The following is a 54,463-nucleotide window of genomic DNA, read 5'->3' on the forward strand; positions in this document are numbered from 1 at the left end:
GTGCAAAAGGGGAGGGGGAACGCCCCCCCCCTCCCTCCCGTTCATCGGGGTACTAAAAAAGTTTATGCCCCCCCATTTATTTTTTTTTTTTATAAAATTTTGATTTTAAATGATGTCTTGCCCCCCCCCCCCACGGCGTGACGGGTTTCGTAAATTTAAATCCCATTTCGAAATAAAAATTTTAACAATAGACGCTGGGGGGGGGTCGGTTTTTTGACCCGCCCCGCCGCAAGCGTAAGGGTAGCACAAGGGGACACCCTCGTTTTGCTGCAAGCAAAGCAAACCCGAGAGCCGCCAGGAGGGATGAACTCCTGCCTTCCTAAGGTTTATCCGGGGCTAGGCGCAACCGCCTCATTTTTTCGTAGGTAATCGTGGGCCCCGCTGGGTCGCTCTTGTTTGTCCTGACATGCGCTTCCTGTTTGCAACCACCGCGTCAAGAATGTCCGCCGCCAAGCGACGATCAGCTTCATCGAGCAGTGACAATGCGTCCAGGAACCTCTTCTTTTGAAGATCGGCTTCCTGCGTGAGCGGCACCTCGAAAAAGCTCGCGACGGGCACATCCAGTTCACGAGCAAACGTGATCAATGTGTCCACCGAAGTGCGGGAGTGCCGGTTTTCTATGTTGGAAACAGCTTGCGTCGATAGACCCGCACGAGAGGCGAGTTCCTCTTGGGACACTCCCCGCGCCTGCCGAAACTCCCTCAATCTTTTAGCTATGATGTCGTGCATCCCCGCCCCCGTCGGCGACGGGACGCCTCGAAAAACTGTAGCGCGGCCGGCATTCTGATGATTCCCTTGGTCTGAGGGCGACGGAGGTGGCACGGATGGCCGGTCAAGCTGGGCTGTTTGATCTTCAGGACCGCTACGCGGAACTGAGCAAGAGCGGGGATCCGCTGGAACGTCTGTCGCTGGTGGTGGACTTCGAAGTGTTCCGCCCGACGCTGAAGGCGGCCCTGGGACGCAAGGATCGCTCCAAGGGCGGCCGGCCGCCGCTGGACGCGGTGATGATGTTCCAGATCCTGGTGCTGCAGGCGCTGTATGGGCTGTCGGACGAGCAGGCCGAGTAGCAAGTGTGTGACCGGCTGTCGTTCATGCGGTTCCTCGGGCTGGGGCTGGGCGACCAGGTTCCGGACCGGACGACGATCTGGCTGTTCCGCGAGACGCTGGTGACGGCGGGAGCGATGAAAGGGGTGTTTGCCCGCTTCGACACGGAATTGAAAGAGCGCGGCTACGTCACCCTGAGCGGCCAGATCGTCGACGCCTCCATCGTGGAGGCGCCCCGGCAGCGGCTGACCCGGGAGGAGAAGCGCCATATCCGTGACGGGGAAGACCCGCCCTGGCCGCCCGCCAAGGCGCGCCAGAAGGACACGCAGGCGCGTTGGACGGTGAAGCGTGGGCGGGTCAAGGCGAAGCCGGCGCCGACGCTCGACGGGTCCGAAGCGCGCATGGTGGGAGGCCTGCTGATCCCGGCCTTCGGCTACAAATCGCACATCAACGTCGATCGCCGGTTCCGGTTGATCCGGCGTTTCACCGTCACCGACGCGGCGCGGCGCGGCGCGGCATGACGGTGCCCAACTGCCGGAGTTGCTCAACCTCGACGCCTTCGACAGCCGGGTATGGGTGGACAGCGCCTATCGCTCGAAGGCCAATGAAGCGGCCATCGCGGCGGCGGAACGCCGCAGCATGGTGCATTTCCGCAAGCCGAAGGGCAGGCCGATGCCGGGGCCGCACCAGTGTGCCAACCGTGCCCGCTCGGCCGTACGGTCCGCCGTCGAGCATGTGTTCGCCGACCAGAAGGCGCGCATGGGGTTGTTCATCCGCACCATCGGCCTGGGGGGCGCGACGGTGAAGATCGGCCTCGCCAACCTCGCCTACAATTTCCGACGCCTGATCTGGCTTGAGGGGCAAACTGCGCCTGTATAGCGTCAAAATCGCCGCATAGTTCCACCTTTTCAGCCAAAATTGACAATTCAACCCCCAAAAGACGCCGCTTTCCCACCCGTGCGGACCTTTCATCGGCCTCAATCCGCGCTCAAGACCGGTTTATCGAGGTGCTCAATCGCTCCGCTGCGCGATGATCTCGCCCTCACGTTGCCCGCTGCGGCCGCGTGACCGTCCCGGCCAGACCTGCCGGAGACCAGATGAGCACCCCGGCTCCTACACCACGCCTCGGGACACGATCCGAAGCCGCGTTGAACGCCAGGTTGGAGCGCCTCCGCGTGCGCCTGGCCCGGTTCGCCAACCCAGCCGACATCGCCGCCGGGCTCGGCCTCGACATTTTGCTGGCGCCCCCTGCGGCCGAGAAAGCGGCGGACGCCGTGGGGGGCGAGGAGGACCGTCAGGACGGCCCGGCCATGCGCGTGCTTCTGGCCAGCCCGCCGCCCACCGGGGACCGCGACTTCAGGCCCATCCTGGACAGGATCAGGACGACGCTCGACGGCGAGGTTCCGCTAGCCCCGGCCCCCGACCCGGACGACCTGTGCGCCGCGCTGGAACGGGAGTTCCCGTGGTTCGGCGCGGTGGTCGAGCGCGTCCACGACGACCTCCTGCTCGGCGCCCGCTGCGGCCGGACCTTCTTCGGGCTATCCCGCCCGTTGCTGCTCGCCGGTCCGCCCGGTGTCGGGAAGACGCGGTTCGCCCACCGCCTGTCCCGGCTCGCCGGACTGCCGATGGGCGTGGTCAACGCGGCGGGGGCGTCGGACAACCGGCTCCTCCAGGGCACCGCCCGAGGCTGGGGAACGGTAACGCCGTCCCTGCCGGTCCTGCTCATGCTCCGGGACAGAATGGCGAACCCTTTGGTTCTGGTGGACGAGGTGGACAAGGCGGGCGCGCGACTTCGACGCGCTGTTCGCGGGATGCCTGGCCGACGCGGCGGACGACTACGAGTGTGCGGTGGCGGTGTTGCCCGAGATTGCCCCGGCGGCGCTGGACGCGATGCGCGAGGGGTTCGTCCGCGGGCGCCTCCAGGCCCGCCAGCTTGCCGCCCTGGTCCGGCGCGCGCTGGTCGCCGGAGCCAAGGCGGAACGGACGCTGCGGTGCTGAGCGCCCGCCCCGCCGTTACTCCGCCTGCGGGCCGCCCACGACGATCAGTTGTCTCCGCGACCTGGGCGGCTCGCCTCCAGATCGCCCTGCCACTCGACAGTACCGTGGAGCGCCAGCGTCTTCTCCTCCTGCTTGAGGCGGATCAAGCGGCGAAGCCCCTCCTCGACGACGGCCTCCTTCGTGGTCAGTCCGGTGGCCGCCATCGCCTCGGCAATCAGAGCATCATCGATGTCGATATTGGTGCGCATGTCGCACTCCCTGATGAGGACAGCCAACTGTTCTCGCGTTCGATGCGATCCTTCGTGCTCGTGCCTTCCATCGCAGCAGGAGAGCGGTGGCAAGAAACGCTACAGCATGATCGTCGCCGGACATCCTATACCGGATCAGTGGTCCATTCCCTTATGGCCCATCTGTCGGTGCCCCGTGGGTCCGTGATCCATCTGGTCATGACCCATGGCGCCGTGGTCCATCGTGCCGTGCATGGACATGCCGTGGACCATGGACGGGTCCAGCTTGATGGCGCTGGCGTCGCCGGGGTAGCGGTCGACGACGCTCTTCAGGAGCCCGATCTCGTAGGTCTGGTCCTGGACGATGTCGTAGTTCATGGTGCGCAGGAAGCTGTTCTCGCCGTTCGGATCGGCGTTGTAGTCCCGCGCCATGTCGAGCGCGCCCTGGTGGTGCGCGATCATCGCCTTGGCCCAGCGGACGTCGTACTCGTCGACCGCGCCGGATGCCGTCCAGAGGTCGAGCGCCGTCGGCGGCGGCGCCTTGATGTAGGACAGGCGGTGCTCCAGCCCCTCGGTGGCGACAAGCCGCCGGACGAGCTTGGTCGAACCGAAGTCGGCCAGCACCGTCGGCGGCTGCTCGACCTGGCGCTTCACCTCGTCGAGCACGGCGATCTCGTACTCCTGGTTGGCGATGATGGCGCCTGCCATGCGCCGCAGCACCGGGTTCCGGCCCTTGGCCAAGTACTCCTCGGACATCGTCAGCGCACCCGCGTGGTGATCGCGCATGCCGGTCACGTAGTCGAGGTCGGCCCTCACGGCTGCGGAGTCGGCCGCACCGCCCGGGACCAGAGCGAGCTCGTAGACGGCGGTCTCGTGCCAATCCCCGCCGCCACCGCCGTCGGCCATGGCCGCCGACGCCGCGGAGAGCGTCAGGACCAGAGCCAGGGCGCTGCCCAGGAGGGCGTTCTTCTTCGTCACCATGGTGCGTCTCCTCAGGCGATCGGCGTGGCGTCGTAGCCCGCGTCGGCCAGCGTGCGGACGATCAGGTCGGCGCCGACGTCGCCGTCGACGGCAAGGCGTCGGTTGGGCGGGTCAGCCTGGATGGCCGTGACGCCGGGGACGGCAGCCAGGGCTTTGCGGACGGCGTTGGCGCATCCGCCGCACGTCATGCCGGGAACGGTGAACTGCAACATTGGTATCCTCCTCGACGGAGTCCTTCCGGACCGCTCCGTTATGTCTCTGGAGGCAGCCTCCACCTTCCAGTCGTTGGAAGGTCAATGCTCCTGTGGACGCCTTCCGATGTGCCGCACGCATGCCTCATCCGCTTTGACGGCATGCGCAGCCCTCGTACATGAAGCCCAGGAGCCTGATGCCGGGGACGTAACCCGCTTTCAGGTCCGTGATGCGGAACCCGGCAGCATGAATGAGGTCGTCCATCTTGCGATCCAGATGACAGCCTCCCGCGCACCTCGACCACACCGGTGTCAGGCGGTGCTGCCAGCGGCGGACGCCGGGGTCAGGCGCGAGGCCGTGCTCGACGAAACGCAACTGTCCACCCGGCCTGAGCACCCGGCGGGCCTCCCGCAACGCCGTGACCGGATCGGGTATGCTGCACAGCGACCATGTCACCACCGCCGTGTCGAAGCTGCTGTCGGAAAACGGCAGTTGCTCCGCAGTCTGCTCAATCAGTTTCACAGGGTGGGGTGTCACGGCTGCTGCTCGCCGAGCGAGGGCCAGCAACTCCGGAGAGGGGTCCACGCCGACGACCTCCGTGGCCTCTCCCCCGTAAAACGGGAGGTTGCGTCCGGACCCGATCCCGATTTCGAGAACGCACCCCCGCGCACCGCCGACGACGCGGGAGCGGAAATCGCTGAGCACCGCCTGCCCCATGGCCCAGTCGGTGAGCCGCGGCAGTATGTGATGTTGATACAGGCTCATGCCCTCGTATTCCTGGAGGTTTCCCGCCCGTAGGCCCTTCACGCTTCAAAACGGCTCAATACGTCAGCAGCGCAAACCCCCGGAGTGGTGATCCTCCACGGCGGACAGTGCGGTCGAGACGGTCTCGTCGAACCGCATGTCGACGGCCTTTGAAACGTGATAGGTCATTGCGCTCCTCCGTGCGATGTCAGCCGAGGATTCATGGGCTTATGCAAACGCCCGTCTAATCGATGGCGACATTCCATTAGACTATAGTAATGTCTAATGTGAATGGGGTGGCAGGGGAACAGGCTACGGCGATCGGAGTTCCGAACCACCCCTCACGAGTCTGTGAGCGGAATGCGGGTTGCGCCAAGCCCCCGCCGACCGTAGCTTCGATGCCGGATGACGAGAGGATGCGCGTGCCACACACGGCGAACATGATCCGGGCACTGGTGACGGCACTGCTCGTGCTGGCCACGCTGGTCGCGTTCGCTGGTCCCGGATGGGCCAAGGCGTTCGCCCCTGTGGACACCGTCCGGTCGTTCCCGCCTGCATTCGGCGACACCGTTTTCGCGGAGGAACGGGAGGCGGTCGTTCCGACGGTCCTGACCGCCGCTGACGACACCGACCGGCCCTGCAACGGACGCGACGCATCGACCGGGACGGCACGGTGCCCGACCGCCGTTCCATGCCTCACGGTGTGCGGCGCCCTTTCCAATGCCGCGTCCACTGTTCCACCCCCTTCGGCAGCTGGTGCCGACAGCCACGCGCGTGCCATCGACGATCCGTCGCGCGGCATCACCACGCTCCCCGACCTGCCGCCTCCGCGCCTGTCCGCCTGAACCGCCACAGGGCCGTCGTTGCGCCGGGCATTGCCCGCCGCCAACCGTCCGTGGCCGATCCCCAGCAGGCTTGCCGCTCCACTCCGGAGTGCATGGCCCTGTTCCCTCAGCGGACGGACAACGCGATGTCGATCACTGTCACCCGGCGCCCTTCGCTGGCGCCGCTCGCCGCCGTGTTCGGCGGTACCTACAAGGCTGCGACCAGCCGATTGTTGCGCGCCCTCCCGGCGGCCCTCCTGTTCGCCGTGCTGGCCCCCGTCTCCGTCTCCGCAACAGTCGGTCCCCAATCACCGGCCGAGACCTCGACGGTGCAGATTCTGGCCTCGGTCGACGCCGCCGGTCAGTCACAGGCCATCCTGGCGGGGCTCCGCATCGTCCTGGACGACGGCTGGAAAACTTACTGGCGCTCGCCCGGAGACGCGGGCATGCCGCCCCGAATGGACTGGTCGGGCTCCACTAACGTTGCGTCCGTCGCGGTCCGCTGGCCCGCGCCGCACCGTTTCTCGACCTTCGGCATCGAGACCCTGGGCTACACCGGCGAGGTCGTCCTCCCCCTCGAGGTGACCGTCGAGCGCCCGGGCGAGCCCGTCTCGCTGCGCGGCAAGGTCGACCTGCTGGTGTGCAGCGAGGTCTGCGTCCCGGCCGCGCACCAGGTCGGCCTCGACCTGCCCGCTGGTCCCGCCACACCCGACGCGGCCGCGGGCAACCTGATCGCGCGGTTCGACGCCCAGGTTCCCGGCGACGGGAACTCGTCCGGCGTCACCGTCAAAGGCGCCTGGACCGACCCCGCGCGCGGGGCGCTCGTGGTCCGCGTGGCATCGGCCACGGCGCCGCTGGCGGCTCCCGACGCCTTCGTCGAGGGGGGCGACTGGGCGTTCGCCAAGCCCGAGGTCGCGCGCGAGGACGGCGGACGCACCGCCCTGCTCACGCTGCCCGTCGTCGCCGGACCCGATGTCGTCGGCATGGCCGACAGGCCCCTCACCGTCACGGTCGTCGATGGCGGCCGCGCCGTCGAGGCCAAGGTCACCGTGTCGTCGGAGGCGCCCTTGACGGGCGACCGGCTCGCCGACCTCCTGCCGTTCCTGGCGGTGGCCCTGCTGGGCGGTCTCGTTCTCAACCTGATGCCCTGCGTCCTGCCGGTGCTCTCCCTCAAGCTGATGTCGGTGATCGGCCAGCAAGGCCAGGAGCGCCGCCGGGTGCGGCTGGGCTTCCTGGCGACCGCCTCCGGCGCCATCGCCGCCATGCTCGTCCTGGCGGGCACCCTGGCGGCCCTCAAGGGGGCGGGCGGCATCGTCGGCTGGGGCATGCAGTTCCAGCAGCCCGTCTTTCTCGTCGTCATGGTGGGCGTCCTCGTCGCCTTCGCGGCGAGCATGGCGGGCGTCTTCGAGATCCGGCTGCCATCCTCGCTGTCCACCGCCCTCGGCACCGTCGGGGGCGACGGCCCCGCCGGGCACTTCGCCATGGGCGCCTTCGCCACCCTGCTGGCGACGCCCTGCTCGGCGCCGTTCCTCGGCACCGCGGTCGGCTTCGCGCTGGCCCGCGGCCCGCTGGAGATCCTCGCCGTGTTCGGCGCGCTCGGCGTCGGCTTGGCCGCCCCGTACCTGCTCGTCGCCCTGTTTCCGGGTGCGGTCGCGCTGCTGCCCCGGCCGGGGCGCTGGATGGGCACGCTCCGCCACCTGCTCGCAGTTGCCCTTGCGGCCACAGCAATCTGGCTGGTGACGGTCCTCGCCGCGCAGACGTCGGTCGGCACGGCCGCCAGCGTCGTCGCGGCTACCCTGCTGGCCGTCGGCGCCCTCGCCCTGGCCACCCGGGGCTTCGGGGCCGTGAGCCTCGCGGCCGGGCCGGTGGCCTTGGTCGCGCTCGCCACGGCGGTCGCCATCCCCACCGTCCTCGACCGCGCTGCCCCGGCCGCCGCTTCCACGGCATCGGCGCGGTGGCAGCGGTTCGAGCAGGCGGAGATCGCCAAGCTGGTCGCGCAGGGCCAGACGGTCTTCGTCGACGTGACGGCCGACTGGTGCGTCACCTGCATCGTCAACAAGAAGTTGGTGATCGATCGCGAGCCGGTGGCCGGTACGCTGTCGAGTGACGGCGTCGTCGCCATGCGGGCGGATTGGACCAGCCCCGACCCGGCCATCGCCGCCTACCTCGGCCAGCACGACCGCTACGGCATCCCGTTCAACGCGGTCTACGGGCCGGGCGCGCCGCACGGCATCGTCCTGCCCGAGGTGCTGTCCAAAGGCGCCGTACTGGACGCCGTCCGAAAGGCCCGGACAGCCGGATAACCGCGGCTTCCCCCACGAGTCTCGCAGACACCACGCCCCGCGTCGCGCTTGGCCAGCCGGAACGTCCGAGCGCGACGCTCCCCAGCATCCCGACCGCCGCCTCCGGGTGTCCCGAGCGGCGGTCCGCCCATTCCCATCACGGAGCCAAGAGTCCCATCATGACCTCCCGCCTCGTCACGACCCTGTTCACCGTCGCCGTCTCCGCCGCCGCGTTCGGCGCCGGGGCTGTCGCCATCCAGTCCTTCGTCGCCCCGACCTCCGCCGCGGCCACGGCGGCCCCGCCCCTGGTGGCGGAACTCGGCCCGGATGCCCTGACCCGCGGCCCCAGCGCGGTGGTCGTGGGCAACCCGCTGGGCGACGTGACGGTGATCGAGTTTTTCGACTACCAGTGCCCGGTGTGCCGCAAGGTCCACCCCTTCCTCGAGCAGCTGGTCGCCGAGGACAAGAACGTCCGGGTGATCCACAAGCACTGGCCGGTTTTCGGCGCGCCGTCGATCTACGCCGCCAGGATCGCGCTCGCCGCGCGCTGGCAGGACCGCTACGAACAGGTCCATCACGCCTTCATGAACATTCCCGGTCGCCTCGACGAGGAGAAGATCCGCAAGGCGGCCAGCGAGGCCGGTCTCGACCTGGCACGGGCCGAGCGGGACCTGAAGGAGCGCGACGCTCAGGTGGACCAAGCCTTCAAACAGGCATCCGCGCAGGCGGCCATGCTGAAACTCCAGGGCACCCCGGGCTTCGTCATCGGCAGCTACCTCATTCCCGGCGGCCTCGATCTGAAGACGATGAAGGAGATCGTCGTCGACGTCCGCGCCAAGAAGCGCGACGACAAGCAGGGCTGAACCACCGTGGAGCATCCGTCATGAATCTCGCCGACAATCCGATGAGCCCGCCTCGTGTCCTGCGAGGGACCGCCGCGGCGGTCTTGACCTTCCTGGTGCTGGGAACCGTCACCGCCGTGTGGCCGAACCCCGTGTTCGTCCGCATGACGCCGACCCAGGGGTTCGAGGTCTGGCTGCTCGCCGTCCAGGCGGTGCTGCTTGGGATCTACGTGGCCATCCGGCGACCGATGTGTCCGCCCCGCGGCGCCGGACTGGGCAGCGTTCTCTGGTTCCTGGGGATCGCCTGCCCGACTTGCAACAAGCTCCTGCTGCTGGTCTTCGGGGCGGACCTGCTGCTCGCCCACGTCGAGCCGTACCGCCTTCATCTGGCCGTGGTTGGCGCCGCCGTCACCGCGGCGGCGGTCGCCTGGGAATGGAGGCAGCGCCGCCACGCGGTGGTCTGTCCGGTCGACATGTCGGGCCACGACCTCCGGGAACGCATCAGACCTTCCTAATGTTTGCAGGGCATGACGGCGCCGCCCCTGAGCGCGGCGCCGTCCACCGGAACCGACACAGGAGGGAACCATGCTGCCCGCCACCGCGTCGCGCGTGGAGAACGCCACGTCCGCGGAACTCAACCGCCGCTTCGCCGCCGAGATCGAGGAGAGCGTCCGCTTCCACGCCGAGCACCCGGAAGAGATCGACCGGCGCCTAAACGAACTCGACCACGAGTGGGACATCGAGCGCACGCTCGAAGCCAACGCGGCGACGCTGGCACTGACCGGAACCGTGCTGGGCGCCTTCGTGGACCGCCGCTTCCTGGTCCTGCCCGCGGTCGTGACCGGGTTCCTGCTCCAGCACGCGCTCCAGGGCTGGTGCCCGCCGGTCCCGGTGTTCCGCCGCCTGGGCGTCCGCACCACCGCCGAGATCGACCGCGAGCGGTACGCGCTCAAGGCTCTGCGCGGCGACTTCCGGCGGCTTGACACGACGTCCCCGAACACGACCCCGCGCCAGCGCGCTGAGGCGGCGTTGGACGCCGCCGTGGCATGACCCACCCGAGGTGCCCGCGGCCGGTATCGGTCCGGGCTCCCCGGCGACCCGCACACAAACGGAGCATCGCATGACGGACCGCTTGAGGGTGGACGACCGCTTCACCATCGAAATGACACCGCCGACCGCTGACCGCGTCGGGGAACTGGCCCGCGAGGGCTTCCGCTCCATCGTGAACCTGCGCACCCCCGGCGAGAAGGATGAGGTCCTGTCGCCGACCAAGGAGGGTGAGATCGCCCGGAGCCACGGCCTCGCCTACCTGAGCATCCCGGTCTCCCCTCAAGACATGAACGAGGCCACCGCCGAACGCTTCGACCGTGAGGTCGCGGGCCTGCCGGGTCCAGTCGCCATCCATTGCGCGTCGGGGCGCCGCGCTGGTCTCTTCACCTTCATGCATGTCGCCCGCATCGAGGGCCTGTCCGGCGACGCGGCGGCGGCCAAGGCTGAGGCGATGGGCTTCCAGTTCGGGACGCCGGAGATGAAGGCGTTGTTCAAGCGCTACGTGGACGGCGGAAAGACGCAAGGAGGAGCGCCGTGATCTTTCGTCAGCTGTTCGAACCGGAATCCTCGACCTACACCTACCTGTTCGGCTGCCGCGACACGGGCCAGGCGATCCTGCTCGACCCGGTGATGGAGACGGTCGAGCGCGACCTGGCGCTGATCCAGCAACTCGGCTTGCGGCTCGCCGTGACGCTCGACACGCACATTCACGCCGATCACATCAGTTCGGCCTGTCGGCTGCGCAGCCTGACCGGCTGCAAGGTGGCCTATCCAGCGATGGACGGGCTGCCGTGCGCCGACATCGGAGTCGCCGAGGACCAGCCGCTCACCATGGGCAGCCTGACCTTCAAGCCGCTCCACACCCCGGGGCACACCGACACGCACCATTGCTACCTCGTCGAACGCGGGGACACGCCGCGGGTGTTCACCGGTGACGCCTTGCTGATCGACGGCTGCGGCCGCACGGACTTTCAAAATGGAAGCACCGAGGCGCTTTACCGCTCGGTGCGCGAGAAGATCTTCTCACTGCCGGACGACACGCTCGTCTACCCCAGCCATGACTATCAGCACCGGCACGTCTCGACCGTCCTCCAGGAGCGGGAACGCAACCCGCGCTTGGGCGACGACAAGAGCCTTGAGGAGTTCGCCTCGATCATGGCGAACCTGAACCTGCCGTACCCGAGGAAGATCGACGTCGCGGTCCCTGCGAACAGCCTGTGCGGCGACTGCCCCGATGATGCGCCCGAGGCGCTGCACCGCATCGGCGACAAGTCCTTCCAGGGCGTGCCCGCATAGTCCGTCGGAAGCGCCCGCGATGTCGTCCTGCACGGGGCGGTTCTCCCGACCGGCCACCTGACTCGGCTGCGGGCTGGGCGATTTCACCCTGCCTCTCCGGGGCGTGCGGAAGGTGCGTTCCATGCAGCCCCGGAGCCTCGACTTTCCACTTTTCAAGGACCGGACCATGACCATACCGCATCACCGAACCGCTCTGTCCCTCGGGCTCGTGGTGGCGCTTGCCGCCTGCACCGGCACAGGAAGTGTGGCGCCGTCCGTCAGCCCGCAGGGCCGCGCCGAGAGCACGAAGACCAATGTGCTCGAGGCCGGGGCGGCAGTTCTTCAAAGAACCGCGCCGCTCGGCGGAATGGATGTTTACCTCGTCGGCTTCCATCCCATGAAGAACCAGACAAACCACCAGATGGAGGCGCACCACTTCTGCCGCCAAGTGAATGAAGACTTCGCCCAGTGCGCACTGTTCGACGGCAACACCGCGAACGCTAACCTGACGGGTGTCGAATACATCATCTCCGAGCGCCTGTTCGAGCAGTTGCCGCGGCAGGAGCACCAGTATTGGCATCCCCACAATGGTGAGATCCTGTCCGGACAGCTGGTGGCGCCGAACCTGCCCGATGTTGCCGAGCACGAGTTGATGAAGAGCAAGATGAACAGCTATGGCAAGACCTGGCACACATGGCAGTCCGAGAAGGGCACGCAACCGGGTGACAGGATGCCCTACGGCCCTCCCATGCTGGCTTGGTCGTTCAACCGTGACGGCGAGGCTCAGCCTGGGCTGGTCGAGACCCGCGATCGCGAGATGAACATGTCCACCGCGGAACGCCGTCGTGCCCGACAAGATCTCGTGCCCGCTGCCCGACCCCAGGAGGGCGTGGACACCCTCAAGGGCAGGTTCCCGCGGCCTGCTCAGGACATTCCCGGGGTGGTGGACAAGCGTGCAGCGCGGTGATCGCACTGCGCAGGGAGAGTGGCGCGGCGTCCAGGAGCCACCCGGTGGCCACCGCCGTCGTACGGTGAGAGACGGCTGTATCTGGCTCCGGCCGCCGTGTCCTGCCTATGGCAGGGTACTATCCGGTGAGCAAACGTGCCATGCTGCCCGCTGTCGGTTGATTCCTTGCTTCTCGAAGAGACGCAGCATGAGAACCGTCTTTGCGCTGCCGTTCCTGGTTTCGTTGCTCCTTCCGACGTCGCCGGGCAAGGGGACCGACCTGCACCGATTCTGGGAGCAGACCTGCGGGGATTGTCACCCCCACGCTGCCGACTGGGCCCGCCGGTTTCTGACCGTGAAGGACGGCAAGCTCCAGGGCCGCCATCACACGGACGACCTGATCGTCTTCCTGCAACACCATCACCTGCCGCAGAACCTCGTGCAGCCGATGTACGACATGCTGCTCGCCCAGGCCAGCACGGGACCGCGCTTCAAGGAACGGTGCGGCCGCTGCCACGAGTCCGCCGCCGATCTGGCCCGGGAATCGCTGGTGGTCCGGGACGGCGTGCTGCACGGGCGGGAGAGCGGTCGTCCGGTGGCTGAGTTCCTGCCCCGCCATGCCAAACTTGGCCTGACACCGGAGGACGTGACCTTCTTCACCGACCTGCTGACGCGCGTCGAACGGGAGGTCCATTCCGGCGGCTAAAAGGGTGGCGGAGCAACCCGGGGGCTGCTCCGCCGAGGGGGCTGGCACGCTGCGGGTTATGCGGCCCGGATGGAAGCGAGAAAACGGGCGACCTGGGCATGCAACGACGCCGCCTCGCTGGAAAGTGCGGCGGCGGCGGTCCCGACCTGGTCGGCCGCCGCCTCGGTGTCGCGGGCCGCCGCCTCCACGCCGCCGATGTGTGAGGACACTTGGCTGGTGCCCTGTGCCGCCTCCTGAGTGTTGCGTGCGATCTCCCGTGTCGCCGCGCTCTGCTGCTCGACGGCGGCGGCAATGGTGGCAGAGATTTGGCTGAAGGAACGGATCGTGGTCCCGATGCTCCGGATGGCAGCGACCGTCTCGGCGCTCACCGCCTGAATGTTCTGGATCTGGGCGGTGATCTCATCCGTCGCGCGCGCCGTCGAGGCGGCGAGGTTCTTCACCTCCTGCGCCACGACGGCAAACCCCTTGCCCGCCTCCCCGGCCCGCGCCGCCTCGATGGTGGCGTTGAGCGCCAGCAGGTTGGTCTGACTGGCGATTTCGGTGATCAGATGGGCGACTTCGCCGATCCTGGCGGCGGCTGAAGACAGCCCCTCCACGGTCGTGTTGGTGCAAGCCACCTGCTGCACGGCCTCGCCCGCGACGCCGTTGGCCTGCTCAATCTGGCGGCTGATCTCGGCGATGGACGCGGTCAACTCATCCGCGGCCGCAGCGACCGTCTGCACGTTTCCAGACGCCACCTCGGAGGCGTTGGCCACCGCGGCGGTGCGCTCGTGCGTCGACTCCGCGGTGCGGTTCATAAGGTGCGCGGTCTGCTGCATCTGGTCGGCGGCGTTGGTCAGCACCTCGAGTTGCCCGGTGATGCCGTTCTCGAAGTCGACGATCAGCCCGTCTACGGTCTGGCGGCGCCGGTCCTTTAGCGCCTCCTCCTCATGCTGCTGTGCCTCCAGACGGCGCATCGCGCGGGCGTTGTCGCGGAAGATGTGGAGCGCGTGCGCCAGCGTGCCGACCTCGTCGCGGCGCCCGTCGTCGAGAGCCTCCAATTCGACCTCCAGGTCGCCACGCGACAGCCGCTCGGTCGCCGACGTCAGGCGGTTCAACGGGCGGGAGACGTGACGCTGGACGATCCAGACCAGCAGCCCCAACGACAGCGTGATGCCAAGCACCGACCCCAGCGACTGCCATAACACCGCGGCGTTGTAGACGGCCTCGCCGCTGATTTGGGCGGCCTGCATCTCCTCCTTGGCGGCCGCGACCAGCTTCTCCGCCTCGCCGGTGATCTTGAAGCGCACGTCGCGCATCTCACCGAAGATCACCTGGAACGCCTCGTCCTTCTTGCTTTCAGCCGATAGAGCGATGGCCCGCTGCGCCAAACGGTCGTACTCGCCGGACAGGGCTTGAATGTCCCTTGCGGGCGTTGCAATGGCAGGCGCCGGGCTGGTCGCCAATATCCGAGCTGCAAAGTCCAGCATCGCGGCGAAGCGCTGCTGATAGCGCCCGCGGATGGTTTTCACATCCTCTGGCTTGGCTGCGAGCACGGCGTTCGATGTGGCAATCGCCGTGACGTTCAATTCGCTGTTCAGGCGCAGCGCCATCTCCAAACGTGCCGCATCGCGCTCCACCAATTGCCCGTTCCGCTTGTGCAAGGCGGACAGCGATGCCACACCGTACACCGCAATACCCACGGCGATGGCGGCCAGCAGCAGCGACGGGCCGATGATCTTGGTAACAAGGCGGGTGCGGGTGAGCGACACGGACATGGGAAGCACCTTTTTGAACTCAATCAGCCGGACGGTTGGAATACGGGCTGCACACTCTGATGTCAGTGTCGAACGCAATTGTTGCTGGTCAGTTTACATTCGACAGTATTTCAGGAATTTTGCACGCCGTTTCAACTGCTCCTGACCAGGGCTGCGGCCGACCGGTTGACGATGCTCATGCGCCCAAAAAGGCGCGCTCCTGGCATGTCTCTCAAGGGTCTGACGAAGATGGCGGGGAAGTCCGAAAACTCCCCCGCTGAATTTACTCCTGATTACTGCGTCGCCTGTCGCAGTTCCTTCAGCTTCGCGCGGATCGGGTCATAGGGTCCGTACTTGTGCTGTTCCGCCGAAAAGCCGTCCGCGAACGGCGGGAACGGCATGTCCACGGGCTTGCGCAGGCGGTTCGGGAAGTCCTTCTCCACGCCTTCCTTGTGGGGGCGCGGCTGGCTGTTGACGAAGGCGATGACGTCGTAGGCGTCCTCGTCCGACAGCACCGGCGCCTCATGGGTCGTGCCGAGCGGCATGTTGTTGTGGACGAAGGCCGCCGCGGTCAGGCCGCGGTACATGCCCGCGCCGTCGTTGTAGCTGTCCGGCCCCCACAGCGGCGGGAACTGGTAGCCCCCGGCGTCGCCAATCTGGCCCTTGCGCACGCCCTGGCCGTCCGGCTGGTGGCAGGCGGCGCAGACCTCGGCGTAGACTTGGCGGCCGCGGTCCGGGTTGGCGGCGCGCCCCGGTTCCTTGATTGCCTTGGTGCCCGCCCCCTCGATCTTCGCTCCGACCGGGATGCCGGTGGACAGCCACTTCATGTAGGCGACGAACGCCTTCATCTCCGTGCTGTCCAGCGGCAGAGCCTTGCCGTTCATGCTCCGCTGCATGCAGCCGTTGACGCGCTCCTCGATCGTGCTGATGCCGTCCTCGCGCGCCCGGTACATCGGAAACACCGCGTGCACGCCGGTCCACGGCATAGCGTAGGGCTGGGTCCCGGCGTTCAGGTGGCAGCTTTGGCAGGCCAGGTTGTTGCCGGAGTAGCGCTTGGCCGGGTCGGCGACCTCCGGGCCCAAATGCTTGTAGGTCTCGGTCGTCAGGGCGTAGCCGTATTTGATGAGCTTGCCGAGGTCGTCGTCCTTCACCGTCGCCAGATCCGGTGGCGTCCACTTGGTCAGGTCGACGGCCTGCGACTGTGGTTCCGCAGCCTGTGCCGCGCGCGACGGCGGGTGGATGGCCGTGCCAATGGCCAGAGCGGCCAGCGCACCAACCAGGGCGTTGATGCTCCTCATGGGTCTACCCTCCTGTAAGGTTCTTTTTTGTTTCAGCCACATGCGGCGTTTCGCCGCATCACTATCCGTTGACCGTTACATACACCCAGCCCATCTTATGAGTAAATGCTAATCTAGTACCAGTCTGTGTGCGTTACCAAGGCCCGCAGACGTTGAAGCAGGGAGGCCATGGTCTGGCCCCCCTGCTCCCGCACCGGTCGTTTCACAGGCGCTACGGACGCTTTCGCGGTGCGTCCGTCGCCCTCGTCACCCTTCGGCGCGCCATCTCCGGAAGAGCTTTTCGAAAACCTTCTGCGCCTCGCCGGGGTGGCGGACGGCCGCGGCGGAGACGATGTTGCGCGTGTCACCGACCACAATCAGGCCAACCTCGCCTTGCGCGTAGTGTTCCTTGCAGCGGTAGGCGTAGACGCCCGGCTTGTCGAAGGTTACCACGAGGTCCTGTCCCGGCTGGCCGTGGAACTCGACGCCGCCCGGCGGCTGCATGCCACGGATGGACTCCACGCGGTGGCCTTCGGCCACAACGAACCGGATCGTGTCGCCCGGAGCCACCTCCACCACGTCCTGCGAAACCCGGTGTGCCGGGCCACGCGGAAACAGGTCGACGGTGCGTTCGGCGCCCCAAGCGGACATCGTCGACAGCATAGCCCCAACCGTGGCGGCCAGCAGGTAGCGTGACAGAGGGATCATCGGATGCTCCAACGTTGCCGGTCGGGCCGGGTGCTCCTGCGAGCCAAGCGGCTCAGGGCACCCGCCCCACACGGTTGGGATTATGCAGCGGCGGAGACGCGCTCGAGCTTGGCGGGAATGCCCTGGCGCACCGCGGTTCCAGCGACCGGGTCAACCCACACCGAGGCACCCGCCCGGGTCGGGTCGACGAGGCCGAGGTCGTTCAGGTTGATGCCCGCGGCGATCTCGGGCGCGTCCGGCTGCCGGTGGTCGCCGATCACGTGGGCGCGGGCGCCGTATTCCTTGTGCCCGAAGCCATGCTCCACCGCGAGGACGCCCGCCATGACACCGTGGCGGACGATGGCCGTCGCCAGTTCGGCCCCACCCGGCGTGGCGATGCGGATGCGGTCGCCGGTCTGGATGCCCAGCCGCCGGGCGTCCTCGACGTTCACGCCGACGGGGTTCTCCGGGTGCAGGTGGCGCAGCCGCGTCGCCCCGATCGTGTAGGCGCTGACCAGCACCGACTTGGAACTGACCAGCTGGAAGGGCCAGTCTTCGGGCTTGTGGACACGGCTCACCGGCGTGCCGTCGGCGAAGACCGGGGGCATCCAGGTGGCCGTTCCCGGCCAGCGCCTGCCGGTGATGCTGCTCTTCGACGTGCCGACCGGCTCGTTGTAGACCTGAAGCGGCTTGGCGAAGCGGTGGGCGGCCTTGTCGCCCTCGAACCCTTCGGCCTGGTTCTGGTAGCGGCCGCCGCGGGCGAGGATGAAGGCAACCTTGCGCCATTCTTCCTCCTTCAGCGTCGCCTTCAGCGCGGGAAGCACGCGGCCGACGCCGGAAAAGGCGATGTCCTCGTCACTGGCGTCCGGCACCGGCTGCTTGCCGAGCCACGCGATGTTGGCGCCCGCGCGCAGGTGCCAATCCTCGACGGTCTCCAGCGGGTGGCTGTTGCCCTCCATGTCCTGGATGGCGCCGGGGCCGAAGCCCGGCAGGCCGAGGCGCTTGGCGAGCGCGATCAGGAACGGCTCCAGCTGGATCGGCTGGCCGTCCGGCAGGGTTGCAGTGCGCGGGGCCAGCACCGGCCAGCGGGCCGTGGTCATCTTGGTCGGCACCCCGCCCCAGGCCGAGGTCCAGCCCCAGGTCTCGTACAGCACCGTGTCGGGCACGATGTAATCGGCGAGCGCCGAGGTCTCGTTGATGAAGGGGTCGATGGCGACGATCAGCGGCACCGTCTTCGGGTCGGCCAGCCGTTCGGTGAAGCGGTGCGCGCCGGGGATGCCGTAGACCGGGTTGGCGTTCCACAGCAGCAGGGCCTTCACCGGGTACGGGTAGCCGTCCACGATGCCGCTGGACATCCATTCCGTCGTTAGGCCGGGCGCGGTCGGGTACCAGGGCGCCTTGGCCGGATACGGCTTGCCCGCCTGTTTCTTCGCCTGGAACTCGGACGTCTTCTCGTAAGGCACGTTGCGGCCGAGCGGCATGCCCGACGGCTTCACCTGGCCGGGGAAGCTGGCGAGCTTGTAGCGCGGCCCGTCGCCGTTCTCCGGGAAACGCCCGCCACCGACGATAGTGCCGCCCTTCCAGTTCAGGTTGCCGAGCAGCGTGTTGATGGTGACGACCGCGAAGGCGTTGTAGAAGCCGCTGCCCGACATCATGCCGCCGTGCGCGTTCACGGCGGCCTTCTTGCCGTGGCTGGTCAGTTCGCGGGCCAGACCCGCGATCACGTCGGCAGGCACGCCGCAGGCGTCGCTGTAGGCCCGCAGGTCGAGCCGCATGGCTTCCTCGCGCAGCAGCGTGAGGCTGGTCTTCACGGCGAGGTCGCCGGTCCCGGTCGCTACCATCCCCTCGTGGAACAGCGTGGCCGCGGTCGTCAGGGCGTCGTGCGCCACCGGGGCGCCCGTCGCGGGATCGAGGACGACGAAGGCGTCCTTGTCGCCGTAGCGCTCCTTCTCGTCCAGAGTCACCCAGCCCATGTCGGAGGCGCGCAGCAGGCGCCCCTCCCGCGGGTGGCCCTTCTGCACGACGACCAAGTGCGTGGCGTTGCACCAGCCCGCCTCGCCCGCCGCCTCGGCCGCCTTGCCGTTGGGCTGGGACAGGTACCGGTCGTCGATGCGCCCGTTCTCGAACATCCAGCGGATGATGCCCATGGCGAAGGCGCCGTCGGTGCCCGGCCGGATCGGGATCCAGTCGGCGCGCTCCCCGGCCGCCGCGGCCTTGGCGTTGGTCAGCACCGGATCGACGACCACGTAGCGCAGAGCGCCGCTCGTGCGTGCCTTCGCAATCAGGGTCGCTTGGCGCTTGAATGGGTTGCCCGCATTCGACGGGGCGGTGCCGATAAAGACCACGAACTCGGCGTTGGCGATGTCCGGCTTGGCGTGCGGCTGCTTCTTGGTGTCGCCGAACACTGCACCCGATCCGGCCCGGTACACGCCACCGCAGTAGGAGCCATGGCCGACATAATTGATGCTGCCGTAAGCCTGCTGAAAAAATCGCTGCACCAGCGATTCCCGTCCGTCGGGCACGCCGGTGATCATGGCCACCTGGTTGACCCGGGGTCCCAATTCCGGTGCCGCCAGGTCGATGGGCGTCTTGAGGTCGCGCAAGGCCTTGAGGCCCTCCACCGGCCCCTCGCCGAAGAGGTCGCCGCCGTCGCACACCTCGCGGACCAGCTGGTCGAAGGCGATCGGCTCCCACTGGCCCGACCCGCGTGGGCCGACGCGCTTCAGCGGCGTAGTGATGCGGAACGGCGAGGTAACATTCTCCAGCACCGCGTTGCCGCGGCCGCACGCCGTGGAGCGGCCGTTCAGCCCCTTTTCCTGGAAGCGCGACAGCGCCTTGAAGCTCTCCTTGACCGGGGTGCCGTAGGGCAGGAAGGGGTCGGTGGACATCGGGGTGTAGGGGTTGCCCGCGACGCGCAGCACCTTGTTCTTTTCGGTGTCCACGCGCACCCGCACGCCGCACAGGGTCGTGCAGCCGATGCAGCCGGTGTAGGCGACAACCTGGCCGGGGGTCAGCGTGATGTCGCCGCTGTGGGGATCGACGCGGAACTCGGGCTTGGGTGCGTTGCCGGAGATGGCGTTCTCGGGCTTTTCCCCGGCCCAGGCGCCCTTGACGAGCTTGCGGCCGGTTTCGGAGAAGCCGCCGACGAATGCGGCGAACGCGCCGCCCGCGGCGGAGGTCTTCAGGAGGAGGCGACGGGTGATGGACATGGCGGTGTCTCCGGAGGCCCTGCGGGCGGTCATTCGGCGGCGGCCACGACACGGTCGGCAGCCATGGCGGCGCGGACCGGATGGGGCGCCGGACGGAGCGGCGTCGGAAGGAAGGCGGTGATGACGAGGAGCAGGAAGAACCATAGGCCCGCGGTGCCAATAATGCCGAGCAGGCCGTCCGGACCGGCCGGGAGCGCGTACTCGTAGAACCCGGCGCCGGTCTTCGGCACGGTCTGGCCGCCGATGAACACCGTCCAGCGGAACATCCAGGCGCTGTGCACGGCAATCAGGCCGGTCAGCAGGCCGGTGCCCATGGGCTTGCCCACGGCGATGACGAAGGGGACCACGGCGGCCAGCACGGCCCAGACGGCGGTCACGCGCCAGGCCTCGGAGGTCGATACGCTGTCCAGCGCCTCGGCATGGGTGCGGTCGATCCCGAACAGCCCCAGCGCCAGCCACAGGCCGCCGAACACCATCACCGCTCCCAGGAAGCTGGCGAGCAGACGGTTCGCCCGCACCTCAACATCGCGGTCACTGTCTGCCGCAAAACGGTTCAGGATGAGCACCAGACCGGCGGCCCCGACCAGGGCAGTGGTGAGGAACTGGAGCGGCAGGAACGGCGTGTGCCAAAGCGGGCGCGCCTTGACCACGGCGACCTCGGTGCCCGTGTAGAGCGCGACCAAGGCGGCCCCGGCGAGGACGACGAGGCCCGTGACCCGGATCAGCCGGTCGTTGCGGCCACCGCCCAGGGCGGCCAGCCGGTACAGCACCGCGAGGCGGCTGTCCACCCTGCCCTGCTCCTGGAATTCCTCGCGGAAGCAGGCCCAGGCGTAGACCAGCAGCCCGGTCACGTAGAAGGGGATGATGAGCGAGCCCCACCACATCCAGGACGTCGGACGGACCACGACGTAGAAGTGCCAGAAGCGGCCGGGCTGGTGCAGGTCGGAGAGCAGCGCCACCGGTGCCGCCAGCCCGCAGGTCAGCGCGACCAGCAGCGCCACGCGGCCGAGTTTGCGCCAGTCCTCCCGTGCGAAGGCATAACCGGGCAGGCTGAGAAGCACACCGCCCACCGACAAGCCGATCAGGAAGAAATACTGGACGGCCCAGGGAAGCCATGCGACCTCTCGGGTCACGTTGATGACTTCGACGATGTGCGTGTCCATCATGCGTGCTCCTTCCCGGTGTGGGCTCGATCCGCGTGCGCACTTGGGCGCCACAGGGTCGGCGTGCCATCCACCTTGCCTTGGAATTTCGGATCCAGACCGATGTAGAAGACCCGCGGCTGGGTCCCCATCTCGGGCTTCAGCACCTTGGGGTCCTGCTCGCGCACCAGCGTCGACACCGTGCTGTCCGGGTCGTTCAAGTCACCGAAGATGCGGGCGCCGCCGACGCAGGTCTCGACGCAGGCGGGCAGCAGCCCGGCCTCCACGCGATGGACGCAGAAGGTGCATTTGTCGGCGGTCTGGGTCTCGTGATTGATGAAGCGCGCGTCGTAGGGGCAGGCCTGGACGCAGTAGGCGCAGCCGACACAGACCGTGTTGTCCACCACCACGATGCCGTCTTGGCGCTGATAGGTGGCGCCGGTCGGGCAGACTGGAATGCAGGGCGGGTCCTCGCAGTGATTGCACAGGCGCGGCAGCATGTAGGTGCCGCTCTTGCCCTGTTCCGTCACCTCGTAGGTCGAGACGATGGTGCGGAAGCTGTTCTCCGGGACATCGTTCTCCATGATGCAGGCGACCGTGCAGGCTTGGCAGCCGACGCACTTGCGCACGTCCACCACCATGCCCCAGCGGTGCGCCGCATCGCCGCCCTTGCGTGCCTCGGCGGCCTCGGCCGGTGCCGGGGCCAGTGTCGCCGCCCCCACTGTGGCGGCGCCGACGCCCAGGACGAAGTTGCGTCGTGATCGGTCCATGACGGGCCCCTTCGCACGTATTCCGTGGCCCGCGGCATTCCGCGGACGTTCTCGTGCGAAGGATAGTCGGACCGGTATCAGGGTCCCATTGGGGCGAATCCTATACTTCTTAGGGTTTTCCCCAAGGACGATATGTCGCAGGCGCTTCAGGCTTTGCTCGATACCGCTTTCACACTTCGCTCAGACTCAACGCGACGCCCCAACGATCTAGCCGGGATTATGCGCCGGGGTTGGCGGGTGTAGCGGCATCCGTTGAGCGGCCGTAGGATTTGGGTGCTGAAGCCAATCCCCGCCGTTTCCGGAGCGCCCACCCGCCATGGTTGATCCTACGCTGCCGCTGCCCGGCCTGTCACCCGTTGCCGGAAAGCCGGTGATCGGGCGCTTTGATGGAGGGCGTCTGTCCTCCGATGGCGGGCTGCTGGTGCTGCGCGAGGTGGAGGGGCGGCTGCGCGTGGCTGAACGGCTGGCCGCCTGCCTCGAAGACCCACGCGATCCCACGCGCACGGTGCACTCGCTGGCCGACATCATCGGCTTTCGCCTGCTGGCGATCGCCGCAGGGTACGAGGATGGCAACGACGCCGACAGCCTGCGCCGCGATCCGCTGTTCAAGATGGCCCTGGAACGCCTGCCATCCGAGCGCGACCTGTGCTCGCAAGCCACCATCTCGCGCCTGGAAAACCTGCCGGATACCCGCGCCTTGCTACGCATGGGCCGGGCCATGGTCGATCTCTACTGCGCCTCCTTCCGCCAAGTGCCCAAGCGCATCGTGCTGGACGTGGACGACACCTTCGACGCGGTGCACGGCGGCCAGCAGTTGCGCCTGTTCAACGCGCACTACGACGAGTACGGCTTCCAGCCCATCGTTGTGTTCGACGGCGACGGGCGCTTCGTCACCGCCGTGCTGCGCCCAGCCAAGCGGCCCAAAGGCACCGAGATCCGCGCCTTCCTGCGCCGCCTGCTCCATGCCATTCGGGCGAACTGGCCGCACACCGAGATCCTGCTGCGCGCCGACGGCCATTACGCCTGCCCGGAAGTGCTGGACTGGTGCGAGGCAAACGGCCTCGACTACGTGCTCGGCCTGCCGACCAGCCGCACCTTGCGCCGTCACGTTACCGCGCTGGAAGCCAGCACCGCCGCCCGCTTCCAGGCCACGCCCGGAGCCGACAAGGTGCGCCGCTTCAAGGAGTTCTACGACGGGGCGAGTACCTGGAGCCGGGTCCGCCGCATCGTCGCGCGGGTAGAGGCGGGCGATCAGGGCACCGACACGCGCTTCATCGTCACCAACCTGCGCCACGGCACGGGCCGCTGGCTGTATGCGGGCCTGTACTGCGCGAGGGGACAGGCGGAAAATCATATAAAAGCCTGGAAGGCCCACCTCGCCGCCGACCGCACCTCCTGCTCCAAGGCGACGGCCAACCAGTTCCGCCTGTTTCTGCACGCCGGGGCGTACTGGCTGCTGTGGAGCCTGCGCTCGCTGATGCCGAAACGATCGCGCTGGCGCACGGTGCAATTCGACACCTTGCGGCTGCGCTTGGTGAAGATCGCCGCGCGCATCGTGGAGATGAAGACGCAGATCAAGGTCCACCTGCCGACCAGCGCCCCAGATCAGGCGATCATCCACCTCGCCCTCGGCCGCCTGCCGCGGCTCATCTGCTGAGCCCCGGGGCAGCGTGCCCCAGCCGTCACCCGTTTCCGTCCACCACCAACTCCGCCCGCGTCACGCCGCCATCAGCGCGGCGGCGGACGGCGCGCGCGCCCGCAACCTCACGACGAACATCTCCGCTCGGCGACCAGACCGCTCGTTACCCTGGTGAATAAAGGCGGCTAGGGGCGCCGTGTCTCATCAGCACCATCGTGATGGTAAAGTCCGGATGACTGCGCGACTTGCATAACCGGGAATGCAGCTTTGATGTACGGTCAAGGCTGAGGGCGGGGCGGAGTTTCATCCATGAGATCAACTCAATCCCTACGGAAAGACGAGCCAGCGCCCCAGCCACCTACCTAATGCGTTAACACTTAGTTGGTGAGGAGCTTGCGATCGATCGGCAGGGCTGGGTCCGCAGCCCATTCGATCATAGAGCCGTCGTAGAGGGTCGCATCCTTGTTGCCGAGGATTTCGGAAAGGACGAACCACCCGAGCGATCCGAGTTGTCCGGAGTTACAGAAGGCAATAAGACGTCCTGTCAGAGGCACGTTGGCCGCAGCCGCGAGCCTCTTGAGGGTCTCCCTGTCCCGAAACACGCCCCCGTTATCAACCGTCAGCCAGTTCTCGGGCAGGCTCATCGCACCCGGGATGGTACCATAGCGCTTCACGGCTGGAGGCTTGTTAACGCCGAGATATTGATCGGACGACCGGATATCGACCAAGGGCGAACCGAGGCGTGTCGCGTTCACCACATCGTCCTTCGTCACGACGAGGCCCGGGCGCATCGTCGCCTTGAACCGCGCGGCAGGCCTCTGTCCAGCATCCTTCTGAAGCGGGCGCTGTCCATTCGCGTAGGCCTTCATTCCGCCGTTCAGGATTGACACGCGATCGTGACCGGAGACCTTAAAGGTCCAATAGACGCGCGTCGCTGTGCTCATATCCGAAGCGCTCAGACCAGCGGCGACAACGACAACGTGACTGGCGTTGTCGATCCCCAGTTCTCCAACCAGCGTCTCGATCTGCTCTGGCGGCGGCAGCATCCCTTCGATGCCCTTTGCATCCGTCACGCGCCAGCCGCCCTTCGTGTAGGAGCTGTGAACAGCCCCGGGGATGTGGCCCTTGGCGTAATCGTCCTGGGCATTTCGAACATCCAGGAAAACCACGCCAGGCCTGCTGATGTTGGTTGCAGCCCATTCTGCGTCCACAAGCGGTTGCACCGACTCCGCGGCAGCGGGGGTGCCAAGAGCCGCCACCATGATCAGGGGAGCAAGCCACGACAGAAGTCTTTTCATCGGTGTTCCTTCTCACATTGAGCGTCAACCGTTAGACCCACTCGCTCGGCGCTCTCCGACGATCGGGTGCCGCGATTGCTCGCTATCGCTCTCCCGCTTGGTCCTCGGTTTCACGCGGGCTGCGGATCCTTGGCGGATGTAATAGGAAAACCGATCCTGCTTCCCATTGGGGCAAACCCTAGACTTCCTAGGGTTTGCCCCAAGGACCAAATGACGCAGGATTGGTTTTGCGGACGGTTGCGCTCTGCAAAGCTGTCACTCGGCTTCGAGAAAAAGCCGCGTCAGGTCCGCCACCGAGCCGACCTCGAGCTTCTCCATGACGTTGTGCCGGTGAACCTCGACCGTCTTCAGGCTCAGGTTGATCTCCGCGGCAATGACCTTGTTCGGCTTGCCCGCAACGACCAGATCGGCGACCTGCCTCTCCCGCGGGGTCAGGCGCGCCAATAAGGAGCGGACATGGGCCTTGTGGGCATGCCCCTCCCAGGCACGGAAGGACTTCTCGAGCGCCTCGTGGACCCGATCCAGCAACACCTGGTCGTTGAAGGGCTTCTCGATGACGTCGACAGCGCCCGCTCGAAAGGCCCGGGCGGCCATTGGAACGTCGGCATGACCGCTGATGACGATGACTGACAGCAGCGACCCGGCTCGGGCGAGCGTTTCCTGCAACTCCAGCCCGCTCATGCCGGGCATGCGCACGTCGGTTACCAGACAGCCCGGTTTGTCCGGCCGGAGGGCATGGAGGAGCTCCTCGCCCGAGGCGAAGGCTTCGACGTGCACCCCGAGTGAGCCGATCAGCCACGTCAGCGAGTGCCGCATCGCGGGATCGTCATCCACGACATAGACGGTGCGCTCCGGGTCAGCCATGGGGCTGTTCCTCCTTTCCGGCCCGCCGGGCCTCGTCCACAATGGGCAAGGTAAAGCGCATGACGACACCGCCGCCAGCGTTGTCAGTCGCCCAGAGATGGCCGCCGTGCGTCTCCACGATGGTGCGGCAGATCGACAGGCCCAGACCCATGCCACCGGATTTGGTGGTGAAGAAGGGGTCAAACAGCCGCGCCCGCGCCTCTTCGGAAATTCCATGCCCCTGGTCGGCCACGGCGACCGCGACCCGCCCCTCTTCATCACGACCAGAGTGGACGGTCACGGTGCGGACACGTCCATCCGCCGTGCCGCCCGGCACGTCTTGCATCGCGTCGAGGGCGTTCTTGACCAGGTTCAGGACGACCTGCTCGATCTGGACGCGGTCCGCCATCACAAGGGGAAGGTCGTCGGCGAGGTCCAAGGCAATGGTGACGCCTCCGTTGCGCGCCTGCCCCTGGCACAAGGACACGGCCGTGCGGACGGCCTCATTCACGTCCATCGGTTCAAGCTGGGACGTCCGCTTGCGCACAAAATTGCGGATCCGCGCGATGATCTGCCCGGCCCGTTCGGCTTGCTCCGCGATGGCCCGCGTGATCTCCACCAACTGGGCCGGATCGCCCGTCCCCATCTCCAGACGTCGGGTGCAGCCGCGGGCATAATTGGCGATCGCCCCGAGCGGTTGGTTCAACTCGTGAGCCAGATTGCTGGCCATCTCGCCGAGAATGGACAGGCGGGCGACATGGTCCATCTCCTTCTGCCGTTCACGCGCGGTCTCCTCGGCGCGGCGGCGCTCGGCCATCTCTCGAACGAGGTCATGGTTGGCGGTGCGAAGCTCGGCCGTGCGCACTTTGATGAGGTGCTCGACACGCAGCGAGTGGACCGCCCACCACAGCAGGGCCATTGCCCCGACCGCAAGCCACTCCCAATGCTCGCGGGCAATGTCAATGAGCGAGACATCACGCAGGTACCGGTAAGGTCCGATGCGCAGAGACCGGAACAGCGTGTGGACGGGCTGGTAGTCGAGCGGCACCGTCCAGCCCTCGTATCCCCCAGCCTTGGCCGCCGGATGATCGGCGGGCATCTGGAACAGGGCAACGACGACCGCCTTGGCGAGATCCTCCGGCGTTGAGGCGAGCCTGGCGAGCGGCCAGTCCGGATACAGGTCCGTGGACAGGGCGCAATCGAAGCCTGGCACCGTCTTGGGAGCAAGGACGCGGAACTGCCCCGGATCCACCCGCCCCTCCACCGCAAGCTCCTCCAGAACGCAGGCGCGCAGCACGCCGACATCGACCGCTCCATCCCGGACCGCGAAGACGACCCGGTCCACGGGGAAGCCGGAAAAACGAAGCTCCTTCAGATCCCGGTAAGGATCGACACCGGCCTTCAGCATCGCGCCCCAGGCGACCTGGAACCCGCCGAAAGCGTCGGGGTCGATCGCCATGACGGTCTGCCCCTTGAGGTCATCCATCCCACGGATGCCAGTGCGGTCCGCGCGCACGATCAGGGCGGAGCCGATCGCACCGCCCGAGGTCCCGGCGCGGAAGGAATGCAGTGTGGCGATCCGGGTCACGCCATGGCGCGCCTCGAGCTCCACGTAATTGCCAGTGTTGGTTAGGACGAAGTCGACGGTGCGGGCCTGCACGGCGGCATCCATGCCCGGCAAGTCAAGCGGCACCATCTGCGCACCGCGGCCGGGAAACTGCTGGGCCAGATACTGTATGGTCGGTTCCCAGGCCGCGTTCGCATGATCGCCGCCCCGGTAGGCCAGGACCCCGACGCGAATGGGCGGCTCCGTGGCCGTGGCCGTGGCCGTGGCCATGCCCGACCACAAGCCGACAAGCACGCCAACCAGAGTCAGACAATCCAGTCGGGGCCTGGTGCGCATCGGTCCTTGGGAGGCTTGAAAGCAATGGGTCGGAGGGAGCCATCCGGCAGGGGCTCCTGCCTTGCACAACGGCGCGCGACCGACCCATCCATCACGCGCCGCATACACCCTTCCGCAACCACTTTCAACCCGCGCACGGTCACACGTTGGTCGTCTCCCGGGTCTGCTCTTGAACGCGCTTCACGCCGAGCAGCTTCAGGGCGTAGCGCTCGTACACCGGCTCGCTGATCCCCTTACGCACCTTGCGCAGGAAGTACCGCTCGAACCCCACCTTGGCGAGGTGGACCCAGCGGCCGTGCGACGACCAGTTGACGTTGCGCGGCGGGATCTGCGGCATGGCGACGAACGCCACGCCGGTGTCGCCGAAGTCGGCCAGGCACAGCGCGTTCCAGGTCGGCTCCTCTGCTGGCTCCTTGCCGTCGAGCAGCGCCCGGATGTTGTGCGCGGTGGCGGTGACCATGGTCTCGATCATGTAGCCGGTCTTCGGCACGCCGACCGGCACAGGAGTCTTCTCGACCGGTGGAATTGCGATGCACACACCGATGCCGAAGACGTTGCGGTGGGTCGGGTTGCGCTGGTGCTTGTCGGCTAGCACGAAGCCGCGCGGGTTGACCAACCCCTCCACGCCCTGGAGCGCGCGGATGCCGCGGAAGGCGGGCAGCATCATGGTCAGACGGCTTTCAACGACGTGATGCGCCTTCTCCTGGCCGTCGTCGCCGATTTCGGTGGCGTGCACCGCGTTGGGCTCGAAACGGTCGGTGCGAGCGTTCGTGATCCACTTAATGTGCCGCTCACGCATCGCCGATTCCAACAGCCCCTTGGTATCCCCCACACCGCCGAGCCCGAGATGCCCGATGTAGGGCTCCGACGTCACGAAGGTGATCGGCACCTTGTGCCGGATCTTGCGGCGGCGCAGGTCAGCATCGGCGATCATCGCGAACTCGTAAGCCGGGCCGAAGCAGGAGGCACCCTGCACTGCACCTACAATCAGAGGCCCAGGGTTCCGGCAGAATTCTTCCCAGCGTTTCGCTGCCTCCACCGCGTGGTCAACATGGCAGATGGAGATGGTGTTGGATTGTGGAGCGAAGCCCTCGATCTCGTCGAAAGCCAACTCCGGCCCGGTCGCAACGACCAGGTAATCATAGGTGAGACGGGAGCCGTCGTTCAGGTCCAGTGCATTTTCCTGCGGCAGCACGCGGCGACAGCCGACCGATTTGAACGCAATGCCCTTGCGCGCGAAGGGCTCAGCAAGCGGAACCATGATGTCGTCGCGCGTGCGCCAGCCAACGGCCACCCAAGGGTTGGACGGCACGAAGTGAAAATGGTCGGTGTTGGAGACGACGGTGATCCGGTCGTCCGGTCCCAGCAGGTCCTTCATCTCGTAGGCCATCGGAATGCCGCCGATGCCCGCCCCGAGGACGACAATGTGCACCATGATGTTTCCTCCCCCCGGCTGGGCCTGTCTTCGAACAACCGGCGGCCTGATTGTTGATTGGTGGCATGCGGGGAAACCGCTGGTTTCCGAGCGGTCCGCGCGACGGAGGCTCCGCCTCCAGCGTCGGTCTTCACCACATTGTATTAGTTATTTCTAATTAAAAGCGCTAAAGGAGTAGCGGGCGGCGCTTCCCACCATCCCGATCCTGCGACAGAAGCCTCATCCTCTTTTTCGGAAGCGACGGTCCCTTCCGGAGAGCGTCAAGTGCTGAGCAATGACCGAGAATCTCGGCCTAGTAAGCCTGCTTTCTGCTCTCTCTGCGGTTAGAGAGCCCGCAATGCGCGAACTTCTGGTCCTCGCCTTCAAAGGCATCGGCGCTCACGCGCCAGGCAGCGTCGACTTGCATCTCGACTGGTCCGCCCCCGATCATTTCGTTCGCTGAGACCGCTGTCGGCTGAAGTTGCCGTGCTCTCAGTTGAAAGCGACTCCGGGGCGCGCTCCCAGCCGCTTCAGGATCATCGCCAGGGGGCAGAAACCGGTGAAAGAGGCTTGGAGCATGTTGGCGCCGACGAAGGCCGCCAACCACAGCCACTGCGGGCTGTGCAGGTGCGACAGGGCAAGGCTCAGCAGGACCATGGACCCGGCGAAGGCCATAACGATACGGTCGATGCTCATGTCAATGTCTCCCGACGGAAGGGTTGGTTTGACGACGAATGCCCCGCTGGCGGACGCTCGCAATACAGCCCCGCCAGCACCTCGATCACCGCGGCCGCCTCGGCGCTGGCCAGGGCGTAGAAGATCGTCTGGCTTTCGCGGCGGGTGCGGACGAGCCCCTCGGCGCGCAGCCTGGCCAAGTGCTGCGACAGCGCCGACTGGCCAAGCCCGACGGCATCCGCGAGGGCGCTGACGCACATCTCCCCTCGCCCTAGGAGGCAGAGGATGGAAAGGCGTCGTTCATTGGCTAGCGCCTTCAGCAGGCGCGTCGCCGAACGGATATGGCCGCCGTCCAATTCATTCATTGACACTAAATTACCATGTTCTAAAATAGCGGTCAAGAGACCACTCGTCTATCCGCTACAAGGTGGCCCGTCATGACCCGCCCAATCGCACCCGTCACGCTGGCAGCGACTCTTCTATTCGCCATTCTGCCGCTGTCCGGCGCGCGTGCCCAGGGCGAGCGCCTGACCATCCAACCCCGGCCGGTCGAGGATCTGAAGGCGGTGTTCGCGACCGTGGAAAGCGTCCACGAGACACTCGCGCGCACCCGCATCGGCGGCACCATCGCCGACCTCAAGGTCAAGGAGGGCGACAAAGTCACCATGGGCCAGATCGTCGCCGTGGTCCGCGACGCCAAGCTGCCGCTGCAATTGGCCGCGCTGGATGCGCGGATCCAGGCCCTTCAGGCGCAGCAGCATCAGGCGGAACTGGAACTGGACCGCGCCCGTCAGTTGCGGGCGAGCGGAACGGGCACGCAGCAGAGGCTCGACGACGCGCAGGCGGCGCTGGACGTCGCGCGCGCCCAGATTGCCGCTATGAAGGCGGAGCGTGCGGTGGTTGACCAGCAGCTGCGTGAGGGCGAGGTGTTCGCGCCCGCCAACGGCCGCATCCTCCAGGTCAAGGTGATCGACGGCGCGGTGGTGATGCCCGGCGAGCCGGTGGCGAGCATCGCGACAGAGACCTATGTGCTGCGCCTGCACCTTCCCGAACGGCACGCCCGCTTCATGCACGAGGGCGACCCGGTGCTGGTCGGCGACCGCGGGCTCGCACTGGTCACGCCGCCCGGCGGCGAGGCGGCCCAGGAACCGAAGTCGCTGGACCTGAAGCGCGGCACCGTTCGCCAGGTCTATCCAGAGATGGCGAGCGGCCAAGTGGTCGCTGACGCCACAGTGACCGGGCTCGGTGACTTCTTCGTGGGCGAGCGCGTGCGCGTCTACGTCGCCACCGGCACGCGGGAGGCTTTTGTCATTCCGCCTGACTTTGTGCTGCGCCGCTTCGGCACCGACTTCGTACGGCTGGCCGATGGGACGGAGGCACCGGTCCAGGTCGGCGGCCCCATCCCCAAGGTCGGCGACCAGCCCGGCGGGATCGAAGTGCTGTCCGGACTGAAGCCCGGTGACGTGATCGTTCGACCGGAGGATACTTGATGACGCTCGGCCTGTCCGGTGTCCTGACGCGGACCTTCATCCGCTCGCCGCTCACCCCATTGCTTCTGCTGGCCTCGCTGGTGGTAGGCATGGTCGCTCTGCTCTCCCTGCCACGGGAAGAGGAGCCGCAGATCAGCGTGCCCATGGTGGACATCCTAGTCCGCGCCGACGGGCTAAAAGCGGACGACGCCGTCGAACTCGTCACCAAGCCGCTGGAGGAGATCGTCAAGGGCATCGACGGAGTAGAGCACACCTACTCCCAAACCTTGGACGACCGCGTTGTCGTCACCGCCCGCTTCCTGGTCGGCACCTCGTCCGACGACGCAATCCTGCGCGTACACGAGAAGGTGCGCGCCAACATGAACCGCATCCCGCTCGGTGTTCCCGAGCCACTAATCGTCGGGCGCGGCATCAACGACGTGGCGATCTTGACCCTGACGCTGGCCCCCAATCCGGACGCGGCCCCGCGTTGGACCGACACCGCGCTCTACGACGTCGCGGACGAGCTTCTGGCGCAGCTGGTGCAGGTCGAGGATGTCGGCCTGACCTTTCTGGTCGGCGGCCGCCCCGACCAGATCCGCGTGGAGCCGGACCCGGAGCGGTTGTCGCTCTACGGCGTGACGCTCAACCAAGTCGTGGACAAGGTCAAGAACGCCAACCGCTCTTTCCTTGTCGGGCAGGTACGCTCCCACAGCGGCAGCCTGCCGGTGGTAGCCGGGCAAACGCTCCAGGGGACGACCGACATCGGGCTGTTGCTGGTCACAACGCGCGACGGGCGCCCAGTCTACGTGAAGGACGTGGCCGACGTCGTGGTGGGATCCCGGCCGGACGAGAGCACGGCGTGGCACATGGTGCCGGACGGCAAGGGTGGGCTGGTCCGCGTGCCCGCGGTCACCATCGCCGTCGCCAAGCGCGCCGGGGCCAACGCCGTGACCATCGCCGGACGTGTGCTGGAGCGCGTCCACGCGATTGAGGCTGCCGGGCTGCCCAAGGATCTCACCGTCACCGTCACCCGCAACTACGGCGAGACGGCGAACGAGAAGGTCAACGAGCTCTTGTTCCATCTGGCGCTCGCCACCGTGACCATCGTGGTGCTGATCGTGCTGGCGATCGGCTGGCGCGAGGGTGTGGTCACCTTCATCGTCATCCCGACGACGATCCTGCTGACCATGTTCGCGTCCTGGCTGATGGGCTACACCATCAACCGCGTCAGCCTGTTCGCGCTGATCTTCTCCATCGGCATCCTGGTGGACGACGCCATCGTGGTGGTCGAGAACATCGACCGCCACTGGGCGATGAAGGACGGCCGCACCAAGATCCAGGCAGCCGTTGAAGCGGTGGCGGAGGTCGGCAATCCGACCATCGTCGCCACGTTGACGGTGATCGCGGCGCTGCTGCCGATGATGTTCGTGTCCGGCCTGATGGGCCCGTACATGAGCCCGATCCCGGCCAACGCTTCCGCCGCCATGCTGTTCAGCTTTTTCGTCGCCATGGTGCTGACGCCCTGGCTGATGGTGAAGCTGCGTCCTGGCGAGACGCCCACCGGGCATGGCGCCGGGCATGGGAATGGCGAACATGGCCACGGTGGCGCGCTGGGGCGGATGTACCTGGCGGTCGCCCGGCCGGTCATCCGGACCAAGCGGACCGCTTGGATCTTTCTGCTGGCGGTCGGCGTGGCGACGCTGGCGTCCACGGCGCTGTTCTACACGAAGGACGTGACGGTCAAGCTGCTGCCCTTTGACAACAAGTCGGAGCTTCAGATCATTGTGGACCTGCCGCGCGGCGCGGCGCCGGAGGATACGGAGCGCGTCCTGCTGACCGCCGCCCGGAAGATCGCCGACCTGCCGGAACTGGCGAGCGTCCAGGCCTACAGTGGCACGGCCTCGCCCTTCAACTTCAACGGTCTGGTCCGGCACTACTACCTGCGTGACCAGCCGGAGCAGGGCGACCTCCAGGTGAACCTTGCCCCCAAGGAGAAGCGCCAGCGGGCCAGCCACGACATCGCGCTGGACATTCGGAAGCGCTTGGCCGACCTGCCTGTGCCCCCCGGGACCTCCATCAAGGTCGTCGAGGTGCCGCCCGGCCCGCCGGTTCTCTCCACTCTGCTGGTCGAAGTCTACGGCCCTGACGCCGGGACCCGCCGCAAGACCGCCACCATCGTCGGGGACGTCTTCCGCCAAGTGGACTTTATCGTGGACGTGGACAACAGCTTCCGCGAAGCGGGCGAGCGGCTGCGTTTCGCGCTGGACCGCGAGAGCCTGGAGTTCCACGGGGTGGAGGAACAGGCGGTCTACGACACCTTGCAGGCGTTGATGGCCGGGGTGCCGGTCGGCTACTCGCACCGCGGGGCCGGGCGCAACCCAATCGAAATCGCGATCCGCCTGCCCAAGTCCGGCCTGTTCCTGTCCGAGCGCATCCTTGCCACACCGGTGCCGGGCGCGCGCGGCACGGTGGAGCTGGGCGACCTCGTCACCATGACGCGGGAGCCCGCCTCCTACCCGCTGTTTCGCCGCAACGGCCGCTTCGCCGAGATGGTCATGGCCGACCTCGCCGGGCGGTTCGAGGCACCGATCTACGGCATGATGGCCGTCCAGGACCGCCTGAAGGAAGTCGACTGGAAAGCGGCCGGTTTCGCAGGTGAACCCGAAGTCCTTTTGCACGGTCAGCCCGACGACCAGAGCGCGCCCAAGCTGCTATGGGAGGGCGAGTGGGAGATCACCTACGTCACCTTCCGCGACATGGGCGCGGCGTTCGGCGTGGCGATCCTCGGCATCTACTTGCTGGTGGTGGCGCAGTTCGGCAGTTTCAAGCTGCCGCTGGTGATTCTGGTGCCGGTGCCACTGACGCTGATCGGCATCGTGCTCGGCCACTGGCTGTTCGGGGCGGCGTTCACCGCCACCTCGATGATCGGCTTCATCGCGCTGGCGGGCATCATCGTGCGCAACTCCATCCTGCTGGTGGACTTCATCCGCCACCTGCGGGAGCGCGGGGTGCCGCTGCGCGAGGCGGTGCTGGAGGCGGGCGCCATCCGCTTCAAGCCGATCCTGCTGACCGCGGTGGCCGCGATGATCGGCGCGGCCTTCATCCTGACCGACCCGATCTTCCAGGGGCTGGCGATCTCGCTGCTGTTTGGGCTGCTGAGTTCGACGCTGCTGACCGTGCTGGTCATCCCGGCGATCTACGTCGTCCTGCGCAGCGACGCCCCCATCTCGCCGACCCGTTCGGCGGGGGACCCGGACACCGGCCGACCATCCATGGCCGTGGCGCGCAGCGGCAAACTTGTGAACACTCGGGGATGACCATGCTGAAAACGCTTCGCAGCCTCCTTGGCCTTCCACAGAGTGGGAGCGCCACGAGCGACCAGATCAGGACCGTCGATCCGGCCACCATCAAAGGCTGGCTGAAGGAGGGTTCGGCGGTCATCGTGGATGTCCGGGAGCCACACGAGCACCGTGCGGCCCACATCCCCGGCGCGGTGCTCGTTCCGCTGTCGCAGTTCGATCCGCGCCGAGTGCCGGTCGAGCCTGGAAAACATCTCGTCTTCCACTGCCAGAGCGGACGGCGTTGCGGCCCGGCCGCGGCCAGGATGGTAGAGAGCGGCTTCACCGGCGAGATCAACCGCATGAAGGGTGGAATGAACGCTTGGCTGGCCGCCTCCGGGCCAGTCGAGCGGTAGCGGAACGAAGACCTTGCACGGTGGGTGCGGCCCTGACCAACGGGTCAGGGGGCCCTTTCCATCCAGCCGTGCTTCTCGAAGATCCGCTTGCCCTCCTCGGATTTCAGGAAGGCGACGAAGTCCCGAGCCGAGGCTTTCTGCGAGCCGGTCTTGGTCAAGGACACGCCGGTGTCGCGGTAGATGCGGAGATCCGGCTCGATCTCGACAATATCAGTGCGCGTCCGTTCATTGGCGCCCCAGATGTTCCAGATGATCCAGGCGTCAATGCCGGGGGTGCTGTCCCACACCTTCTGAGCTTCGGCGCTGTTGGCGGCGTAACCGACGATGTTCTTGCGGAAGGCGCGAACCATGGCGATGTCGCCGGTCCGACCGACGATGTCCTCCCACAGCCCGGTCTGCCCGGCGCCCTGTACGATCAGGACCTTCATGTTCGGCTTCAGCAGGTCGCGAATGCCGGTGATGCCCTTGGGATTGTCGGGCCGGACCAACACCACCGACGGCCGAAGGTAGAGCGGGTCGACGGTGTCTTCCAAGATGCGTCCTTCCATCACCCGGATGAAGTCGGTCATCATGTTCTCGGCACCACTGAAGATGACGTCGGCGTCCTGTTTGGCTTTGTCCAGCCATTGCGGCGTCGGCCCGGCGGTGAGGTTGACTGTGATGTTGCGTGCCTTTCCGAACGTCGCGGACGCCTCCTTCATGGCAGGCAGCGGACCGCCGGGTCCGTAAACGTTGACGACCTCCTGCGCCATCGCGGGCAGCGTCAGGCCCGACAGCAGTAGGGCCGCGGAGAACAGGGTTCTCCAGCGGGCGTTAAGGAACATAGGCTTCCTCCCTGACGGGGCTTCAATCTTTCCATTAGACAATTCTCATGATACTTTGTTCCGGCCATCCTGACTCATCATGGATGATCGTTGGATAGTCCGATCCAGGAGAGGGATGTAGGACAGGGCTCTCCTGCTCGCCGAGCCTCGGCCTTGATAGAGGTTAATGCCTGGCTCAAGCGCTCGGGATGATGCTGTCTCCAGGCTCACGACTTGGAAAAGGAGGCACGACCATGCGCATCCTCACAGCCACAGCGATTGCCCTGGCGTTGTCCTTGCTGGGGTATGAGGGAGCCATTGCACAGGCGTCGGCGCAGGACGAGACTCCGATCTATGGCAGCCAGTTGATGACACAGCAGGAGCGCTATCACCTCCAGATGCAGGCTCGCGCCCAGGAACGTGGCGTCACTCTCCCCGATGAGCCTCCCCCTATGCCACGACAGGGCATGGGAATGGGACCAGGGCCGGGTGGCGGTCCTGGCGCCGGGGGCGGCCCGATGGGGTCCGGAGGCGGACCCGGCGGCCCACGTCGATAAGTGGGCCTTCTCATCCACCACGCTCGGGGGATGCTCCCGTGCTCCCGAGGGCGCTCACCACCTCGCCAGGAGAGTCATGACGACGAACCCGGAACGCGACCGCTGGAACGAGCGGTTCTCCGCTGAGGAGTATCTCTTCGGCACGGCGCCCAATGCTTTCCTGGCCAAGCAACGCTCCTGGCTACAGCCCGGTCAACACGCGCTCGCCATTGCCGATGGCGAGGGCCGCAACGGCGTCTGGCTGGCCCAGCAAGGACTGGAGGTGTATCGATCGATGTCTCACCCATCGCCCTCGCCAAGGCACGGCGGCTCGCTGCTGAACAGGGTGTCACGCTCCAAACCGAGGAAGCAAACCTGGAGACCTGGACGTGGGAGCCCGAGCGGTTCGACGTCGTTGCCGCGATCTTCATCCAGTTCGTACGGCCCGCTCTGCGCGCCGCCATCTTCCAGGGCATTCAGCGCACGCTCGCGCCCGGAGGTCTGCTCCTGCTCCAGGGTTACCGTCCCGAGCAGCTTGGGTATGGCACCGGCGGCCCCCCGCACGCCGAGAACATGTACTCGGCCGCGATGCTGCGCGCGGCCTTCGCCGACTTTGACATCCTGCATCTCGAGGAGCACGACTCTATCCTCTCCGAAGGGGCAGGTCACCACGGGATGTCGGCCCTCGTTGACTTGGTGGCGCGCAAGCCCGCGGTGTGACGGCAGCCGATCCGAGCGCCAGAGCAAGCCTACGGTGCCCGTTGTCCGGAACTGCAACGGACGGCAACCGCAGACATCAGGTCCACAAAGGCTTTGGTCAGCACGCCCTGGCGCTTAGACAGCACCACGGTCAGAGCGCGTCGATCGGGATCTTGAGATAGCGTTTGCCGTTCTCCTCGGCGGGTGGCAACTGCCCGGCGCGCACGTTCACCTGCACCGAGGGCAGGATGAGCTTCGGCATGTCCAGCGTCCGGTCACGGGCCGTGCGGAGCGCCACGAACTCGTCCTCGCCGACACCGGCCCGAACGTGGACGTTGCACGCCCGCTGCTCCGCGACCGTGCTCTCCCAGGCGTATTCGTCCCGGCCCGGCGCCTTGTAGTCGTGGCCGGTGAAGAGCCGCGTCGCGGGCGGCAGAGCCAGGATGCGTCGGATCGAGCGGTACAGGGCGTGCGCGTCGCCACCTGGGAAGTCGCAGCGCGCCGTGCCGTAGTCGGGCTGGAACAGGGTGTCGCCGACGAACGCCGCGTCGCCCACCACATAGGTCATGTCCGCCGGGGTGTGGCCGGGCGTGTGAATGGCCTGTGCCTCCAACTGGCCAATCCGGAACCGCTCGCCGTCGGCGAACAGATGGTCGAACTGGCGCCCGTCGGCCACGAAGCCGGGTTCCATGTTGAACAAGGCGCGGAAGACCTTCTGGACCTCACGGATGTGCTCGCCGATGCCGATGCGGCCGCCGACCCGTTCCTTCAGATAAGGCGCGGCGGACAGGTGATCAGCGTGAACATGGGTCTCCAGAATCCACTCGACCGTCAGGCTGCGCTCGCGCACCAGTGCGACCATGCGATCGGCCGAGGCGGTCGCGGTGCGGCCGGACTTCGGGTCGAAGTCGAGCACGCTGTCGACCAGGGCCGCGGCCCGGGTGGCGGGATCGGCGACGACATAGCTGACGGTGTTGGTCGCCTCGTCGAACAGCGGCATTACGTCGGGTTTCATCGAGACCTCCTGGCTGGTCCGGCGGGACCGTTCCTGGTACCGCTTGAACAGGTGGCCCGGCGCCGTATATTAGTCAAGCATAAATTACAAAGACGGAAACTGTGCCGAACGTACCGAACGATCTGCCGATGGACACCGCCGAGTGGGAAGCCCGCGCCACCGAGGCCGAGGCGTTCCTGCGCTCGCTCGCGAGCCGCCACCGCTTGATGATTCTGTGCTCATTGCTCGAAGGTGAGATGCCGGTGGGTGAGCTCGTCCGGCGCCTCGGCCTGTCCCAGTCCAACCTGTCCCAGCACCTGGCCAGGCTGCGCGAGGAAGGACTGGTGGCGACCCGCCGGGACGGCACGGCCATCTTTTACCGCATAGGCTCGGACCGGGTTCGCCCCATCCTCGCCGAGCTCTACCGCCTGTTCTGCGTCGCCGGTCGCCCCGAGTGACGCCTCACCTCTGAAACTGAGATCCATGGTACACTTCACGCCTGTCTCGGCCGCCGTCGGCGGCCTCCTGATCGGTTTGTCCGCCGCCCTCCTGTGGGTCGCCAAAGGCCGGATCGCCGGGATCAGCGGCATCCTCGGCGGCCTTGGCGCTCTACGCTCCGGCGACGTCGCCTGGCGCGCCATCTTCCTGGTCGGCCTGATGGCGGCGCCGCTGCTCTACGGCGTGGCGGGTGGTGCGCTGCCGGAACCCGCGTCGCCCACCAACCCCGCCCTCCTTGTCGTAGGCGGTCTTCTGGTCGGTTTCGGCACACGCCTTGGCAACGGCTGCACGAGCGGCCATGGCGTCTGCGGCCTCGCCCGGCTGTCGCAACGGTCCCTCACGGCCACCGCACTCTTCATGGTCAGCGCCGCCGTCAATCGGAGCCTGACCGCCATGCCCTCCCTGCTCGTCGCCCTGGTGTCCGGCCTGCTGTTCGGCCTGGGGCTGACGGTGTCCTCCATGATTGACCCCGCCAAGGTGCTGAATTTTCTGGATGTGGCGGGCTCCAGGGACCCGCGTCTCGCCTTCGTGACGGCCGCGGCCATTCCCGTGGCGGCCGTCGGCTTTGTTGTGGCGAGCCGACGCGGGACGCCGCTGGTCGGCACCGCCTTCCACGGTCCCAAGGCAACCGCCATTGACCGCCGCCTCGTGACGGGCGCCGTCCTGTTCGGCGTGGGCTGGGGGCTGGTCGGCTACTGTCCCGGCCCGGCGCTCGCCACGCTCGGCTTGGGGGCTTCGGGACCGTGGCTGTTCGTCGCCGCCATGCTGGCCGGTATGGCCGCCCACGACCTGATCATGGCCATCCGCATGCGCCGCACCGCGGTCGCGTGACCTCCCCCAACCCGGAATTCCCAGGATGTCCGAACTCCTCACGATCTTGTCCGGTTCGCTGGTCGGCTTCTCCCTCGGCCTGATCGGGGGCGGCGGCTCGATCCTTGCCGTGCCGTTGCTGCTCTACGTCGTGGGCGTGCCGGATCCCCACGTCGCCATTGGCACCAGCGCCCTGGCGGTCGCCGCCAACGCCTTCGCCAACCTGGCCCAGCACGCCCGGGCCGGGACGGTGAAATGGCCCTGTGCGGCCACCTTCGCCGCGTCCGGCGTGGTCGGGGCGCTGGTCGGCTCGACGGTCGGCAAGGCAGTCAACGGCGAGAGCCTGTTGTTCCTGTTCGCGCTGGTGATGGTCGTGGTCGGCGTCTCCATGCTGCGCGGACGCGGGAACGAGGGCGACCCGACGGTGCGCATCAACAAGACGATCGCAGTGCGCCTAGTCGGCATCGGCTTCCTGACAGGTGCGGTCTCGGGCTTCTTTGGCATTGGCGGTGGCTTCCTGATCGTCCCTGGTCTCCTGCTCGGCAGCGGTATGGCGGTGCTCAACGCCATCGGCTCGTCGCTGTTCTCGGTCGGCGCCTTCGGCCTGACCACGGCGGCCAACTACGCACTCTCGGGTCTGGTAGATTGGACGGTCGCCGGACTATTCATTGCCGGTGGCGTGATCGGAGGATTCGCGGGCATGAAGGCCGCAGTGGGGCTATCCACGCGCAAGGGCGCTCTGACCAAGGTTTTCGCGGGGGTGCTATTCGCGGTGGCCGCATACATGCTGTACCGCAACGCGGGTGTCCTGGGCCTGTTCTGATCCGATTCAACATGGATCAAGGAAGACTGAGTGGGGGTGTCCTGCACCGAAAGCCCTTGGTGGTGCCGAGCTCGAAAGCCTTGTGCTCGGTGTGCTCTTCAAGGACGCGGCATCTCTGGAGCGGTTCGAGAAGGTCGACACACTGGCCGCCGACAAGACGGGCTCCCTAACCGAGGGTTAGCCGATGGTGACCGCCGTGCTTACAACGCCATGCGGTTCTTCGCACATCTTCATCAGCCCAGGTTGGCCGGGACGAGCACGAACTCCCGCTTCACCGCGCCGGGCACCGAGGCGCATGCCCGCGAGGGCATGTTCCTGGTGGCGCCGAACGGCCGTGAGGAGGAGGTTCGCGCCCAGTTGGCCCGGCCCGCCTTCTCCCGTGTGGCCGACCTCAAAGTGCGCTACCTGCCGTACGGGGAGTTGGAGTCCCATCGGGAGTCCATCGCCCGCTTCGGCACGGGCATGAAGGCTATCCACGCCATCTCGCGGACCTTGGTTTAGAGGCGCCCTTGCTACGCTGCGCGCTGGCCTCCGGTCCCGCGAGCCCCGAGCCGGATCACAAGCGCTCGGCGACGAGTCCGGGAATGGTGATTGGTGTTCAACGAGACTCTGGATTTGGCCGCCCTCATCTTGGCCGTGGCCACGCTGTATGCGGCCGTCGGGCAAGCGGGTGCGTCGGGATATCTGGCGGTCATGGGCATCGTCGGCCTGGACCCCGTGATGATTAAGCCTACCGCGCTCGCGCTGAACCTGCTGGTCGCCGCCATCGGTACTGTGCGCTTCGCGCGCGCCGGTCTGTTTGAATGGCGGAGCTTCTACCCGTTCGGCGTCCTCGGGATGCCGTTCTCGTTTCTCGGCGGCATGCTGCACCTGCCACCCCATCTCTACTATCCGGTGGTCGGCGGCATCCTGCTCGCCGCGGCCCTGGAACTGGCGCGATCCACTTGGGCTGCGCGCGGAACGGCCGAGGGAACGAAGGCGGTCGAGCCCCCGTTCATTCCGGCGCTCGCCAGCGGAGCCGCCATCGGTTTCCTGTCCGGGATGACCGGCACGGGCGGCGGCATCTTCCTCGCCCCGCTGATTCTGCTCATGGGGTGGGTCGAGACACGCCGCGCCGCGGCCGTGTCCGCCGCCTACAACCTCCTGAACTCGGCGGCGGCCCTGGCCGGGACTTGGACGACCTTCACCGCGTTGCCGTCGGTCCTGCCGTGGTGGCTGGCCGCCGCCGGTGTCGGTGGCGCGGTCGGGGCTTGGCTGGGCAGCCGCCATCTGCCGACCGCGACGTTGCGGTACCTGCTCTCGGCGATCCTCGCCTCGTCCGGCATGAAGATGCTGGTCACATGACACCCCTGGAAAACCGATGGCGGCCCGTTCACGCCAGTCAGTGGCTGAACCCGCCCTTGGCCATGGCGAGATGATGCGCCTGATGATGGCTGCCCTGGGCCATGATGCCGATGAACCCGAGCCCACGGATGCGCGCCGTCTCCTTCGGGGCCACTGCGGTGACGGTCAGGACGACGCCGTTCGCCGTCGGCTCTGCCTTGGCGGACCAGCCGTTCACGCCATTGATCTCGTGGCCGTGCGCTGGGACCATCCGCCGGATCGCCTCCAGGGTCCGCCCGTCGCCGGTGACCTCGTGGCGTGCGCCACCGTCCACGGGCGTTGCTGCCGCCTTCGCGTTCAGCGTGACCTCGTTCATGTCGACGAGGTGCTGGCGTAAAGCTTCGATGTCCACCTTGGACCAGTCGGTGCTTGGATCAGCCTCCAGGATGCGGACAATCTCCTGGATCGTGCCGAAGGCGTCCTGGCCGGGCATGGTCGGGACCGCGCTGGACGGCGACGTAGGCGCCTCGGCGTGGTGGGCGGCGTGGTCCATCGGCATCGCGAACTGTGCGGCGGCGCTCCCGCCCCTAACGGCAACGACGAGGGCAAGGGCAGCGGCGGTGGTGTGGATCGGCATGGCGTGCTCTTGGTGAGCTATCTCTGCGGACGGTAGCCGGGCGCCGCAGGCTGCCATATGATTGTGATCATATGACGGACATTTCGGAGCGAGGGCGGCCTTGGGCATTCAGGGGGCAGGCGCGTGGGTCGGGCTCGTTGATTCGGAACGTCTCCGCCGTCGGCGCCTGGAGCCGGGGGAGGCGTTGTTTCGGCAGGGTGCCTCCGCCGTGGCGGTCTATCGCGTGGACTGCGGGAGGGTGCGGCTCGTCCGCCACCTTGAGGACGGGTCGTCGGTGGCGTTGCACGTTGCCCGGAACGGCGAGACGTTCGCCGAGGCTGCCCTGTGGGCGGAGGCGTACCACTGCGACAGCGTAGCCGAGGCTCTGTCCGAGGTCACGGTGATCCCGAAGGCAGACCTGCTCGACGCCTTGGAGGACAATCCCCAGGCGGCGCTCGCCTTGGCCCGTGGGCTCGCCGCCCACGTCCGCGACCTGCGCGCCCGGCTGGAACTGCGGAACATCCGCTCGGCGCCCAAATGGATCCTCGCGTGGCTCCGACTCCAGGCGTCGGGCGACCCGCCGACGGCGCGGCTTGACCGGCCATGGACGGAAATCGCCGCCGAGATCGGCCTGACGCATGAGGCCATCTACCGGGCGCTGTCCACGCTGGAGCGCACGGGACGCATCGCGCGGCGGAGTGGCGTCATTACCCTTTGCCGTCATCGCGATGCCTGAGGCGTTGGCTTCGCGAACCCACTGGACTTCAGGTTGGCGCGCCTCGCGGCCCCAGGAGCACGATGGCGGCACCAACCAGACAAACGGCTGCTCCGATCAGGTCCCAGCGGTCCGGTCGCTGCCCCTCAACGGCCCACAGCCACATCAGCGACGCGGCAACGTAGACGCCCCCGTACGCCGCGTAGGCTCGCCCGGCGAAGCTCGCGTCGATGCGGGTGAGCAGCCACGCGAACGCTGCCAGACTGGCGAGTCCGGGGATAAGCCAGAGCGGTGACTTGTCCAGACGTAGCCATGCCCAAAAGGAGAAGCAGCCCGCGATCTCGCCAACCGCCGCGGTGGCGTAAACGGCTAGCGCGTTCATGGGCGTTCCTCTGCGACACCATCATGCGGCGAGAACGCCTCGATGATGCGGCAGTCGGCCATGCGCCCATCACTCCGGCACTGGTGGGCCAAGCGATCGAGTTCGTCACGCAGGCGCTGGAGGTCGGCTATCTTGCGTTCGACCTCATAAAGCTGTTCGAGCACCAGCGCATCGACCTCGTCGCACGGCCGGTCCGGCTGGTCGGCCAAGTCGAGCATCGCCCGTACGGTCTCGAGCGGGAACCCTAGGTCCCGAGCCCGGCGCACGAAGCTCAGCCTTCGGACGTGCTCCGCGCCGTAACTGCGGTAGTTCCCCGCCGTGCGCGCGGGCTCGGGCAGGATGCCGATCTGCTCGTAGAAGCGGATGGTCTCCGGTTTCGTGCCAGTCGCCTTGCCCAGCGCCCCGATCGACAGCCCTGATTTTCCCGACATAACCCCTTGACCCTCTAGTTACTTCAAGGTCCATCTTACCGGACAGATGGCGGAACCGCAGCATCCAATGCCGCGTGAGCCCCCTGTTTCGGTTGGAGTTTGTCATGCAGGAGAAGACCTCGGCGTTGGCCGCAAACGCGGGTACGCGAACCCTGCGCTACAAGGTCGTGGGCATGGACTGCCCAAGCTGCGTCAGCAAGGTCGAGACCGCGTTGCTCCGTGTCCCCGGCGCCGACGACATCGGCCTCAACTATCATTCGCAGGTCCTGAGGCTGACGCTGGACGAAGCAACAACGCCCCGGTCAAAGCTCGAGGACACGATCCGCACTCTCGGCTACCGCGTCGAGCCCCTGGGCGATCTGCGCATCATCGCCGATGACGCCGCGCGTGGGGCCGACGAGGCGTCCGCGTCCGAAGAGCGGCCGTGGTGGAGCACGCCCAAAGGCAAGGTGACCATCCTCATTGGCATCCTCGTTGCGGCGGGCTATCTGGCGTCGTGGCTTGCCCCGGCTCTGGAGGACCACGCCCTCGTCCCCGCCGCCCTGGTCGGTTTGGCCGTGTTCGGCCGACGCGCCGTCGCGCTAGTTCGTGCGGGCTCGCCCTTCAGCATCGAAATGCTGATGTCGGTGGCCACCGTGGGCGCCCTGTTCATCGGCGAGGCCGCCGAGGCCGCCGCCGTGGTGCTCCTCTTCGCCGTCGGCGAACTCCTGGAGGGCGTGGCGGCGGGCACCGCCCGATCCGGCATCAAGGCGCTGTCGAGCCTCGTTCCCAGAACCGCGCTGCTGATCGACGGCGAGGCCGCCCGCGAGGTTCCGGCATCGCGCCTGGAGGTCGGCCAAGTCGTCCTGGTCCGCCCCGGCGACCGGGTGCCTGCCGACGGCGAAGTCATTGAGGGAGAGTCCGACGTCGACGAGTCCCCGGTCACCGGCGAGTCCGTCCCCGTCCCCAAGCACGTCGGCTCGTCCGTTTTCGCGGGCGGCATCAACGCCACCGGTGCCCTGCGGGTCCGGGTCACGCGGACCGCGGCCGACAACACCATTGCCCGCATCATACACCTCGTCGAGGAGGCGCAGGCCAGTAAGTCGCCCACGGCGCGCTGGATCGAGCGGTTCAGCGCACGCTACACGCCCGCGGTGATCGCGGTGGCGGTTCTCACCGTCCTGGTGCCGTCGCTCGCCGTCGGAGCGGACTGGCACACCTGGATCTACCGCGGCCTCGCCCTGCTGCTGATCGGCTGCCCCTGCGCCCTGGTGCTGTCAACCCCGGCCGCGATCGCGTCGGGCATCGCCGCCGGGGCGCGGCGTGGCCTCCTCATCAAGGGCGGCGCCGCGCTGGAGGCAATCGGCCGCGTTCGGACCATCGCTTTCGACAAGACCGGCACGCTGACGCAGGGACGGCCGCAGGTGACCGACCTTGTCCCGCTGACCGGAACCGAACGCTCCCTGCTCGGACTCGCCGCCGCCGTGGAGAACGGCTCCAGCCACCCGATCGCCCAGGCCATCCTCGAGCGGGCGGCGGCCGACGGCGTGCCGCTTCGTCCGGCCCGCGACCAGAAGGCCGTCCCCGGAAAGGCGGCGCAGGGCGTGGTGACCGGGAGGCTCGTCGAGGTCGCCTCGCCGCGCCATGCCGTCGAGCGCGGCGGTCCGGAGGGCATCCCCTCCGACCGCATCGCCGCCCTGGAGGACGAGGGCAAGACCGTGGTCGTCGTTCTCGCGGACGCGCAGCCGGTCGGCCTCATCGCCCTGCGCGACGAGCCGCGGCCCGACGCCACCGACGGGGTCGCCGGTCTGCGCGAGCTCGGCGTCCGCAGTGTCATGCTGACCGGCGACAACAGCCGGACCGGACAGGCCATTGGCCGGGGGCTTGGTGTCGACGTGAAGGCCGACCTTCTGCCCGAGGACAAGCTCCGGGAGATTGCGGCGCTGCGGGCACAGGGCCCGGTCGCCATGGTCGGCGACGGCATCAACGACGCTCCCGCCCTGGCGGCGGCCGACGTCGGCGTCGCCATGGGCGGCGGCACGGACGTGGCGCTGGAGACCGCCGACGCCGCGCTGCTGGGCAACCGGGTCGCCGACATCGCCGCGCTGGTCCGCCTGTCGCGGGCGACGATGGCCAACATCCACCAGAACGTCGCCATCGCCCTCGGGCTGAAGGCGGTCTTCCTGGTGACCACATTGACCGGCATGACGGATCTCTGGCTGGCGATCCTGGCCGACACCGGGGCCACCGTCATCGTCACCCTCAACGCACTGCGCCTGCTCCGCCAGGGCAAGTGAAGGAGACTGCCACCTTGATCCTCGAAACCGTATCGACCAGGCGCTCGGGTCTCCGGCTGGCGCTGGTCGTCGCCCTGCTCACCGCCGTCGCGGACCAGATCTCGAAGTGGGTGATCCTCGATCACGTCATGGATCCGCCGCGCCTGGTCGAGGTCACCCCGTTCTTCAACCTGACCCTCGGCTTCAACCGCGGCGTCAGCTTCGGCTTCCTGGGTGACGGGGCGGCGGGACCCTCGCTGCTCAGCGGCTTGGCCGTGGCGATCGTCATCGCCTTGGGCGTATGGGCGTCACGCACCAACAGCCGGGCGGAGGCCGGAGCCCTCGGCGCCGTCATCGGCGGTGCCATCGGCAACGTCGCCGACCGGATCCGCCAGGGAGCGGTGACCGACTTCCTGGACTTGCACGCCTTCGGCTGGCACTGGCCTACGTTCAATGTCGCCGATATCGGCATCACCGGCGGCGTCGGCCTGCTGCTGCTGCACGGGTGGCTGCAAGGGCGCCGGACGCCCGCCGCTAAAGGCCCCCAGCAGGCCTGTCCTTGAACTGCCTCGTGCCGATACGAGGAGCATGAGATGGACGAGGTTGTCCGCTGGGGCACGCTGGTCTGTTTGTCGGCAACCGGGGTTTTCTCCGCGTGGCGCACGGTGTGGCTGCGGCGGCGAACCGGCGTGAACCCGATCACCTTCGGCCGCTCGGACAGCGCGCACGACTACCTGGGCCGGGTCTTCCGCGTCGTGACCGCCGCGGTGGCGGTCCTCGCCCTGACGTGGGCGCTCGTTCCCGCTGTCCCGCAAGCGTTGGGGTCCCTGCCGCTCGGGACCGGAGCAAGGGTGGTCGGCCTGGTGCTGCTCTGCGCAGCGACGGCCTGGATCACCGCGGCCCAGGTCCAGATGGGACGCTCATGGCGGGTCGGCGTCGACCCGGAACCGACCGCCCTCGTCACCACCGGCCTGTTCCGCCTGAGCCGCAACCCGGTCTTCGTCGGCATGCTGGGCATGCTCGCCGGGCTGTTTTTGGTGTTGCCGACCGCCCCGACGCTGGCGCTGCTCGCCGTCGGCCTGACCGCCTTCCCGGTCCAGGTGCGCCTTGAAGAGGATCATCTGCGTCGCCTCCACGGCGACGCCTACGACCGCTACCGCGCCAGCGTCCGGCGCTGGCTGTAACCACATCCGAGGAGGATCTTTCATGAAACCACATCGCGTGGCAGGCATCGCCGCCCTGGCCCTGCTCGCATCCGTCCCAGTCGCGGCCGATCCGATCCGCGCCGGGGACATCGTCGTCGAGCAGGCATGGGCCCGCGCCACGGCGCCCGCGGCCAAAACGGGCGCCGCCTACCTGACGATCCGGAACGCCGGGACCCAGCCGGACCGCATCGCCTCCATGGCCGCCCCCGTCGCCGGGCACGTGATGGCGCACCAGACCAAACAGGAGGGCGACGTGCTGAGGATGCACGAGGCCGGGCCGCTGGCGCTCCCGCCGGGCGGCGCGCTCGACATGAAGCCCGGCGGCACGCACGTTATGCTAATGGATCTGAAGGGCGGCTTGAAGCCCGGCCAGGAGTTCCCGCTCACGGTGACGTTCGAGAAGGCTGGAGCCGTCCAGGTGCCGGTGAAGGTCGGCAAACCGGGCGCGATGGGGCCGGAGTGAGCCGCCGATGCTGAGGAAGCTCCGTTTCGCCCTTTGGGTCGCCGTCGCCCTAGCGTCCGTGCTGTTCGCGGTCTTGGTGTGGCCGGTCCTGACCGCACCACAGAAGCCGGTGGCCCCTGAGTCTGGACAGCCGCTCGCCGATGCCGCCAACTGGACCCTGACCGACCACACCGGCCGCCCCTTCACGGCCGCTGACCTCAACAGCCGACCAACGCTCCTGGTGTCCGGCTTCACGCACTGCCCCGACGTGTGCCCGACGTCGCTGGGGTACGTCGCCAACGTGCTCAAGGCGCTCGGGCCACAGGCCGAGGCCGTCCGGCCGCTGTTCCTGACGGTCGACCCGGAGCGGGACACCGCGGCCGTCATGGCCGAGTACGTGGCTCTCTTCGACCGGCGCATTCTCGGGCTGACCGGCACGCCGGAGGATGTGGCCAAGGCCACCAAGGATCTTGGCCTCTACTCCAAGAAGGTCCCGCAGGAGGGCGGGTACACCATGGACCATACGGCGACGATGCTCCTGCTCGACGGCCGCGGCCGGTTCCGCAGTTCCCTGGACATCCACGAGAAGCCGGAGGTCGCCGTCGAGAAGGTCCGGCTGCTGCTCAAGCCGCGGCCCGACACGCCGGGGACATGATCCGGTTCACCCTTCATGAGCGACCGATAGGAAGCAGAAGGACGTTCCATGACACACACGCATCCCCAGGATCATGGAGATCATAAAGAGCACGTCCACGACCATGGGAGCCATGGTCACGGGGGACACGACCACGGACCCGGCGGCCACAGCCACGCGCCGACGGTGACAGCCGACAGCGAGCGCAAGGTGTTCTGGGTGATGCTGTTGACCGGCGGCTTCATGCTGGCGGAGGTCGCGGGCGGGCTCATCTCCGGTTCGCTGGCGCTACTGGCTGACGCCGGGCACATGCTGACCGACTTCGCCTCGCTGGCCTTGGCTTGGCTGGCGTTCCGGTTCGCACGGCGCCCCGCCGACGCGCAGCGGTCCTACGGCTGGCACCGCTTCGAGGTGCTGGCCGCCTTCGTGAACGGGTTGTCCCTGTTCGTCATCGCCGCCTGGATCGTCGTCGAGGCGGCGCAGCGGCTGTTCGAGCCGATCGAGGTGCTGGGCGGCACCATGCTCGTGGTCGCCGCGGCGGGTTTTCTGGTGAACGTGGTCGCCTTCTGGATTCTGAACCGCGGTGGCGGGGAAAACCTCAACGTGCAGGGCGCCGCCATCCACGTCATGGGCGACCTGCTCGGCTCGGTCGGTGCCATCGCGGCGGCCCTGGTCATCATGTGGACCGGTTGGACGCCCATCGACCCGATCCTGTCCGCCGTGGTTGCGCTGCTCATCCTGCGCAGCGCCTGGAAGGTCACCAAGGCGTCCGGCCACATCCTGCTCGAGGGCACGCCCGACGGCATCGACGCGGCGCGTGTTGGCGCCGCGGTGCGAACCGTCCCCGGAGTGCTGGACGTCCACCATGTCCACGCTTGGTCGCTGACCGGCGAGCGCCGCATGGTCACCCTGCACGCCGTCGTGGACGACGCGGCGAACCAGAACGAGGCGGTCGCCGCCATCAACCGCACGCTCAAGGAGCGGTTCGGCATCGACCACGCGACCGTCCAGGTCGAGCGTGATGGCTGCGCCCATGGCGAGGACTGCCGCCCGTACTGAACGTCCTGCCAACCGGACGTTTCTTTCACCGGGAGTGTTGGAGCCGTAGGTCAACCCACGGGAGTGTAGGCATGGAAGGAAGCGGCGGATTCGGCTGGATGACCCTGGTCTGGGTGGGAGTGCTGCTGGTGGCGCTCTTGGCGGCGCACTGGGGAGCCGAACAGTTCTCGAGCCCGCTGAAGAAGCTCCGCAAGCAGTGGGGCTTCTCCGTGGCCGCGGGCGGCGCCTTCGTCGGCCTCGCCGCCGCCAGCCCGGAGATCGGCATCAACACCTCGAGTGCATTGCGCGGGTCGGCCGACATCGGCCTGGGCGTGACGCTGGGGTCCAACATCCTCGCCATCCCGCTGATGGTCACCGCTGCCTATCTGGCCACCCGCAAGGCCGACATCCCCGACCACCAGGGCCACGAGCGGCACCGCCGCGAACACCTGCTGGCGGTCGACCCGAGCGCTGTCACGGTGCAGGCGCTCCCCTATCTCGCCATCGTCGCCCTGTTCGCCATCCTGACGCTGCCAGCACCCTGGCGCGGGCTCCAATCGGTGGACGGCTGGATCATGCTGGGCGCCTACGCCGTCTACCTCGCCCAGGCTCTGATCCGGGGTCGGGAGAAGGGGGAGAAGGTTGAATGGCAGACGAAAGAGGTCCTACTCGCCACTGGCGGCGTCGCCGCCTTGGCGGTCGGCACCTACTTCGCGGTGCGGGCGACGGAGAACATCGCCACGGCCTTCGGGCTGTCGAAGATCGTGGCCGGACTGTTCATCACCACGCCGGTCGCCGCCCTGCCGGAGGTCTTCGCCACGTGGAACGTGACCCGCAGCGGGCAGGTGACCTCCGGCGTCACCAGCGTCATGGGCGACCACGCGGTCACACTGACCATCGCGCTGCTCCCCCTGGCGCTCGTCGGGATGCCGGTCTCCAACCTGCTGCTCTTCTCGGTGAACGTGGCATTCGTCGCGCTCATGCCCATCCTGTACGCCGCCTTCATCCACTGGAGCGGCCGCGGCGAGCACGGCTTCCGGCGCTGGCACGTCTTCGCGTTCATCGGGACCTACGCCCTCTACATGCTCCTGATCATCTTTTGGGTGCAGCCCTTCGGCGGCGGGCAGGGCGGAGGCCAGTAGGACGTGGAATTCTCCCCGTCCTCCGGAGTTGGGACGAGGGAAGCGGTGAGAAGCATCATCCAGGCAGAGAGAGGGAAAGCGATGGAGTACCTCAGCGTTCTGGCTTTGGCCATCATGCCCGCGCTGGGGAACTTCTCCGGCGGCCTGCTCGCGGAGTACGTCCGGACAACCAGGCGCACGCTCAGCTTGGCGCTGCACGCGGCCGCGGGCATCATCGTCGCCGTAGTCGCCATCGAACTCATGCCCGAAGCGCTGGGTGGCGCACCTCCGTGGACCGTGGTCCTCGCGTTCCTTCTCGGCGGCGTCTTCTCGGTCGTCCTGGAGCGCGGGGTCGATGCCCTGAACGACCGTTTCGGTGGTGGTGAGGCCAGCACCGGCGCCTGGATGGTCTACGCGGCGGTCGCGGTCGACCTGTTCAGCGACGGCCTGATGATCGGGGTGGGCTCGGCCGTGTCGTTCAGCCTGGCGCTCATCCTCGCCATCGGCCAGGTCACCGCGGACATCCCGGAAGGCTTCGCGACCATCGCCAACTTCAAGGACAAGGGCGTGCCCCGGTCGCGGCGGATCCTGCTCTCGGCGTCGTTTGCCATCCCGGTCCTGCTCGGCGCCACGCTCGGCTACTGGCTGCTGCGCGACGCGGATCAAATCTGGCAGCTGTCCGCCCTGGCCTTCGTCGCCGGGCTACTGCTGATCGCCGCCATGGAGGACATGATCGTCGAGGCGCACGAGGCTGCCGCGGACACGCGCTGGTCGGCGCTGTCGCTGGTCGGCGGGTTCGCCCTGTTCACGCTCATCGCCTCCTACTTCGAAGCGTAGCGAGGCAGGTGCACCCGCAGCAAGGTGCTCACCAGGACGACGGAATGTCCTCAGCTTCCCTCGTCGCTGAACGGTTCTTTCCGCCAGCCTCGCGGCGCGGGCGGTGGAATCATAAGCGGGGCGGAGTCGACCACGCCGCCCGGCGAGATGGTGGGGAACTGCGACTGCGCCCAGCGGACGACCTGGACGGCCGGGCTGTTGAGCAGCAGCTTGGCCAATGGCACCGCCCAGACCACGCGATCGACGAAGTCGTTGGGCCGGTACGCGGCGTCGGCGATGCCGTCGCCGTTCAGGTCGAAGGCCGGGTTGTCGCTCCAGTAGTTCCCGCGTCCGGCGACCGACCAGTCGTAGAGGCGCGAACCCGCGTACTTCACCTGGGTCCGGTTGCCCACGAAGGCGTTGCCCGTCAGGCGGTTCCCCTCGGACCCGGTGGTCATATGGACGCCCGTCTCGCAGCCCTCAAAGCGGTTGTCGGAGAAGCCATTGGCGTTCGAGTTGAAGATGAACAGGCAGCGCTCCGGCCCGCCGCGCACCACGTTCCGCTCGATCAGCGAGCCGTTCACATAGTTGATGGCGATGCCCTGGTAGCGGTCGCCCTCCGATAGGTTGTGGCGGACGACGAGGCCGGTGGCGTTCATCAGCGCGTAACCGAACTCGTTGCCGTAGGAGGCGTTGCCGCTGACCTGGAGGTCGTTGGCGTACATCACGTGCACGGCGAAGCGGACGTTGCTGATGCGGTTCGCCGCCAGCCGCGCCTTGCGGGCGGTCGTCGCGAGGATGCCGTCGTGGCTGAAGCTGACGTTGTTCTCCACGACCTGCGCGCCGGGGGCGCTCGTCACCTGGATGCCGTTGCCCTGGTGGTCGAGCCGGAGGTCCTTCCGGCCGATGACGGTGTTCCGCCGGATGGTAACCTGCGCCGCGCCCGAGACGACGATGCCGTTCCGGTTGTCCACGAGGCGGTTGTGCTCCACGACGGCGCCCGCCGCCGCCCGCTCCAGGTGGACGCCCGCGGGCTTCTGGTCCTGGTCCGCGCCGCCGTCGCGGATCTCCAGCCCGCGGATCGTCACGTTCGGCGCGGTGACCGTGATGACGCTGCCCAGCCTCCGGCCGTCCACGACGGCGCCCGGCTCGCCTTCCAGCACCAGAGGCCGGTCGATGACGACCGGGCCCTGATGCCTCCCCGGCTTGAGGCGCAGCACGTCGCCGGGCGCCGCGGAGGCGATCGCCCGAACCAGCGCCTCGCCGTCGGACGGCACCTCCACAACCGCGGCGGCCGCCCGCTCCGGCAGGCCCGCCGCCATCATGGCCAGGGCCATCCCCAGGGCAAGCCGCGGAGCACCCCGGCGCCGGACGGATGCGGACGGAGCTCCCTGCATCAGTGGCAATAGCCGATCCCCACGGCAGGCACGGCGTTCGATGCGCCCCGGACCGCATCCGGGATGACATGGCTGACGGTGGAGTGGCGGAGGTCCACCACCGCGACCTGCCCGGTGTCGCTCAGCGCGACATAGAACTTCAGACCGTCCGGCGAGGCGGCCCCGGCTTCGGGTACGCCGGGCAGCGCGAGCGGGGCGAAGCGCCGCCGGTCGCGCAGATCGACGGTCTGCACGCTCCGCGTCTCCCGGCTCATGCCGATGGAGACGCTCTGGAACAGCCCCAGGCCGAGACCGCTGACCTCGGCCGACATCGGGATGCGCGCGCTCTCCTTCAGCGTCCAGGTGGAGACGATCGACAGCGCGCGGCCGCCCGCCACCGGGATCAGCATGAACTGGCTGTCCGCGCTCGGCAGCATCCGGCCCACCGGCGGCGGCAGCCGCAGCCGCGGCGCCCGGGTCAGCGTCTTCAGGTCGAAGACCGACAGGACGCCCTTGTCCCCCTGCACGGCGAACGCCGTCCCGCCCCCGGGATCGGCCGCGATCTGGAGAACGGGGCCGTCCCTGCCGTCGACGGGAAGCTCGGCCACCATCCGCCCATCGGCCGGGTCTACGAGGCCGATCCGGCTGCCGTGCGCGACGAGGAGGCGGCCGTCCGCGACGAAGACCATGGACCGCATGCCTTTGATGCCGGAGATGCGCGTGGTCGGCCCTCCGGCGGGCCGGACGAACTCGACGGCTCCGGCATCGGGATCGGCGACGGCCAGCACCGTTCCGGCGCGGTCGAGTTGCAGCAACACCGGTGCGACGCCGGTCTCCACCACGCGCGTCACAGTGCCGCCGACCGCGTCGACGACGTAGAGCTTCGGCGCGGCGGCGTCGCTGGCCACCAGTTCCTTGCCGCGGCCGAGCGCCACGACGTGCCGGGGCGCTCCCGGCAGCTTGATGCGCGTGACCACGGTGTCGGACGCACTGTCGATGACCGCGATGTCCGGATCAACCGCCGAGCTCACGAAGATGAAGCCAGCCGGGTCCGGCGCCGCCCGCAGGGCGGTTGGCGCGGCGGTCAAGCTCAGGACGGCACCGGCGAACAGCACGCCGCGCCACATGGACGCCTCCGTTCCCTTGAGTGACCACATGGTACGGTTCCGGAAGGCCCGCCCGAAGTGCTCCGACGGGGTAGAAGCGTCCCCGTTCCATCACGTAGGAGGCACTTCCTTAATCCGCCACAACGCCCGCGCCGTGGCACGCGCAATTACGCTCGGCCTGCTTCGGTGGACACGGGTCCGTGCCGAAGGAGCAGAAGACGCAGCAGTCGCCCGGGTTCGGCCGGAGCAGCGCCCCGCAATGCGGGCAATCGTAAAAGAACTGGCAGGCATCCGTCGGCATTGTCTCGGTCGATGCGCCCCCGCACGTTGGACAGGTGATGGTGGACTCCAGTTGCATCTGCTCGCTCCTACTGCTGCTGCGCCGACGGGAATCCAGCCTTCGTGGTGGCGTCGACCAGGGCGGAGACCGTGGCCTTGGCGTCGTCGAAGGTGACGACGGCGGTCTTGTCCGCCATGGAGACCTTGACATCGCCGACGCCGGGCACGGCTTTGAGGGACTGCCGGACCACGATGGGGCAGGTCGCGCAGGTCATGTTCTCGATCGTCAGCCGGACGGTGCGCTCGGCGGCGAGCGCGCCGCCGGAGGCCAGGGTCAGCGCGACGAGGGCGGTTCCGATCAGGCGGGTCATCATGGTCGTCTCCGTCAGGACAGCAGGAGGGGGGCGGTGTAGGGGAAGGCCAGGGCCACGCCGACGAGGACGGCCGCGCCCCAGAGGGCCGCCTTCACCAAGCGGTTGGGCGCGGGTCGGGTGCAGGCCGGGCCGTCGCAGGCGGGCGGCCTGCGGTAGACGCGCCAGAGCCCGGCGCCCAGGCAGCCGAGGGCGGCCGCGACGAAGAGCGGCTGATAGGGCGCCAGGGTCGTCAGGTTGCCGATCCAGGCGCCGCTGACGCCGAGGCTGAAGAAGACGAGGGGCAGCACGCAGCACGACGAGGCGCCGAAGGCGCCCAG

Annotated in this window: 56 protein-coding genes and 2 pseudogenes (1 of these 58 cut by a window edge); 31 read left to right on the forward strand and 27 right to left on the reverse strand. The window is 67.6% G+C overall.

What is annotated here, in order from left to right; translation table 11 throughout:
- Positions 1–351: 351 nt before the first annotated feature.
- Positions 352–729, reverse strand: coding sequence for a helix-turn-helix domain-containing protein (locus DS837_RS10235; protein ID WP_149164643.1), 378 nt, complete (start codon positions 727–729; stop codon positions 352–354).
- 95 nt (positions 730–824) lie between these two features.
- Between DS837_RS10235 and DS837_RS10240 the strand changes: the two are divergent.
- The 3 genes and pseudogenes from DS837_RS10240 (at position 825) to DS837_RS32015 (ending at position 3,042) form a co-directional block, all read left to right on the forward strand.
- Positions 825–1,923 (forward strand): annotated as a pseudogene (locus DS837_RS10240) (IS5 family transposase).
- Positions 1,924–2,354: 431 nt separating this feature from the next.
- A pseudogene (locus DS837_RS33300) lies at positions 2,355–2,822 on the forward strand (AAA family ATPase); the annotation flags it as partial.
- Between the two features lie 70 nt (positions 2,823–2,892).
- The gene (locus DS837_RS32015) at positions 2,893–3,042 is read left to right on the forward strand and encodes a hypothetical protein (protein ID WP_170295804.1); all 150 of its coding nucleotides are present in this window, start codon (positions 2,893–2,895) and stop codon (positions 3,040–3,042) included.
- 44 nt (positions 3,043–3,086) lie between these two features.
- On the opposite strand, the gene DS837_RS10245 is transcribed toward DS837_RS32015, so the two are convergent.
- The 4 genes from DS837_RS10245 to DS837_RS10260 all read right to left on the reverse strand — a co-directional run bounded on the left by DS837_RS10245 (position 3,087) and on the right by DS837_RS10260 (position 5,207).
- A complete protein-coding gene (locus tag DS837_RS10245; protein WP_149164644.1) occupies positions 3,087–3,290 on the reverse strand; it encodes a type II toxin-antitoxin system VapB family antitoxin in 204 nt (67 codons plus the stop codon).
- Positions 3,291–3,425: 135 nt separating this feature from the next.
- Positions 3,426–4,250 (reverse strand): DUF305 domain-containing protein, encoded by an 825-nt coding sequence (locus DS837_RS10250; protein WP_149164645.1) that lies wholly within the window; start codon positions 4,248–4,250, stop codon positions 3,426–3,428.
- Positions 4,251–4,261: 11 nt separating this feature from the next.
- Positions 4,262–4,462 (reverse strand): heavy-metal-associated domain-containing protein, encoded by a 201-nt coding sequence (locus DS837_RS10255; protein WP_149164646.1) that lies wholly within the window; start codon positions 4,460–4,462, stop codon positions 4,262–4,264.
- A gap of 124 nt (positions 4,463–4,586) precedes the next feature.
- The gene (locus DS837_RS10260) at positions 4,587–5,207 is read right to left on the reverse strand and encodes a class I SAM-dependent methyltransferase (protein WP_149164647.1); all 621 of its coding nucleotides are present in this window, start codon (positions 5,205–5,207) and stop codon (positions 4,587–4,589) included.
- A 395-nt stretch (positions 5,208–5,602) separates the two neighbouring features.
- Between DS837_RS10260 and DS837_RS10265 the strand changes: the two genes are divergently transcribed.
- The 9 genes from DS837_RS10265 (at position 5,603) to DS837_RS10305 (ending at position 13,111) form a co-directional block, all read left to right on the forward strand.
- Positions 5,603–6,031, forward strand: coding sequence for a hypothetical protein (locus DS837_RS10265; protein WP_149164648.1), 429 nt, complete (start codon positions 5,603–5,605; stop codon positions 6,029–6,031).
- Between the two features lie 125 nt (positions 6,032–6,156).
- Positions 6,157–8,313, forward strand: coding sequence for a protein-disulfide reductase DsbD family protein (locus DS837_RS10270; RefSeq protein ID WP_247889850.1), 2,157 nt, complete (start codon positions 6,157–6,159; stop codon positions 8,311–8,313).
- A gap of 158 nt (positions 8,314–8,471) precedes the next feature.
- The gene (locus DS837_RS10275) at positions 8,472–9,155 is read left to right on the forward strand and encodes a DsbA family protein (protein WP_149164649.1); all 684 of its coding nucleotides are present in this window, start codon (positions 8,472–8,474) and stop codon (positions 9,153–9,155) included.
- Positions 9,156–9,175: 20 nt separating this feature from the next.
- Complete coding sequence (locus DS837_RS10280) at positions 9,176–9,649, forward strand: hypothetical protein (protein ID WP_149164650.1); 474 nt, start codon at positions 9,176–9,178, stop codon at positions 9,647–9,649.
- A gap of 70 nt (positions 9,650–9,719) precedes the next feature.
- On the forward strand, positions 9,720–10,184 hold the full coding sequence (locus tag DS837_RS10285) for a hypothetical protein (RefSeq protein ID WP_211102166.1): 465 nt from the start codon (positions 9,720–9,722) through the stop codon (positions 10,182–10,184).
- Positions 10,185–10,254: 70 nt separating this feature from the next.
- On the forward strand, positions 10,255–10,722 hold the full coding sequence (locus tag DS837_RS10290) for a protein tyrosine phosphatase family protein (RefSeq protein ID WP_149164651.1): 468 nt from the start codon (positions 10,255–10,257) through the stop codon (positions 10,720–10,722).
- Positions 10,719–11,480, forward strand: a complete 762-nt coding sequence (locus tag DS837_RS10295) for an MBL fold metallo-hydrolase (protein ID WP_149164652.1) — start codon at positions 10,719–10,721, stop codon at positions 11,478–11,480. Before DS837_RS10290 ends, DS837_RS10295 begins: the two co-directional genes overlap by 4 nt.
- A 166-nt stretch (positions 11,481–11,646) precedes the next feature.
- A complete protein-coding gene (locus DS837_RS10300; RefSeq protein ID WP_149164653.1) occupies positions 11,647–12,426 on the forward strand; it encodes an OBAP family protein in 780 nt (259 codons plus the stop codon).
- A gap of 187 nt (positions 12,427–12,613) precedes the next feature.
- Positions 12,614–13,111 carry a hypothetical protein gene (locus DS837_RS10305; protein ID WP_149164654.1) on the forward strand — a complete coding sequence of 166 codons (498 nt, stop codon included), beginning with the start codon at positions 12,614–12,616 and terminating at the stop codon, positions 13,109–13,111.
- 56 nt (positions 13,112–13,167) lie between these two features.
- On the opposite strand, the gene DS837_RS10310 is transcribed toward DS837_RS10305, so the two are convergent.
- From DS837_RS10310 to dsrO, 6 genes are all read right to left on the reverse strand, one after another.
- Entirely contained in the window at positions 13,168–14,868 is a 1,701-nt protein-coding gene (locus DS837_RS10310) for a methyl-accepting chemotaxis protein (RefSeq protein ID WP_149164655.1), read from the reverse strand.
- Between the two features lie 272 nt (positions 14,869–15,140).
- Positions 15,141–16,145 (reverse strand): c-type cytochrome, encoded by a 1,005-nt coding sequence (locus DS837_RS10315; RefSeq protein ID WP_149164656.1) that lies wholly within the window; start codon positions 16,143–16,145, stop codon positions 15,141–15,143.
- A gap of 246 nt (positions 16,146–16,391) precedes the next feature.
- Positions 16,392–16,832 (reverse strand): plastocyanin/azurin family copper-binding protein, encoded by a 441-nt coding sequence (locus tag DS837_RS10320; RefSeq protein WP_149164657.1) that lies wholly within the window; start codon positions 16,830–16,832, stop codon positions 16,392–16,394.
- Between the two features lie 80 nt (positions 16,833–16,912).
- Positions 16,913–20,020 carry a molybdopterin dinucleotide binding domain-containing protein gene (locus DS837_RS10325; protein WP_149164658.1) on the reverse strand — a complete coding sequence of 1,036 codons (3,108 nt, stop codon included), beginning with the start codon at positions 20,018–20,020 and terminating at the stop codon, positions 16,913–16,915.
- Positions 20,021–20,049: 29 nt separating this feature from the next.
- A complete protein-coding gene (gene nrfD / locus DS837_RS10330; RefSeq protein WP_211102168.1) occupies positions 20,050–21,186 on the reverse strand; it encodes an NrfD/PsrC family molybdoenzyme membrane anchor subunit in 1,137 nt (378 codons plus the stop codon).
- Positions 21,183–21,932, reverse strand: a complete 750-nt coding sequence (dsrO, locus tag DS837_RS10335) for a sulfate reduction electron transfer complex DsrMKJOP subunit DsrO (protein WP_149164659.1) — start codon at positions 21,930–21,932, stop codon at positions 21,183–21,185. Before dsrO ends, nrfD begins: the two co-directional genes overlap by 4 nt.
- 316 nt (positions 21,933–22,248) lie before the next feature.
- Here dsrO and DS837_RS10340 point away from each other — a divergent pair, with 316 nt between their 5' ends.
- Positions 22,249–23,589: an IS1380 family transposase gene (locus DS837_RS10340; protein ID WP_149164660.1), complete on the forward strand. Its 1,341-nt coding sequence runs from the start codon at positions 22,249–22,251 to the stop codon at positions 23,587–23,589.
- A gap of 359 nt (positions 23,590–23,948) precedes the next feature.
- On the opposite strand, the gene DS837_RS10345 is transcribed toward DS837_RS10340, so the two are convergent.
- The 6 genes from DS837_RS10345 to DS837_RS10370 all read right to left on the reverse strand — a co-directional run bounded on the left by DS837_RS10345 (position 23,949) and on the right by DS837_RS10370 (position 30,069).
- Complete coding sequence (locus tag DS837_RS10345; RefSeq protein ID WP_149164661.1) at positions 23,949–24,869, reverse strand: sulfurtransferase; 921 nt, start codon at positions 24,867–24,869, stop codon at positions 23,949–23,951.
- A gap of 255 nt (positions 24,870–25,124) precedes the next feature.
- Positions 25,125–25,733 (reverse strand): response regulator transcription factor, encoded by a 609-nt coding sequence (locus DS837_RS10350; protein ID WP_149164662.1) that lies wholly within the window; start codon positions 25,731–25,733, stop codon positions 25,125–25,127.
- Entirely contained in the window at positions 25,726–27,549 is a 1,824-nt protein-coding gene (locus DS837_RS10355) for a sensor histidine kinase (protein WP_247889851.1), read from the reverse strand. The genes DS837_RS10350 and DS837_RS10355 overlap by 8 nt, the downstream gene beginning before the upstream one ends.
- A gap of 205 nt (positions 27,550–27,754) precedes the next feature.
- Complete coding sequence (locus tag DS837_RS10360) at positions 27,755–29,050, reverse strand: NAD(P)/FAD-dependent oxidoreductase (RefSeq protein WP_149164664.1); 1,296 nt, start codon at positions 29,048–29,050, stop codon at positions 27,755–27,757.
- Positions 29,051–29,521: 471 nt separating this feature from the next.
- Positions 29,522–29,725, reverse strand: coding sequence for a YgaP family membrane protein (locus DS837_RS10365; protein ID WP_149164665.1), 204 nt, complete (start codon positions 29,723–29,725; stop codon positions 29,522–29,524).
- The gene (locus DS837_RS10370; protein WP_149164666.1) at positions 29,722–30,069 is read right to left on the reverse strand and encodes an ArsR/SmtB family transcription factor; all 348 of its coding nucleotides are present in this window, start codon (positions 30,067–30,069) and stop codon (positions 29,722–29,724) included. The genes DS837_RS10365 and DS837_RS10370 overlap by 4 nt, the downstream gene beginning before the upstream one ends.
- Before the next feature lie 72 nt (positions 30,070–30,141).
- Between DS837_RS10370 and DS837_RS10375 the strand changes: the two genes are divergently transcribed.
- The 3 genes from DS837_RS10375 to DS837_RS10385 are packed head-to-tail and all read left to right on the forward strand — an operon-like array spanning position 30,142 to position 34,870.
- Positions 30,142–31,194 carry an efflux RND transporter periplasmic adaptor subunit gene (locus tag DS837_RS10375; RefSeq protein WP_149164667.1) on the forward strand — a complete coding sequence of 351 codons (1,053 nt, stop codon included), beginning with the start codon at positions 30,142–30,144 and terminating at the stop codon, positions 31,192–31,194.
- Positions 31,194–34,493: an efflux RND transporter permease subunit gene (locus DS837_RS10380; RefSeq protein ID WP_149164668.1), complete on the forward strand. Its 3,300-nt coding sequence runs from the start codon at positions 31,194–31,196 to the stop codon at positions 34,491–34,493. The genes DS837_RS10375 and DS837_RS10380 overlap by 1 nt, the downstream gene beginning before the upstream one ends.
- The gene (locus tag DS837_RS10385; RefSeq protein WP_149164669.1) at positions 34,490–34,870 is read left to right on the forward strand and encodes a rhodanese-like domain-containing protein; all 381 of its coding nucleotides are present in this window, start codon (positions 34,490–34,492) and stop codon (positions 34,868–34,870) included. The genes DS837_RS10380 and DS837_RS10385 overlap by 4 nt, the downstream gene beginning before the upstream one ends.
- Positions 34,871–34,914: 44 nt before the next feature.
- On the opposite strand, the gene DS837_RS10390 is transcribed toward DS837_RS10385, so the two are convergent.
- Positions 34,915–35,694, reverse strand: coding sequence for a substrate-binding domain-containing protein (locus tag DS837_RS10390; protein WP_149164670.1), 780 nt, complete (start codon positions 35,692–35,694; stop codon positions 34,915–34,917).
- A gap of 821 nt (positions 35,695–36,515) precedes the next feature.
- Between DS837_RS10390 and DS837_RS10400 the strand changes: the two genes are divergently transcribed.
- Positions 36,516–36,929, forward strand: a complete 414-nt coding sequence (locus DS837_RS10400) for a class I SAM-dependent methyltransferase (protein WP_247889876.1) — start codon at positions 36,516–36,518, stop codon at positions 36,927–36,929.
- Positions 36,930–37,059: 130 nt separating this feature from the next.
- Here DS837_RS10400 and DS837_RS10405 read toward each other — a convergent pair whose 3' ends face one another.
- Complete coding sequence (locus DS837_RS10405; protein WP_149164672.1) at positions 37,060–37,923, reverse strand: MBL fold metallo-hydrolase; 864 nt, start codon at positions 37,921–37,923, stop codon at positions 37,060–37,062.
- A 128-nt stretch (positions 37,924–38,051) separates the two neighbouring features.
- Between DS837_RS10405 and DS837_RS10410 the strand changes: the two genes are divergently transcribed.
- The 5 genes from DS837_RS10410 (at position 38,052) to DS837_RS10435 (ending at position 41,377) form a co-directional block, all read left to right on the forward strand.
- The gene (locus DS837_RS10410; RefSeq protein ID WP_149164673.1) at positions 38,052–38,360 is read left to right on the forward strand and encodes an ArsR/SmtB family transcription factor; all 309 of its coding nucleotides are present in this window, start codon (positions 38,052–38,054) and stop codon (positions 38,358–38,360) included.
- 25 nt (positions 38,361–38,385) lie between these two features.
- Positions 38,386–39,231 (forward strand): YeeE/YedE family protein, encoded by an 846-nt coding sequence (locus tag DS837_RS33210; RefSeq protein ID WP_211102170.1) that lies wholly within the window; start codon positions 38,386–38,388, stop codon positions 39,229–39,231.
- Between the two features lie 25 nt (positions 39,232–39,256).
- Complete coding sequence (locus tag DS837_RS10425) at positions 39,257–40,033, forward strand: sulfite exporter TauE/SafE family protein (RefSeq protein ID WP_149164674.1); 777 nt, start codon at positions 39,257–39,259, stop codon at positions 40,031–40,033.
- Between the two features lie 243 nt (positions 40,034–40,276).
- Positions 40,277–40,534 carry a hypothetical protein gene (locus DS837_RS10430; RefSeq protein ID WP_247889852.1) on the forward strand — a complete coding sequence of 86 codons (258 nt, stop codon included), beginning with the start codon at positions 40,277–40,279 and terminating at the stop codon, positions 40,532–40,534.
- Positions 40,535–40,627: 93 nt separating this feature from the next.
- Complete coding sequence (locus tag DS837_RS10435; protein ID WP_149164891.1) at positions 40,628–41,377, forward strand: sulfite exporter TauE/SafE family protein; 750 nt, start codon at positions 40,628–40,630, stop codon at positions 41,375–41,377.
- 37 nt (positions 41,378–41,414) lie between these two features.
- On the opposite strand, the gene DS837_RS10440 is transcribed toward DS837_RS10435, so the two are convergent.
- Complete coding sequence (locus DS837_RS10440) at positions 41,415–41,993, reverse strand: hypothetical protein (RefSeq protein WP_149164675.1); 579 nt, start codon at positions 41,991–41,993, stop codon at positions 41,415–41,417.
- A 100-nt stretch (positions 41,994–42,093) separates the two neighbouring features.
- On the opposite strand from DS837_RS10440, the gene DS837_RS10445 reads away from it, so the two are divergent.
- Positions 42,094–42,708 (forward strand): Crp/Fnr family transcriptional regulator, encoded by a 615-nt coding sequence (locus DS837_RS10445; protein WP_282187561.1) that lies wholly within the window; start codon positions 42,094–42,096, stop codon positions 42,706–42,708.
- Positions 42,709–42,736: 28 nt separating this feature from the next.
- On the opposite strand, the gene DS837_RS10450 is transcribed toward DS837_RS10445, so the two are convergent.
- Together DS837_RS10450 and DS837_RS10455 are read right to left on the reverse strand one after the other, a co-directional pair.
- Positions 42,737–43,069, reverse strand: a complete 333-nt coding sequence (locus tag DS837_RS10450) for a YnfA family protein (protein ID WP_149164676.1) — start codon at positions 43,067–43,069, stop codon at positions 42,737–42,739.
- Entirely contained in the window at positions 43,066–43,500 is a 435-nt protein-coding gene (locus DS837_RS10455) for a MerR family transcriptional regulator (RefSeq protein ID WP_149164677.1), read from the reverse strand. Before DS837_RS10455 ends, DS837_RS10450 begins: the two co-directional genes overlap by 4 nt.
- Before the next feature lie 104 nt (positions 43,501–43,604).
- Here DS837_RS10455 and DS837_RS10460 point away from each other — a divergent pair, with 104 nt between their 5' ends.
- The 8 genes from DS837_RS10460 to DS837_RS10495 all read left to right on the forward strand — a co-directional run bounded on the left by DS837_RS10460 (position 43,605) and on the right by DS837_RS10495 (position 51,032).
- Complete coding sequence (locus DS837_RS10460; RefSeq protein WP_247889853.1) at positions 43,605–45,776, forward strand: heavy metal translocating P-type ATPase; 2,172 nt, start codon at positions 43,605–43,607, stop codon at positions 45,774–45,776.
- A 14-nt stretch (positions 45,777–45,790) separates the two neighbouring features.
- Entirely contained in the window at positions 45,791–46,318 is a 528-nt protein-coding gene (gene lspA / locus DS837_RS10465; RefSeq protein WP_211102172.1) for a signal peptidase II, read from the forward strand.
- Between the two features lie 30 nt (positions 46,319–46,348).
- Complete coding sequence (locus tag DS837_RS10470) at positions 46,349–46,939, forward strand: methyltransferase family protein (RefSeq protein WP_149164678.1); 591 nt, start codon at positions 46,349–46,351, stop codon at positions 46,937–46,939.
- A 22-nt stretch (positions 46,940–46,961) separates the two neighbouring features.
- Positions 46,962–47,423, forward strand: a complete 462-nt coding sequence (locus tag DS837_RS10475; RefSeq protein ID WP_149164679.1) for a copper chaperone PCu(A)C — start codon at positions 46,962–46,964, stop codon at positions 47,421–47,423.
- Between the two features lie 7 nt (positions 47,424–47,430).
- Positions 47,431–48,057 carry an SCO family protein gene (locus DS837_RS10480; protein ID WP_149164680.1) on the forward strand — a complete coding sequence of 209 codons (627 nt, stop codon included), beginning with the start codon at positions 47,431–47,433 and terminating at the stop codon, positions 48,055–48,057.
- A 165-nt stretch (positions 48,058–48,222) separates the two neighbouring features.
- The gene (locus DS837_RS10485) at positions 48,223–49,095 is read left to right on the forward strand and encodes a cation diffusion facilitator family transporter (RefSeq protein WP_247889854.1); all 873 of its coding nucleotides are present in this window, start codon (positions 48,223–48,225) and stop codon (positions 49,093–49,095) included.
- Positions 49,096–49,166: 71 nt separating this feature from the next.
- Positions 49,167–50,216, forward strand: coding sequence for a sodium:calcium antiporter (locus DS837_RS10490; protein WP_211102174.1), 1,050 nt, complete (start codon positions 49,167–49,169; stop codon positions 50,214–50,216).
- A gap of 81 nt (positions 50,217–50,297) precedes the next feature.
- Positions 50,298–51,032 carry a ZIP family metal transporter gene (locus DS837_RS10495; protein WP_149164682.1) on the forward strand — a complete coding sequence of 245 codons (735 nt, stop codon included), beginning with the start codon at positions 50,298–50,300 and terminating at the stop codon, positions 51,030–51,032.
- Positions 51,033–51,082: 50 nt separating this feature from the next.
- On the opposite strand, the gene DS837_RS10500 is transcribed toward DS837_RS10495, so the two are convergent.
- The 5 genes from DS837_RS10500 to DS837_RS10520 form a co-directional block, all read right to left on the reverse strand.
- Positions 51,083–52,336 (reverse strand): nitrous oxide reductase family maturation protein NosD, encoded by a 1,254-nt coding sequence (locus tag DS837_RS10500; RefSeq protein ID WP_247889855.1) that lies wholly within the window; start codon positions 52,334–52,336, stop codon positions 51,083–51,085.
- Between the two features lie 71 nt (positions 52,337–52,407).
- On the reverse strand, positions 52,408–53,544 hold the full coding sequence (locus DS837_RS10505) for a YncE family protein (protein WP_149164684.1): 1,137 nt from the start codon (positions 53,542–53,544) through the stop codon (positions 52,408–52,410).
- A 79-nt stretch (positions 53,545–53,623) separates the two neighbouring features.
- Complete coding sequence (locus DS837_RS33045; RefSeq protein ID WP_149164685.1) at positions 53,624–53,851, reverse strand: GDCCVxC domain-containing (seleno)protein; 228 nt, start codon at positions 53,849–53,851, stop codon at positions 53,624–53,626.
- A 10-nt stretch (positions 53,852–53,861) separates the two neighbouring features.
- The gene (gene merP, locus DS837_RS10515) at positions 53,862–54,146 is read right to left on the reverse strand and encodes a mercury resistance system periplasmic binding protein MerP (RefSeq protein WP_247889856.1); all 285 of its coding nucleotides are present in this window, start codon (positions 54,144–54,146) and stop codon (positions 53,862–53,864) included.
- Positions 54,147–54,157: 11 nt separating this feature from the next.
- Positions 54,158–54,463, reverse strand: partial view of a mercuric transporter MerT family protein gene (locus DS837_RS10520; RefSeq protein ID WP_149164686.1) — the 3' portion only. The gene runs 96 nt beyond the window's last position; 306 of the gene's 402 nt are visible here — the last part of the coding sequence; the start codon falls outside the window, past its right edge — the gene reads right to left on this strand; its stop codon occupies positions 54,158–54,160.

Origin of the sequence: Azospirillum brasilense (assembly GCF_008365405.1) — a bacterium.
Lineage (GTDB): Bacteria > Pseudomonadota > Alphaproteobacteria > Azospirillales > Azospirillaceae > Azospirillum > Azospirillum brasilense_D.

Excerpts from the sequence above, each read along its gene's own strand:
- DS837_RS10505 (WP_149164684.1), bottom strand. The coding sequence starts at position 53,544 with ATGTGGTCACTCAAGGGAACGGAGGCGTCCATGTGGCGCGGCGTGCTG.
- dsrO (WP_149164659.1), bottom strand. The coding sequence starts at position 21,932 with ATGGACCGATCACGACGCAACTTCGTCCTGGGCGTCGGCGCCGCCACA.
- DS837_RS10425 (WP_149164674.1), top strand. The coding sequence starts at position 39,257 with ATGTCCGAACTCCTCACGATCTTGTCCGGTTCGCTGGTCGGCTTCTCC.
- DS837_RS10280 (WP_149164650.1), top strand. The coding sequence starts at position 9,176 with ATGAATCTCGCCGACAATCCGATGAGCCCGCCTCGTGTCCTGCGAGGG.
- DS837_RS10300 (WP_149164653.1), top strand. The coding sequence starts at position 11,647 with ATGACCATACCGCATCACCGAACCGCTCTGTCCCTCGGGCTCGTGGTG.
- DS837_RS33045 (WP_149164685.1), bottom strand. The coding sequence starts at position 53,851 with ATGCAACTGGAGTCCACCATCACCTGTCCAACGTGCGGGGGCGCATCG.
- merP (WP_247889856.1), bottom strand. The coding sequence starts at position 54,146 with ATGATGACCCGCCTGATCGGAACCGCCCTCGTCGCGCTGACCCTGGCC.
- DS837_RS10275 (WP_149164649.1), top strand. The coding sequence starts at position 8,472 with ATGACCTCCCGCCTCGTCACGACCCTGTTCACCGTCGCCGTCTCCGCC.
- DS837_RS10345 (WP_149164661.1), bottom strand. The coding sequence starts at position 24,869 with ATGAAAAGACTTCTGTCGTGGCTTGCTCCCCTGATCATGGTGGCGGCT.
- DS837_RS10470 (WP_149164678.1), top strand. The coding sequence starts at position 46,349 with ATGGACGAGGTTGTCCGCTGGGGCACGCTGGTCTGTTTGTCGGCAACC.
- DS837_RS10370 (WP_149164666.1), bottom strand. The coding sequence starts at position 30,069 with ATGAATGAATTGGACGGCGGCCATATCCGTTCGGCGACGCGCCTGCTG.
- DS837_RS10405 (WP_149164672.1), bottom strand. The coding sequence starts at position 37,923 with ATGAAACCCGACGTAATGCCGCTGTTCGACGAGGCGACCAACACCGTC.
- DS837_RS10320 (WP_149164657.1), bottom strand. The coding sequence starts at position 16,832 with ATGATCCCTCTGTCACGCTACCTGCTGGCCGCCACGGTTGGGGCTATG.
- DS837_RS10325 (WP_149164658.1), bottom strand. The coding sequence starts at position 20,020 with ATGTCCATCACCCGTCGCCTCCTCCTGAAGACCTCCGCCGCGGGCGGC.
- DS837_RS10245 (WP_149164644.1), bottom strand. The coding sequence starts at position 3,290 with ATGCGCACCAATATCGACATCGATGATGCTCTGATTGCCGAGGCGATG.
- DS837_RS10290 (WP_149164651.1), top strand. The coding sequence starts at position 10,255 with ATGACGGACCGCTTGAGGGTGGACGACCGCTTCACCATCGAAATGACA.
- DS837_RS10455 (WP_149164677.1), bottom strand. The coding sequence starts at position 43,500 with ATGTCGGGAAAATCAGGGCTGTCGATCGGGGCGCTGGGCAAGGCGACT.
- DS837_RS10410 (WP_149164673.1), top strand. The coding sequence starts at position 38,052 with ATGGACACCGCCGAGTGGGAAGCCCGCGCCACCGAGGCCGAGGCGTTC.
- DS837_RS10365 (WP_149164665.1), bottom strand. The coding sequence starts at position 29,725 with ATGAGCATCGACCGTATCGTTATGGCCTTCGCCGGGTCCATGGTCCTG.
- DS837_RS10350 (WP_149164662.1), bottom strand. The coding sequence starts at position 25,733 with ATGGCTGACCCGGAGCGCACCGTCTATGTCGTGGATGACGATCCCGCG.
- DS837_RS10460 (WP_247889853.1), top strand. The coding sequence starts at position 43,605 with ATGCAGGAGAAGACCTCGGCGTTGGCCGCAAACGCGGGTACGCGAACC.
- DS837_RS10315 (WP_149164656.1), bottom strand. The coding sequence starts at position 16,145 with ATGAGGAGCATCAACGCCCTGGTTGGTGCGCTGGCCGCTCTGGCCATT.
- DS837_RS10450 (WP_149164676.1), bottom strand. The coding sequence starts at position 43,069 with ATGAACGCGCTAGCCGTTTACGCCACCGCGGCGGTTGGCGAGATCGCG.
- DS837_RS10260 (WP_149164647.1), bottom strand. The coding sequence starts at position 5,207 with ATGAGCCTGTATCAACATCACATACTGCCGCGGCTCACCGACTGGGCC.
- DS837_RS10495 (WP_149164682.1), top strand. The coding sequence starts at position 50,298 with ATGGAGTACCTCAGCGTTCTGGCTTTGGCCATCATGCCCGCGCTGGGG.
- DS837_RS10385 (WP_149164669.1), top strand. The coding sequence starts at position 34,490 with ATGACCATGCTGAAAACGCTTCGCAGCCTCCTTGGCCTTCCACAGAGT.
- DS837_RS10380 (WP_149164668.1), top strand. The coding sequence starts at position 31,194 with ATGACGCTCGGCCTGTCCGGTGTCCTGACGCGGACCTTCATCCGCTCG.
- DS837_RS10310 (WP_149164655.1), bottom strand. The coding sequence starts at position 14,868 with ATGTCCGTGTCGCTCACCCGCACCCGCCTTGTTACCAAGATCATCGGC.
- DS837_RS10340 (WP_149164660.1), top strand. The coding sequence starts at position 22,249 with ATGGTTGATCCTACGCTGCCGCTGCCCGGCCTGTCACCCGTTGCCGGA.
- DS837_RS10480 (WP_149164680.1), top strand. The coding sequence starts at position 47,431 with ATGCTGAGGAAGCTCCGTTTCGCCCTTTGGGTCGCCGTCGCCCTAGCG.
- DS837_RS10375 (WP_149164667.1), top strand. The coding sequence starts at position 30,142 with ATGACCCGCCCAATCGCACCCGTCACGCTGGCAGCGACTCTTCTATTC.
- DS837_RS10475 (WP_149164679.1), top strand. The coding sequence starts at position 46,962 with ATGAAACCACATCGCGTGGCAGGCATCGCCGCCCTGGCCCTGCTCGCA.
- DS837_RS10235 (WP_149164643.1), bottom strand. The coding sequence starts at position 729 with ATGCACGACATCATAGCTAAAAGATTGAGGGAGTTTCGGCAGGCGCGG.
- DS837_RS10305 (WP_149164654.1), top strand. The coding sequence starts at position 12,614 with ATGAGAACCGTCTTTGCGCTGCCGTTCCTGGTTTCGTTGCTCCTTCCG.
- DS837_RS10360 (WP_149164664.1), bottom strand. The coding sequence starts at position 29,050 with ATGGTGCACATTGTCGTCCTCGGGGCGGGCATCGGCGGCATTCCGATG.
- DS837_RS10270 (WP_247889850.1), top strand. The coding sequence starts at position 6,157 with ATGTCGATCACTGTCACCCGGCGCCCTTCGCTGGCGCCGCTCGCCGCC.
- nrfD (WP_211102168.1), bottom strand. The coding sequence starts at position 21,186 with ATGATGGACACGCACATCGTCGAAGTCATCAACGTGACCCGAGAGGTC.
- DS837_RS10500 (WP_247889855.1), bottom strand. The coding sequence starts at position 52,336 with ATGATGGCGGCGGGCCTGCCGGAGCGGGCGGCCGCCGCGGTTGTGGAG.
- DS837_RS10355 (WP_247889851.1), bottom strand. The coding sequence starts at position 27,549 with ATGGCCACGGCCACGGCCACGGCCACGGAGCCGCCCATTCGCGTCGGG.
- DS837_RS10250 (WP_149164645.1), bottom strand. The coding sequence starts at position 4,250 with ATGGTGACGAAGAAGAACGCCCTCCTGGGCAGCGCCCTGGCTCTGGTC.
- DS837_RS10490 (WP_211102174.1), top strand. The coding sequence starts at position 49,167 with ATGGAAGGAAGCGGCGGATTCGGCTGGATGACCCTGGTCTGGGTGGGA.
- DS837_RS33210 (WP_211102170.1), top strand. The coding sequence starts at position 38,386 with ATGGTACACTTCACGCCTGTCTCGGCCGCCGTCGGCGGCCTCCTGATC.
- DS837_RS10285 (WP_211102166.1), top strand. The coding sequence starts at position 9,720 with ATGCTGCCCGCCACCGCGTCGCGCGTGGAGAACGCCACGTCCGCGGAA.
- DS837_RS10440 (WP_149164675.1), bottom strand. The coding sequence starts at position 41,993 with ATGCCGATCCACACCACCGCCGCTGCCCTTGCCCTCGTCGTTGCCGTT.
- DS837_RS10255 (WP_149164646.1), bottom strand. The coding sequence starts at position 4,462 with ATGTTGCAGTTCACCGTTCCCGGCATGACGTGCGGCGGATGCGCCAAC.
- DS837_RS10265 (WP_149164648.1), top strand. The coding sequence starts at position 5,603 with ATGCGCGTGCCACACACGGCGAACATGATCCGGGCACTGGTGACGGCA.
- DS837_RS10390 (WP_149164670.1), bottom strand. The coding sequence starts at position 35,694 with ATGTTCCTTAACGCCCGCTGGAGAACCCTGTTCTCCGCGGCCCTACTG.